The 56,714-nt window shown below is 66.3% G+C and carries 51 protein-coding genes and 2 tRNA genes (2 of these 53 only partly in view); 18 read left to right on the top strand and 35 right to left on the bottom strand.

Going from position 1 to position 56,714, the window contains the following annotated elements:
• Nucleotides 1-2,146 carry the 3' portion of a TonB-dependent receptor gene (locus AB3X07_RS14370; protein ID WP_369939273.1) on the top strand. Its footprint begins 617 nt before the window's first position, so 2,146 of the gene's 2,763 nt are visible here — the last part of the coding sequence; its start codon lies beyond the left edge, outside the window; the stop codon is at nucleotides 2,144-2,146.
• 1,016 nt (nucleotides 2,147-3,162) lie between these two features.
• Here the strand turns inward: AB3X07_RS14370 and AB3X07_RS14375 are convergent.
• From AB3X07_RS14375 to uvrB, 14 genes are all read right to left on the bottom strand, one after another.
• Complete coding sequence (locus tag AB3X07_RS14375; RefSeq protein WP_369939274.1) at nucleotides 3,163-4,773, bottom strand: alpha-glucosidase; 1,611 nt, start codon at nucleotides 4,771-4,773, stop codon at nucleotides 3,163-3,165.
• 221 nt (nucleotides 4,774-4,994) lie between these two features.
• A complete protein-coding gene (locus tag AB3X07_RS14380) occupies nucleotides 4,995-7,466 on the bottom strand; it encodes a VirB4 family type IV secretion/conjugal transfer ATPase (RefSeq protein ID WP_369939275.1) in 2,472 nt (823 codons plus the stop codon).
• A 171-nt stretch (nucleotides 7,467-7,637) separates the two neighbouring features.
• Entirely contained in the window at nucleotides 7,638-7,949 is a 312-nt protein-coding gene (locus tag AB3X07_RS14385; protein WP_369939276.1) for a type IV secretion system protein VirB3, read from the bottom strand.
• Nucleotides 7,942-8,349, bottom strand: coding sequence for a TrbC/VirB2 family protein (locus tag AB3X07_RS14390; protein WP_369944774.1), 408 nt, complete (start codon nucleotides 8,347-8,349; stop codon nucleotides 7,942-7,944). The genes AB3X07_RS14385 and AB3X07_RS14390 overlap by 8 nt, the downstream gene beginning before the upstream one ends.
• A 72-nt stretch (nucleotides 8,350-8,421) precedes the next feature.
• Complete coding sequence (locus AB3X07_RS14395) at nucleotides 8,422-9,294, bottom strand: lytic transglycosylase domain-containing protein (protein ID WP_369939278.1); 873 nt, start codon at nucleotides 9,292-9,294, stop codon at nucleotides 8,422-8,424.
• Nucleotides 9,295-9,430: 136 nt separating this feature from the next.
• Complete coding sequence (gene virB11, locus AB3X07_RS14400; RefSeq protein WP_369939279.1) at nucleotides 9,431-10,474, bottom strand: P-type DNA transfer ATPase VirB11; 1,044 nt, start codon at nucleotides 10,472-10,474, stop codon at nucleotides 9,431-9,433.
• Nucleotides 10,475-10,492: 18 nt separating this feature from the next.
• Complete coding sequence (locus tag AB3X07_RS14405) at nucleotides 10,493-11,695, bottom strand: TrbI/VirB10 family protein (protein ID WP_369939280.1); 1,203 nt, start codon at nucleotides 11,693-11,695, stop codon at nucleotides 10,493-10,495.
• On the bottom strand, nucleotides 11,692-12,453 hold the full coding sequence (locus tag AB3X07_RS14410) for a TrbG/VirB9 family P-type conjugative transfer protein (protein WP_369939281.1): 762 nt from the start codon (nucleotides 12,451-12,453) through the stop codon (nucleotides 11,692-11,694). The genes AB3X07_RS14405 and AB3X07_RS14410 overlap by 4 nt, the downstream gene beginning before the upstream one ends.
• The gene (locus AB3X07_RS14415) at nucleotides 12,450-13,442 is read right to left on the bottom strand and encodes a virB8 family protein (protein WP_369939283.1); all 993 of its coding nucleotides are present in this window, start codon (nucleotides 13,440-13,442) and stop codon (nucleotides 12,450-12,452) included. The genes AB3X07_RS14410 and AB3X07_RS14415 overlap by 4 nt, the downstream gene beginning before the upstream one ends.
• Nucleotides 13,443-13,504: 62 nt before the next feature.
• Entirely contained in the window at nucleotides 13,505-13,933 is a 429-nt protein-coding gene (locus tag AB3X07_RS14420) for a hypothetical protein (RefSeq protein ID WP_369939284.1), read from the bottom strand.
• Nucleotides 13,934-14,350: 417 nt separating this feature from the next.
• Nucleotides 14,351-16,006 (bottom strand): type IV secretory system conjugative DNA transfer family protein, encoded by a 1,656-nt coding sequence (locus AB3X07_RS14425; protein WP_369944775.1) that lies wholly within the window; start codon nucleotides 16,004-16,006, stop codon nucleotides 14,351-14,353.
• 53 nt (nucleotides 16,007-16,059) lie between these two features.
• A complete protein-coding gene (locus AB3X07_RS14430; RefSeq protein WP_369939285.1) occupies nucleotides 16,060-16,314 on the bottom strand; it encodes a hypothetical protein in 255 nt (84 codons plus the stop codon).
• Between the two features lie 158 nt (nucleotides 16,315-16,472).
• A tRNA-Val gene (locus AB3X07_RS14435) sits at nucleotides 16,473-16,547 on the bottom strand.
• 101 nt (nucleotides 16,548-16,648) lie between these two features.
• Entirely contained in the window at nucleotides 16,649-18,670 is a 2,022-nt protein-coding gene (gene uvrB, locus AB3X07_RS14440; RefSeq protein WP_369939286.1) for an excinuclease ABC subunit UvrB, read from the bottom strand.
• 145 nt (nucleotides 18,671-18,815) lie between these two features.
• Between uvrB and AB3X07_RS14445 the strand changes: the two genes are divergently transcribed.
• Nucleotides 18,816-19,355: a GspH/FimT family pseudopilin gene (locus tag AB3X07_RS14445; protein WP_369939287.1), complete on the top strand. Its 540-nt coding sequence runs from the start codon at nucleotides 18,816-18,818 to the stop codon at nucleotides 19,353-19,355.
• A 40-nt stretch (nucleotides 19,356-19,395) separates the two neighbouring features.
• Here the strand turns inward: AB3X07_RS14445 and AB3X07_RS14450 are convergent.
• From AB3X07_RS14450 to grxD, 12 genes are all read right to left on the bottom strand, one after another.
• A tRNA-Asn gene (locus AB3X07_RS14450) sits at nucleotides 19,396-19,472 on the bottom strand.
• A gap of 86 nt (nucleotides 19,473-19,558) precedes the next feature.
• A complete protein-coding gene (locus tag AB3X07_RS14455) occupies nucleotides 19,559-20,035 on the bottom strand; it encodes a type IV pilin protein (protein WP_369939288.1) in 477 nt (158 codons plus the stop codon).
• Nucleotides 20,032-25,014, bottom strand: a complete 4,983-nt coding sequence (locus AB3X07_RS14460; protein ID WP_420018525.1) for a PilC/PilY family type IV pilus protein — start codon at nucleotides 25,012-25,014, stop codon at nucleotides 20,032-20,034. The genes AB3X07_RS14455 and AB3X07_RS14460 overlap by 4 nt, the downstream gene beginning before the upstream one ends.
• Before the next feature lie 10 nt (nucleotides 25,015-25,024).
• A complete protein-coding gene (locus AB3X07_RS14465) occupies nucleotides 25,025-25,507 on the bottom strand; it encodes a pilus assembly PilX family protein (protein WP_369939289.1) in 483 nt (160 codons plus the stop codon).
• Between the two features lie 3 nt (nucleotides 25,508-25,510).
• On the bottom strand, nucleotides 25,511-26,749 hold the full coding sequence (locus AB3X07_RS14470; RefSeq protein WP_369939290.1) for a PilW family protein: 1,239 nt from the start codon (nucleotides 26,747-26,749) through the stop codon (nucleotides 25,511-25,513).
• Nucleotides 26,746-27,225, bottom strand: a complete 480-nt coding sequence (gene pilV / locus AB3X07_RS14475; protein ID WP_369939291.1) for a type IV pilus modification protein PilV — start codon at nucleotides 27,223-27,225, stop codon at nucleotides 26,746-26,748. The genes AB3X07_RS14470 and pilV overlap by 4 nt, the downstream gene beginning before the upstream one ends.
• Entirely contained in the window at nucleotides 27,222-27,731 is a 510-nt protein-coding gene (locus tag AB3X07_RS14480; protein WP_369939292.1) for a GspH/FimT family pseudopilin, read from the bottom strand. Before AB3X07_RS14480 ends, pilV begins: the two co-directional genes overlap by 4 nt.
• 164 nt (nucleotides 27,732-27,895) lie before the next feature.
• Complete coding sequence (gene ppnN, locus AB3X07_RS14485; RefSeq protein ID WP_369939293.1) at nucleotides 27,896-29,284, bottom strand: nucleotide 5'-monophosphate nucleosidase PpnN; 1,389 nt, start codon at nucleotides 29,282-29,284, stop codon at nucleotides 27,896-27,898.
• Between the two features lie 106 nt (nucleotides 29,285-29,390).
• Nucleotides 29,391-32,702 (bottom strand): TonB-dependent receptor, encoded by a 3,312-nt coding sequence (locus AB3X07_RS14490; protein ID WP_369939294.1) that lies wholly within the window; start codon nucleotides 32,700-32,702, stop codon nucleotides 29,391-29,393.
• Between the two features lie 307 nt (nucleotides 32,703-33,009).
• A complete protein-coding gene (locus tag AB3X07_RS14495) occupies nucleotides 33,010-33,609 on the bottom strand; it encodes a YhgN family NAAT transporter (protein ID WP_369939295.1) in 600 nt (199 codons plus the stop codon).
• Nucleotides 33,606-34,331 (bottom strand): SDR family NAD(P)-dependent oxidoreductase, encoded by a 726-nt coding sequence (locus tag AB3X07_RS14500; RefSeq protein WP_369939296.1) that lies wholly within the window; start codon nucleotides 34,329-34,331, stop codon nucleotides 33,606-33,608. Before AB3X07_RS14500 ends, AB3X07_RS14495 begins: the two co-directional genes overlap by 4 nt.
• A gap of 11 nt (nucleotides 34,332-34,342) precedes the next feature.
• The gene (gene grxD, locus AB3X07_RS14505) at nucleotides 34,343-34,663 is read right to left on the bottom strand and encodes a Grx4 family monothiol glutaredoxin (protein ID WP_369939297.1); all 321 of its coding nucleotides are present in this window, start codon (nucleotides 34,661-34,663) and stop codon (nucleotides 34,343-34,345) included.
• 126 nt (nucleotides 34,664-34,789) lie between these two features.
• Here grxD and AB3X07_RS14510 point away from each other — a divergent pair, with 126 nt between their 5' ends.
• Nucleotides 34,790-35,368: a superoxide dismutase gene (locus tag AB3X07_RS14510; RefSeq protein ID WP_369939298.1), complete on the top strand. Its 579-nt coding sequence runs from the start codon at nucleotides 34,790-34,792 to the stop codon at nucleotides 35,366-35,368.
• A gap of 142 nt (nucleotides 35,369-35,510) precedes the next feature.
• Here AB3X07_RS14510 and AB3X07_RS14515 read toward each other — a convergent pair whose 3' ends face one another.
• Nucleotides 35,511-36,659: a 5-(carboxyamino)imidazole ribonucleotide synthase gene (locus tag AB3X07_RS14515; protein ID WP_369939299.1), complete on the bottom strand. Its 1,149-nt coding sequence runs from the start codon at nucleotides 36,657-36,659 to the stop codon at nucleotides 35,511-35,513.
• Entirely contained in the window at nucleotides 36,656-37,159 is a 504-nt protein-coding gene (gene purE / locus AB3X07_RS14520) for a 5-(carboxyamino)imidazole ribonucleotide mutase (protein WP_369939300.1), read from the bottom strand. Before purE ends, AB3X07_RS14515 begins: the two co-directional genes overlap by 4 nt.
• 58 nt (nucleotides 37,160-37,217) lie before the next feature.
• Between purE and AB3X07_RS14525 the strand changes: the two genes are divergently transcribed.
• From AB3X07_RS14525 to AB3X07_RS14540, 4 genes are all read left to right on the top strand, one after another.
• Complete coding sequence (locus AB3X07_RS14525; RefSeq protein ID WP_369939301.1) at nucleotides 37,218-37,487, top strand: Trm112 family protein; 270 nt, start codon at nucleotides 37,218-37,220, stop codon at nucleotides 37,485-37,487.
• The gene (nadC, locus tag AB3X07_RS14530) at nucleotides 37,484-38,353 is read left to right on the top strand and encodes a carboxylating nicotinate-nucleotide diphosphorylase (RefSeq protein WP_369939302.1); all 870 of its coding nucleotides are present in this window, start codon (nucleotides 37,484-37,486) and stop codon (nucleotides 38,351-38,353) included. The genes AB3X07_RS14525 and nadC overlap by 4 nt, the downstream gene beginning before the upstream one ends.
• 61 nt (nucleotides 38,354-38,414) lie before the next feature.
• The gene (locus AB3X07_RS14535; RefSeq protein ID WP_369939303.1) at nucleotides 38,415-39,527 is read left to right on the top strand and encodes a DUF2272 domain-containing protein; all 1,113 of its coding nucleotides are present in this window, start codon (nucleotides 38,415-38,417) and stop codon (nucleotides 39,525-39,527) included.
• Between the two features lie 450 nt (nucleotides 39,528-39,977).
• Nucleotides 39,978-40,322, top strand: a complete 345-nt coding sequence (locus AB3X07_RS14540; RefSeq protein ID WP_369939304.1) for a DUF3301 domain-containing protein — start codon at nucleotides 39,978-39,980, stop codon at nucleotides 40,320-40,322.
• A gap of 558 nt (nucleotides 40,323-40,880) precedes the next feature.
• On the opposite strand, the gene AB3X07_RS14545 is transcribed toward AB3X07_RS14540, so the two are convergent.
• The 7 genes from AB3X07_RS14545 to AB3X07_RS14575 all read right to left on the bottom strand — a co-directional run bounded on the left by AB3X07_RS14545 (nucleotide 40,881) and on the right by AB3X07_RS14575 (nucleotide 47,321).
• The gene (locus tag AB3X07_RS14545) at nucleotides 40,881-41,318 is read right to left on the bottom strand and encodes a ClpXP protease specificity-enhancing factor (protein WP_369939305.1); all 438 of its coding nucleotides are present in this window, start codon (nucleotides 41,316-41,318) and stop codon (nucleotides 40,881-40,883) included.
• A gap of 79 nt (nucleotides 41,319-41,397) precedes the next feature.
• Nucleotides 41,398-42,033: a glutathione S-transferase N-terminal domain-containing protein gene (locus AB3X07_RS14550; protein ID WP_010342124.1), complete on the bottom strand. Its 636-nt coding sequence runs from the start codon at nucleotides 42,031-42,033 to the stop codon at nucleotides 41,398-41,400.
• Nucleotides 42,034-42,207: 174 nt separating this feature from the next.
• Nucleotides 42,208-42,954 (bottom strand): cytochrome c1, encoded by a 747-nt coding sequence (locus AB3X07_RS14555; protein ID WP_369939306.1) that lies wholly within the window; start codon nucleotides 42,952-42,954, stop codon nucleotides 42,208-42,210.
• 141 nt (nucleotides 42,955-43,095) lie between these two features.
• Complete coding sequence (locus tag AB3X07_RS14560; RefSeq protein ID WP_369939307.1) at nucleotides 43,096-44,358, bottom strand: cytochrome b; 1,263 nt, start codon at nucleotides 44,356-44,358, stop codon at nucleotides 43,096-43,098.
• 3 nt (nucleotides 44,359-44,361) lie between these two features.
• On the bottom strand, nucleotides 44,362-44,985 hold the full coding sequence (petA, locus tag AB3X07_RS14565) for a ubiquinol-cytochrome c reductase iron-sulfur subunit (protein ID WP_369939308.1): 624 nt from the start codon (nucleotides 44,983-44,985) through the stop codon (nucleotides 44,362-44,364).
• A gap of 136 nt (nucleotides 44,986-45,121) precedes the next feature.
• Nucleotides 45,122-46,081 carry a lytic transglycosylase domain-containing protein gene (locus tag AB3X07_RS14570; RefSeq protein ID WP_369939309.1) on the bottom strand — a complete coding sequence of 320 codons (960 nt, stop codon included), beginning with the start codon at nucleotides 46,079-46,081 and terminating at the stop codon, nucleotides 45,122-45,124.
• A 280-nt stretch (nucleotides 46,082-46,361) separates the two neighbouring features.
• Nucleotides 46,362-47,321: a helix-turn-helix transcriptional regulator gene (locus AB3X07_RS14575; RefSeq protein ID WP_369939310.1), complete on the bottom strand. Its 960-nt coding sequence runs from the start codon at nucleotides 47,319-47,321 to the stop codon at nucleotides 46,362-46,364.
• A gap of 78 nt (nucleotides 47,322-47,399) precedes the next feature.
• On the opposite strand from AB3X07_RS14575, the gene AB3X07_RS14580 reads away from it, so the two are divergent.
• The 11 genes from AB3X07_RS14580 to AB3X07_RS14630 all read left to right on the top strand — a co-directional run.
• Nucleotides 47,400-48,023 carry a glutathione S-transferase family protein gene (locus tag AB3X07_RS14580; RefSeq protein WP_369939311.1) on the top strand — a complete coding sequence of 208 codons (624 nt, stop codon included), beginning with the start codon at nucleotides 47,400-47,402 and terminating at the stop codon, nucleotides 48,021-48,023.
• A gap of 136 nt (nucleotides 48,024-48,159) precedes the next feature.
• Entirely contained in the window at nucleotides 48,160-49,257 is a 1,098-nt protein-coding gene (locus tag AB3X07_RS14585; RefSeq protein WP_369939312.1) for a DUF4344 domain-containing metallopeptidase, read from the top strand.
• Nucleotides 49,258-49,435: 178 nt separating this feature from the next.
• A complete protein-coding gene (gene miaB, locus AB3X07_RS14590) occupies nucleotides 49,436-50,902 on the top strand; it encodes a tRNA (N6-isopentenyl adenosine(37)-C2)-methylthiotransferase MiaB (protein ID WP_369939313.1) in 1,467 nt (488 codons plus the stop codon).
• Nucleotides 50,903-51,478: 576 nt separating this feature from the next.
• Nucleotides 51,479-52,465, top strand: a complete 987-nt coding sequence (locus AB3X07_RS14595; protein ID WP_369939314.1) for a PhoH family protein — start codon at nucleotides 51,479-51,481, stop codon at nucleotides 52,463-52,465.
• Nucleotides 52,466-52,485: 20 nt separating this feature from the next.
• Nucleotides 52,486-53,031 (top strand): hypothetical protein, encoded by a 546-nt coding sequence (locus AB3X07_RS14600; protein ID WP_369939315.1) that lies wholly within the window; start codon nucleotides 52,486-52,488, stop codon nucleotides 53,029-53,031.
• A gap of 137 nt (nucleotides 53,032-53,168) precedes the next feature.
• Complete coding sequence (locus AB3X07_RS14605) at nucleotides 53,169-53,531, top strand: hypothetical protein (protein WP_369939316.1); 363 nt, start codon at nucleotides 53,169-53,171, stop codon at nucleotides 53,529-53,531.
• A gap of 14 nt (nucleotides 53,532-53,545) precedes the next feature.
• Complete coding sequence (locus AB3X07_RS14610; protein WP_369939317.1) at nucleotides 53,546-54,037, top strand: hypothetical protein; 492 nt, start codon at nucleotides 53,546-53,548, stop codon at nucleotides 54,035-54,037.
• 55 nt (nucleotides 54,038-54,092) lie between these two features.
• A complete protein-coding gene (gene ybeY, locus AB3X07_RS14615; RefSeq protein WP_369939318.1) occupies nucleotides 54,093-54,578 on the top strand; it encodes an rRNA maturation RNase YbeY in 486 nt (161 codons plus the stop codon).
• Nucleotides 54,579-54,707: 129 nt separating this feature from the next.
• A complete protein-coding gene (locus AB3X07_RS14620) occupies nucleotides 54,708-55,277 on the top strand; it encodes a hypothetical protein (protein ID WP_369939319.1) in 570 nt (189 codons plus the stop codon).
• A gap of 101 nt (nucleotides 55,278-55,378) precedes the next feature.
• The gene (locus AB3X07_RS14625) at nucleotides 55,379-56,260 is read left to right on the top strand and encodes an HlyC/CorC family transporter (RefSeq protein ID WP_369939320.1); all 882 of its coding nucleotides are present in this window, start codon (nucleotides 55,379-55,381) and stop codon (nucleotides 56,258-56,260) included.
• A gap of 47 nt (nucleotides 56,261-56,307) precedes the next feature.
• Nucleotides 56,308-56,714, top strand: the 5' portion of a protein-coding gene (locus AB3X07_RS14630) for a DUF4105 domain-containing protein (protein ID WP_369944779.1). Its footprint extends 844 nt past the window's final position; the window shows 407 of its 1,251 coding nt (coding positions 1-407); its start codon is at nucleotides 56,308-56,310; its stop codon lies off the right edge, out of view.

Below are 56,714 nucleotides of genomic sequence, written 5' to 3' on the forward strand. Positions count from 1 at the left end.
TTTCAGCGCCAGCTACATCGACCAGTTCCTCGACAAGACCCTGGGCATCTCGATCGGCTACGCCCACAGCGACATGCCGATCCAGGAAAACCAGGTCGGCCTGTACGAGCCGTGGACCACGCAGAACACGGACAGCGGCAGCCGTCCCGGCGTGGCCGCCGGCACCTATTTCTCCGACGGCATCAAGGCGCTGCGCCGTACCGGCAACAACAAGCGTGACGGCGTGATGGCGACCGTGCAGTTCCGCCCGTCCAGCACTTGGACCAGCACCTTCGACGCGTTCCACACCGAAGCCGAGCAGATCGACACTGCCAATCAGTTCGAGGTCAATCTCAGCAACTACAACGGCGGCTACACGCCCGGCCTGTTGATCACCAACCCGCAGGTCGACGCCAGCGGCAGCTTCACCGGCGGCACCGCCAGCGGCGTGTATCCGCTGGTGCGCGGCATGTACAACAAGCGCAAGGACAAGATCGACGCGTTCGGCTGGAACAACGAATTCAACCTCGGCAGCGTGCGCCTGGTCGCCGACCTGAACTACTCCAAGGCCACCCGCAAGGAGTTGAACCTGGAGAACAACCTGCAACTGGTGCCGATGCCGCAGCTGGATACCGTCGGCCTGGCGATCAAGCCCAACGACTTCTCGCAGATCACGCCCGGCCGCGACTATTCCGATCCGAACAACCTGTTCCTGACCAACACCATCTACGGCTCCGGCTACGGCAAGGTGCCGGAAGTCGAGGACCGCCTGAAGGGCGGCCGCCTGGCGGCGACGCTGCCGGCGCCGCAGGCGCTGACCTGGTTCTCGGACATCGACGTGGGCGTGAACTACGCCGACCGCCGCAAGCAGAAGGCCCAGGCCGAAGGCAACATCCTGCTCGGCGCGCAGGGCGACACCAGCATCGCCAGCGACCTGCAGTACGACCCGGTCAATCTGGGCTTCGCCGGCATCGGCACCATCCCGGCCTGGAATGTGCCGGCGGCGGTCTCGCGCTACATGACCTTCGATCCGGTCACCAACCTGGACTATCTGATCCCGAAATCGTGGACCGTGCAGGAGAAGATCACCACGGCCTGGGTCCGCGCCAACATCAACACTGACATCGGCGAGGTCGGCGTGCGCGGCAACATCGGCGTGCAGTTGCAGCGCGCCGATCAGAGCTCGCAGTCCAGCTACTTCGACCAATCCCGTCCCGCCGGCCAGAACGTGCTGCCGATCGATGCCGGCAAGACCTACAACGACTGGCTGCCGAGCCTCAACCTGGCCTTCCTGTTTCCTCACCAGCAGACCCTGCGCTTCGCCGCGGCCAAGCAAGTAGCGCGTCCGCGCGTGGACCAGATGCGCGCCGGCCTGGATTTCGGCGTCGACACCTCCACCGGCAAACCCGGCGGCAGCGGCGGCAACCCCCTGCTCGACCCGTGGCGTGCCAACGCGCTGGACCTGTCGTACGAGAAGTACTTCGGCGAGAAGGCGTACGTGGCCGCCGCGGTGTTCTACAAGGACCTGAAGAGCTACATCTATACGCAGTCGCGCGACGATTACGATTTCTCCGCCCTGCTCGCCAGCTATGTGCGCCCGCCCAGCATGACCGTGCCGGTGCAGACCACCGGCACCTTCTCCTCGCCGCAGAACGGCAAGGGCGGTACCCTGCGCGGCCTGGAGTTGACCGCGTCGCTGCCGCTGGACATGGTCACCGACAGCCTGCGCGGCTTCGGCATCCAGGCCAGCGCCACGTTCAACGACAGCGACATCAAGATCGTCGATCCGGACAGCGTCTCCAGCGTCGGCTCGGCGCCGATCGACCTGCCGGGCCTGTCCAAGCGCGTGTACAACTTCACCGCTTACTACGAGCGCAACGGCTTCGAGGCGCGCGTCAGCCAGCGTCGGCGCTCGGACTTCATCGGCGAGATCGGCAACTTCAACGGCAACCGCACCTTGCGTTACGTGGTCGGTGAGAACGTGACCGACGCGCAGCTCAGCTACACCTTCGCCGACGGCAGTACCCTGGCCGGACTGAGCCTGCTATTGCAGGCCAGCAACCTGACCAACTCGCCCTACCGCACCTACGCCGGCACCAAGGACCGCCCGCTGGAATACGTCGAATGGGGCCGCACCTACATGCTCGGGGTGAACTACAAATTCTAGTTCCCGCTCCGCATGCCGAAACGAGCCCGCCGACGCCCTGTCGGCGGGTTTTTTTATGGTTCGGATCGCCCGCGAGCAGCGTTGGGAACGCATTGGTGCGGCAACGGATGGACCGTACGCGCCAGACACGATCTGCGCAGTTTTTATGGAAGTCCGCACGCGACATTGGAATCGCATCCCTGCGGTAGCGGGTCTGGGCGCCGCAAGCGTCCGGCAGATCCGCACCAGCCATGACTCGGAAGCTTGCACGCGGTGCTGTGACAGCATCCGCGGCAAAGCAGGACTGGACCCCGCAGGCATCCGGCATGATCTGCGCCAAGTTCGCGGCGTTGATTACCCAGGCAGTGATCGCGGAATCGCTTTCACCAGCGCCTGGCAGTACTCGCCGCCGCGGGTTGCCGAACCCAAGCGGTCACTGCCAGGTCGCCGATCGATGACCCACGCGAACAAAAGCGTGAACTGGCTGCCTGCATGATGTGAATGTCGAAAGCGATGACGACCTGGCATGGCCGGCGCCTCCGGCGCGCTCGCGCAGATGTGCTGCGCAAGGATTAGCACCTGGAGCATGCGCCAGCAGGAGAAGCCCAAAAAACCTCGGCATCGCAGAGACTTCCATGCCGAACCTCCCGCCGGCGCGCAAACCAAGTCGCCTTTGGGCAGGACCATGCCGCCGCGCGCCCACGCGCACCCATCGGATAACTGCTCCGCATCGCACACGGCCACGCGCATCGGAGTGGCGGAGTGCTTACGGCCCCAATTTGGCACCGGGCCGGACACCAAAGGATCGACGAGCTACAGCGCCTTCGCTGCTGGCAGCCGGCAGCCGGCAGCCGGCAGCGAGTCAAACTGCGGCGATGACTCGACTACAGTGCGCCTCTGACAACTACTTTCGCCACAATCGAGTCAGATGCAGTTTGCCCTGTAGGAGCGGCTTTAGCCGCGACGAGGCGTTCCCTGTAAAGCCCGTCGCGGCTAAAGCCGCTCCTACAGAACACTTTCCGAGGCGACTAGGTGCCCTACACGCGCTCCAGGCACACCATCGCATAGCCGGGCAAACGCACGCCGCCGTCGACACTGCCCAACTCCACACCCGGAACCGCCACCGCGCGCCAGTCGCCGTCGGGCAACGCGGCCTCGGCGAGGTGCGCGGAAAGATTGAACGCCAACAGCAAGGTCTGCTGCGCCTGCCGGCGCACGAACATGAGCACCGGCTCCGCGGTCTCGACGAACGCGATGTCGCCTTCGCGCAGGGCCACGTGCCGCTTGCGCCACGCCTGGAACTGCTGGAACGCGCTCAACACCGACTGCGGATCGGCCAACTGCGCGGCCACCGACAGCGCGCGATGCGCTGGCGACACCGGCAACCATGGCTCGCCCTGGGTGAAGCCGGCATGCGCGCTGGCGTCCCACGGCATCGGCGTGCGGCAGCCGTCGCGGCCCTTGAAGCTTGGCCAGAAGGCGATGCCGTACGGATCCTGCAAGGCCTCGAACGGCACCTCGGCCTCGCCCAGGCCCAGTTCCTCGCCCTGGTAGATGCACACCGACCCGCGCAGCGAGCACAGCATCGCGGTCAGCAGGCGCGCGAACGCCGGCGTTTCCGCGCCCCTGCCCCAGCGCGTCACCGCACGCTGCACGTCGTGATTGGAGATCGCCCAGCACGGCCAGCCCTCGGTCATCGCCACCTCCAGGCGCGATACCGTCTCGCGGATGTAGGCCGCGCTGAAATCGTCGGTCAACAGCTCGAAGCTGTAGCCCATGTGCAGATGCCCCGCGCGTGTGTATTCGGCGGTGGTGGCGAGCGAATCCTCAGACGAGATCTCGCCCAGGCTCACCGTCCCAGGATAGCGATCGAGCAGGCCGCGCAGCTTCTGCAGGAACGGCAGATTCTCCGCCTGCGTGTTGTTGTAGTAGTGATACTGGAACGCGTACGGATTGTCAGGACTGAACCCCCGCCCGACACGCTTCTCCACCGGCTTGGGCGGATTGTCGCGCAGCAGCGGATCGTGGAAGCAGAAGTTGATCGCATCCAGCCGAAAGCCGTCCACCCCGCGCGCCAGCCAGAACTCGACGTTGTCCAGCGTCGCCTGCTGCACCTCGGGATGGTGGAAATTCAGATCCGGCTGCGACGCCAGGAAGTTGTGCAGATAGTACTGGCCGCGGCGCGGCTCCCACTGCCAGGCGACACCGCCGAAGATCGACATCCAGTTGTTCGGCGGCGTCCCATCCTCGCGCGCATCCGCCCACACATACCAATCGGCCTTGGGATTGTCGCGGCTTTCCCGGCTCTCCTTGAACCAGGCATGCTCCACCGAAGTGTGGCTGAGGACCTGATCGATCATCACCTTCAGGCCCAGCGCATGCGCCTTGGCCAGCAGCCGATCGAAGTCGTCCATCGTGCCGAACAGCGGATCGACTTCGCGGTAATCGGCGATGTCGTAGCCGAAATCGGCCATCGGCGATTTGAAGAACGGCGAGATCCAGATCGCATCCACGCCCAGCGCGGCGATGTAGTCCAGCTTCTGCACGATGCCCGGCAAATCGCCGACGCCATCGCCGTTCGCATCGAGAAAGCTGCGCGGGTAAACCTGATAGATGACGGCACCGCGCCACCATGGAGCCTGGGTCATGCAACGCCCCCCTCGGGCAGAAATCGCGTGCGCAAGGGGCGCACGCAAAGCTGCGTTAGGTTAACGTCGGTACGCGCATTGACCAGATGCTTGCATACGTATTCAGCAGTTTGCAGCCCCGACAGCAAGGCTGCCTTCCGCTTGGGCCATCGCGGCGCTGCCGCACCCACATGCATCGAAGAAGGCGCCCATCGAAGAGCCGCCTTCTTCCAACGCTGCGGTCACGCCGTCGTCGCGGTCCCGCGGCTGTCCGAAGACGACGACTTGCCGGACGCGGATTTACCGGAACCCTTGCGCTTGGCGTAGAACTCGCTCAACCACTGCTCCGGCCGCAGATCGTTCGGCGCGACGCCGTGCATCTTGGCCTTCTGCTGCAGCACCTCATGCATGATCTCGATATTGTCGGTGGACGCGGAGATCACGGCCAGCGCGTCGTCCATGCCGCGCAAGTTGAGCTGGCATACCGATGAGCCGTGACCTTGCTTGACCAGGAAGCAACGCGAGCGCTCGTCGAGATTGACCACCACCTGATACTCGGCTTCGGTCAGCTTGAGCCCCTCGATGTAATCCTCCTTGCTGGCGTTCGGATTCGGCAGCAAGATCATGGTCGCGGTCTGCTCGACCAGCGCCGCGGAGATGTCGCTGGCAAGCGCGTCCTCCGGGCTCTGCGTGGCGAAGATGCCCAGGCCGTTCTGCTTACGGATGGTCTTCTGCTTGTTCTTGGCGAACTCCTTGAGGCCGCCCTTGCCGTCCAGGATTTTCCAGAACTCGTCCATCACATAGATCAGCGGACGGCCATCGATCAAGGCCTCAAGCCGGTGCAGCAGATAGTTGATGACCGGCGCGCGCACTTCCGGATTGTCGATGATGTCGGTGTAATCGAAGCCGATGATGCTGGCCTTTTCCAGGTCGATGGTATCGACCGGGTTGTCGAACACCCAGCCATGCGAATTGCCCGCGGTCCACTTGCGCATGCGCGCATACAGACCGTCGTCGCCCATGTTCGGCAGGCTCTTGCGGAAATTGGTCATGCTGCGCAGATGCGGCGGCGTATCCAGCATGCCTTCCACGCCGCGGAAAATGTCTTCCTCGTCGCGCGAGGTGTATTCGATCTTGCCGGCCAGGAGCTTGATGAGCTCGGCCAGAAACTGCACGTTGGCCTCGTTGCGCTCGCACTGGAAAGGATTGAAGCCGGTGGGCATGCCATTTTCGAGCGCGAGATAATTGCCACCGCAGGCACGGACGAAGATCTCCGCACCGCGATCCTTGTCGAAAAAGAAGATGGTCGGAACGGGATCGAATTTCTGCACCTGGCTGAGCAGAAAATTGATCAGCGCCGTCTTACCGGTACCGGATTTACCGATGACCATGGTGTTGGCGATCGCCTTCTCGCCCAACGAATTCTCCGCCGGATGGGTGGCGTGGAAATTGAAGTAATACGGCTGGCCATTGGTGGTCTGCAGCGTGGTGACGCACTCGCCCCACGGGTTGTTGTCGCGCTTGCCCTGGGCGAAGTTGTGCAAGGGGGACAGGCCGAGAAAATTCAACGAACTGACATTGGCCAGGCGGGTGCGGTACTTCCAGTTGCCCGGGAGCTGCGCATAGAACGACGACGCGACGGCCAGATCCTCCTTGGTGGAGACGAAACCGGCGTTGGACAACTCCGCCCGTGTCGACGCGATCTGCTGCGATAGCTTTTCCTGGGTATCAGCGTAAACGGCGATGGTGAAGTGATACTCGCCCAGCACGAAGTTGCCCGAGGACAACTGATCCATCGCCAGGTCCAGTTCGTGGATCTGGCTGACGGCCTTGTCGCCCGACGAGATCATCATGCCCTTGGTCCGGTCCAGGACCTTCAGCGCGTCGTGACGCCCCATGGGAGTGAAGGAATGGGTCACCACGTACTCGAAATCGAGATACTTCAGGCCATTCAAGATGCCCGGATAGGTGCCATCGGTGTACTCCTTGATATTGAGGATCGCACCGAAATGATTGACGCCCTCGGGAGTCTTGATCACGTAATCGCCGGTCTTGCTGGCGAACATGTGCTTGCTGACCGGAAGATAGGCCGGAACCGGCGCCTGCAGCACCGGCACGGGCTCGTCGATGCGATTGATGAGGTAACCGAAGAACTCGAGCGCCTCGGAGAAGACGACGCCATTGCTGGCTTCGTACATGCTCAGCCGATAAGGCGAATAGTCCTTCAACACCGCTTCGACGTTGCCGGCCAGTTCCAGGATCTTGGCGATGGCCTGATCCTGCTCGGTCTGCAACTGGGAGACGTTGGACGACTTGTCCATCAGTCGCTTCCCCGAGACGACAGGGCGATAGATCATGGTCAGATACAACTCGTTCTGCATGATCTTCTGCGACGAAAGCGTTCCGTAATACCTGTCGGAAAGCTCCTGATTGAACGCCTGGCGGAACTTGCCGCTCGACTTGATCCGGCGGCGGCGGCGCACGTCATGGACCCAGAAGGCCACATTGGTGTAATCCGGAGCGCGCAGGGTCTGCAGCATCCGATTGAACGTGTTGTGGCGGTGCTCGATCTCCCACTCTTCGCGCCCGACGAACGGCAAGCCTCCCAGATGCCAGGTCAACATGAAGTCTCCCCCCGTCGTCTTGAGCACCGAAGGCGCCACATGCGTGGAGAGGGAAATGAACTCACTGATCGAGGTGTCTGGGATGAACATAGTGGGATGACGTTGAATCCATTTCCTGTTGCCAAGGCCCGGCTCGGACGAGTCGGGAACAGTCGAACAATACAAGCCTACGCGCTGGCTGAGCCAGTGCGCCGTGAAAACCAAACAACCCCATGCACGACACGCGTCGTGCATGGGGTCGAGGACATCCGCCAATCCCGGTCAGCGCTTGGCGCCGGGCACTTCCTTGCGGTACTCGTTGGGAGAAAACACCCACATACCCGAGTAGCGCTGCAGGTTGCGCACGCGCATCCTGACCATCCAGCGCAACCCCAGCATCCTGAAGATCATCTCGTCCCGCTTGGTCATCTGCTGCATGATGAAAACGATCACCGGGATCAGCAGCAGGAACCAAAAATTGAAATAGATACTCAACAGGAAGCCGCCGCCCGCCCCGACGAAAAATGGGATGTAGGGCACCCCAAAGAACATTGGTGGCCGCGTGCAGCCGCGGAAGAGCACGTTCTTATGCATATTGCATGGCGTGCTGAACGAAATTGATGCCCGCGGTGCAAGCGGTCTGGCCGGTATCGCCGATCAGCATCTTGGCGAGCTGGCCGGCGGCGCCAATCAACACGCCACCAAGCAAGACCGGGGTGACTTCGGAAACGCGCTTGTGCGCGAACGCGATCTGGTAGCCAGCGAAGACGACGGCGATGGTGACAACGACAACCGATGCCATGTTGAGAATGTTGTTGGTCTTACCCAGGAAGCCGCACACCTTGTCATTGGTTCCGGCATAGCCCCCGTCCCCGCCGGGGTTGGTGGCCATCGCCGCACCACAGGCCAGCACGGCCGCGGTGAAGAGAAGGGCTTGCAATGCGGCCTTGCCGACCACCTTGGCATTCCCGGCGACTTCATTTTTCTTGTGCATCATGGCGTATCTCCTGATTTGGAACAGAGGGATGATCAGATACCATTTACATGGCAGGACTGCTGCAACCGGCTAGAACACGAAAGCTCCGTCGCCAGGGGGAGGCGGCGGAAGGTTGGAGCCGGTAACTACCGCTCCGGCGACGGGTTGTGGCCCTGCCGCAGAAGCGCGCGAAGCTGGATCGGCTCCGCCACCAGCAGGCACGGCCACTCCTTTGCCCCCGCCTGTCGGTCGTATGAGATAGAGATCTGACCTGCCTGCCTGCGACGCGACGGCAGGACTACCGCCACCCGGTTGCGTTGCCGCAACTGCGTCGCCTTGATAAGACATGGAAGGCGCAGGCTGCGCGACTGGTCTGTTCGCGATGCGACTGTTCGACTCGATTCGCCGGGATACGACCGAATCGAGTTCGCGTACCAGCGCTGCTTTTGCCGTGTCCGCAACAGCCCTGCGCACACCGGGCGCAGCCAGGGGAATCGCACCGGCGGGAACCTCTACCTGCTGCGCCCGTCCCTGGTTGATGGACGCATAGATCTTCTGCACGTAACCGTGCTTGAAGCCGGTCTCGAAATTTCCGGAGTAGTAGCAACTAAAGGACTTTCCCCAATTGCCACCGGAACGGCTATAGCATTCCGCGAGAATCCTGGAGGCCGCCTGCAGGTTCGGGCAGGTGTTGAATGCCTTTTCGTACGAGTCGAGCCCGTACTTCACCAGGTTGTAGCGATTCACCTGGCCCAGACCGAGCGAGAAATTGTAGCCCTTCTGCTCCAGCATCCGCGCCGTGGCGACGGCTTCGGAAATGTTCTGCGGTTGCCGCACCAGGCGGCCGCCGACCACGCCGATTGCAAAAGGATTGTGCGAAGACTCAACGCGCACGACGTGCTGCATCACTTCAGCCGGAACCGCCATTTCAGGACAGCTCAGTAGTTCCATGCCTGGCAACATGCCGCAGTTCCTCCTAAGTGCATCGACCCTGCCGAGCTACCGCTTGGCGAGTCGCATATGGCGCAAAACAATCGTGTTCGAAGTGAAAAACAAAGTCAATCAACGACGGCGCAGGCGATCACCTTGGTGAACATATTCAGTGACCACCATGGAGCGTCCGCTCCGGATCGAAATCGATGCCGGTGATGTAGCGACGGCCGGCATGCGACTTGATGTGCACCACGATATCGATGGTCATCATCAACAAGCGTTTGATGACCGCGAATTCCAGGCCGGAGCCTTCCGCGGAAGCCTTCACCATCAGCGCCAACTGGTCCCAGGTCTGACCGATGCTGCCAGCGTGGCAACTGGTGATGGACCCGGGATGGCCCGAAGCGCAGTTTCGGATGAAATAGAAGGATTCATCGCCGCGCAACTCCGCCAGAATGATCCGGTCCGGCTTCATGCGCAGGCATGCCTCCATGCAGCTCTTGGCGGTCACGTTGCTCGTACTTTGTCCACCTTTCGAATAGAGCAAATGCACGGAATTGGGCTGGCTGATGAAAAGCTCGCGTGCATCCTCGATCGTGACCAGCCGTTCCTCGTTGGGAATATGATTCACCAACGACTTCATGAAGGTGGTCTTGCCGCTGCCCGTGGCGCCGGCGACCACGACGTTCTTCTTGAACAGCACGGCCTTCTTGAAGAACTCCGCGTAGTTGCGCTCGCGCCGCAACTCCAGCAACTCGCGATCCTGTTCGCTGACTCCCGCGACCTCCTCCAGGATTTCCTGGAAAAAGCCGTCCTCCTTGTACTGCTCCAGCGTCTTGGTGTGCTTGGACGGCAAGCGGATGGTGATCGACACCTTGCCTGCATCGCAGGCTGGCGGAATCACGAACTGCGCGCGCTGCCCGGTCGGGAAGGTCAGCGACACCACCGGATCGGTATCGGTGATGCGCTGCCCGGTATTGCTCTCATTGACCACGGCGGTGCAGAACTGGCGCGCCCGATCGAACGTCAACGACGGGATATCCATCTTCTGCCAGCCGCGCAGCGTCTCCAGGTACAACTCGCCCGGACGGTTGATGCAGATTTCCGTCACTTCCGGCGAATTCAGATAATCCAGGATGCCCAGCACGGAGTACTGGTAATCCAGGAAATCGCTGGAGATCTGCGCGGTGGGAGAGTCGTCGAGGGTCACGGTGCGGTCTCTACGTCATCAACGAGGCAACACAGCACTGAAATCGACGTCCTTGGCCACATAGACGTTGACCACGGTGCCTTGATTGATGGTCACGGTGGCCGGACGGCGACGCTCCAGAGCCTGGTCCGCGAGCCGCTGGACGGCCTGCGCGGTATTGCTCTCGAACGGCTGCTCGGTCACCAGGCCGGAATTGAGTCCGACGGTGGTGGTCTCCGGCCCATTCTTGGCCGCCGCCCACTTGAACGCGTCACTGAGCATGCTGATCATCAGCGCGGACGAGATCCGACTCGCCCAATGCGCGTTGTACTGGCCAGGATGGCCGGCGCTACCCAGGTTGTCGATGCCGGGACCCATCAGATTCACATCGATACCCGTCGGCGTGGTGATGCGATCCCAGATCACCTGCATCCGCGGCCCGGTCGGCTCCACGGCATTGTACTGACCAAGCACCTTCGAGCCCTTCGGCAGCAGCAGGCGCCTGCCGTTGATGGAGTAGACCGGCTCCGTGATGATGCAGGAGGTGAAACCCGGGAAATCGGTGATGATCCGCGTCTCCAGCACGCAGCGGATGTAGGTGCCGCGCACCAGCAGGCCGTCCGGGTTGGCGATCGGCTTCGCCGAGGTTTGCTGTTCTTCCTGCCCGGGACCAGCAGCTTGCTGCTGTCCCGGCAGCAGACCGGCAATACCGCCACCCTGCTGGCCGTCGGCCGAGGCAGGATCGTCCGTCGCGCCCCCCATCCGGCGCTCCAGCAGCGAAGGGCCACGCGGCTGCTGCTGCGCAGGCGGCGCCATAGCGATGTCGTTACCGGACGAGGGGGGCTGCATCGGCGGCAGGGTCGGCGGCTGCTCCAGTTGCACTGGTTCGGCCGTCTGGCTCGTCGGAGGGGCGACCGCGGTCTGCGGCAACGCCGGCGCGACGACTGCCTCCTGCTTCGGCTTCGGCGGCGGATCCTTGGAATCGTTGCCGCTGACCAGCCAGAAAATCGCCAGAATCAGCAACAGCGCAATACCCGCCAGGAACACCAGCGCCTTGCGGTTGAGCTTCTGCAGGTCATTGGAGCGCAGCACCGGTTCGCCGGCATCGAGATCCGGTTCGGCGGATTGGCGCTGGCGAGCGAAATAGGGATTTTCCTTGCCGGCGTCGCCCGCTTGCGGCGAACGCGGCTGACCCTGCTCGTAGCCGTTATTTTCGTCAGACGGAGGTATGTTCGAGTTCACTTTTGCTTATTCCTACGCAAGCCGACAACATTCTTGCCGTGGCGGACAACCAGGAAAGGATAGGTCCCATGCACGATCAGGGTATTGCCCTCGACCGTGGTGTTGACCAGAAAATCCTCGTCGTTTTCCTTCTCGCGACCGAACACGGCCGGGAAATTGCCCGTCGGAAAGCGGGTCAGGTCCATTTTAATGTAAGTGAATTTGCCATCATCGTAGACACTGCTCGGCACGATCCATGGCTGCTTCGAACGGGTCGAATAGTCATAGTCGAAATAGTAATGACGATCCTTGGACAGCCGGGTGTCGAGCTGGGACTCGTCCTTCACCTCCTCGCTGGCCGCCGCGAAGCTGGTGTCCTTGGGATAGGTAAAGGCCACCTTGTACTGCACGCCGGCCTGCTTGGCCTGCTCCAGCCGTTGCCAATCCGTGGCGACCACCTTCAATTCCAGAATATAGGAATGCGTCGCCGTGCGGATCATCATGTTGGTGTCGACGTCGACGTTCTTCGGCTTCAGATAGAAGACGTTCTCGCGCCGACTCAACTCCCAGCCACTGCTGAAGCCGGTGCTGTAGTCGAGGATCTTTTCGTTCGGGCTGAGTTCGACCTGCGTGGTGATGCCGAGGCCGGTCCGTACCTGATAGATCTTGTCAGGCTCGTACTCGTACTGCTGGACCACCTGCGCCGAGGCATGCGGCGCGAACAAGGCCAGTGCCAGCATCGCGGCACACGCCGAACCGGTTTTCGTCATGAAACTCATCGAACGTTCGCTCCATTGCCATTGTTCTGAGGTGCAGCGTTGGGCATCGGGGGCGCGGTCACGGGCTGCGCCCCCGGATAGACAGGCGCACTACCCGGTGCAGCCGCCGGCGCCTGCTGCATGGGCATTGCGCCGTTCGCTCCGGGCGCCACCGGCTGGCCCGGCACCTGCTGCACAGGCACCTGTCCAGGTAACGCTTGCTGCGCAGGCGCGGCGGCCGGTACCTGCTGCTGGGGCGTGCTAGGCGGCGGCGCGGGCATCGCCGCGTAGTCGTTGTCGACGCGGTAATCGGTGACCTGGAAGCCCAGGGGATTCTCCACGCGGAGATCCTCCTTCATCACGAGGTCGGCGTTGTAACGGAAGCCCAGGATCGCGAACTTGTTGTCCAACAGCGTGGTTTGCCCGGTCTTCTTGTCGTAGATACTGCGCTGGAAGCGGACATTGGCCCCGGTATAGGGCTTGCCGTTTCCGCCCAGCAGACTGATGCTGAGGATGTTGACGCGGATGGAGCGGGCCTTGCCATATACGAAGAAGGGCGCGGACGGGTTGTTCGGCGCGTGCAGTGCCCTGTATTCGTTGCCTACCGCCGTGTCCGACGGCGCCATGGAAAACACCGTGTTCCAGTCGTTGAGCCCCATCATTTCGTAATCGTAGGACTCGCGAGCGGTGATGAAGCGCGCCACATTGCTGCGCGCCAAGGCCTCGCTCGCAGTGATGCTGCGCACGGCACCGGGGTCTTTCAGCACGGAGACCGTCGACGTTCCGGTATAGGCATCGGCCATCACCAGATACGGCACCTTCTCCTTCAACGGCAGCATGTAGTAGTAACCGCCGCCCAGCAGCAAGCACAGGATGATGGCGCCGAACGCGACCCACCATGCCCGGCGTTCGCTGCGCCGGGCGAGATCAGCAATGCTGATTTCGTAGTTGACAGCCTTTGCGACCGCTTTGTTGACGCTTTCGCTCTCAACTGGTTTTTTACCGAACATCAGACGTCACCAAGTTACGTAATGTGGCTGCGGAGGCACGCGAGCGGCCGCCGGCAGTGAACTCACTTCGCGCCGCCCTCGGCGGCCGGCGCCGCGGCCCCGCTCAGCGACGACGACGGCTGCACCAGGATGCGGTTGCCCGCGGCGGACACGGTGACCCCTTCATTCGCGTAGACCAGACTGAGTTCGGCCACGGCCTGCTGGATGCTCGTGGTGTTGATCTTGGCCACCGGCGCATACAGCGTGTAGTCGGACTGGATGCTGTAGGCCAGCTCCATGTTCGAGTCCTTGGCCCAGCGTTCCAGCATCGTCTTCAGGGTACCGTCCATCGGAATGGCCTGGTACACGTACGAGGAGTACAGCGGGATCTCCATCGTCGATTCGGAGAAGCGATTGACCGGCTTCCACCTTCCGCGGAAATCAGGCGCCGGCGAACTCGCACAGGCGCTCAACAGCGCAACGGTGCTCAGAGTGGCGATCAGCCGAAACATATGCGTTCTTTTCACGCGAGCCTCTAAATTGCGGAAACAGGTATAGAAGGGCTCCCGGCACAGGGCCGGCAGCCTGAGAATTTCGGGTTTGACCGCGGGGACGGCGCAATGCGACCCATCGCGGGCGGACGCGCTTGCTCCCTTGGCGCGCCCATCTGCGGCGCAATCATGCGTCCTGCGAGACGGCAGGCGCCCAGGGCGAGGCTTTCAGTGCTGACACATACAGAATCTTTCACAAAACTTTCCATGTCGCCCTTGCGTGCGTCGTGGACGCTACGCCCCCTGTTCCTAGTGCCAAGTGCCCCATACCAGCATCGCGAGAATGTGCCGCGTCGCCATGCCGGCGTCAAGCGTTTGGAAAAAAAACGTTCAATTCGGCCGAATTGCCAATAATTTTGCAATGACCATCACACTAACCTAGATGGAAAGCGTTGGCACATCGACCTTCGGCAGCAACCTCGATGTGAAGTGGCGGTCCTTGTAGTACTTGATCTTGTCGCACTTCACCGGATGCGGGATGCCCTCGTACAGGAACACCTCGTGATCGTTCCCCATTGCCTTCAGTTCCTGCGGCAGCATCAGCGCCCTCCTCTCCTCCGACACGCTGCGGGTCACGTCCTTGCCGCGCGTGATGTTCTTCTTGCGGAAGGTGGTGTAGCCGAGCATCTCCGAGTAGTCGTTGGCGTCCTGCTGCTCGCGCGGAGCGTAGAGGATCTGCAGTGCATGATTCGTGATGATCGTGCGCGAGATGTCCTTGCCGTAGGTCGCGTCCAGCTGCGCCATGCTCTGGATGATCGGCAGAAGGCGGACATTGTAGCCAGCCATGTATGACACCGCCGAGGCGATGATGTCGACCTTGCCGATCGCGGTGAACTCATCCATCAGCAGCAGGCATTGATATTTCAGCGCTGGATTGCTCTTGGGCAGTTCCTTGGTGTTGAGGTTGATGATCTGGCTGAAGAACAGGTTGATGATCAGGCGACTCTCGGCCAGCTTGTTGGGCTGGATGCCGATGTAGATGGTCATCTTCTTCTTGCGCAGGTCGGTCAGCAGGAAGTCGTTGTCGCTGGTGGCGGCGTCGAGCACCGGGTTGATCCAGGCATTGAGCGGCTCCTTCAACGTTCCCAGGATCGAGGCGAAGGTCTCGTCGGCCTGCGACAGCATGTTGGAGAACGCCGACTTGGCATTGCTGCTGAGGAAACGCCGCTCCGACAGCGATTTCAGGTACTTCTTCAGATCGCTGCCGTCGCCCGAGGACAAGCGGTAGATGGCGCCCAGCGTCGGGGTGCCCAGGCCGCCGGGGAAGCCGATATTGCGTTCGTCGTCCCAGTTCTCGAACAGGTACAGCGCGAACGCCATGAACGCGTTGCGCGCCTGGCTGACCCAGAATTTCTGGTCGTCCGAGCCGTCCGGGTACAGCATCGCGGCGATGCTCATCAGGTCCGAGACGCGGAATGCCGGATCGTCGGACACGTAGCTGAGCGGATTCCAGCGATGCGTGCGCCGGTCTTCCGCGAAGGGATTGAACAGGAAGACCTCCTGCCCCTGGCTGGCGCGCCAGCCGCTGGTAAGGTCGAAGTTCTCCTGCTTGATGTCCAGGACCACGACCGATTCCTGGTACTCGAGCAGGTTCGGGATCACCACGCCGACACCCTTGCCCGAGCGGGTCGGGGCGGCCAGGATGACGAACTGCTGCCCGCTCAGGCGCACCAGCTTGCCGCGGAACTTGCCCACCACGATGCCGTTGCCGCTCTGCTTGAACAGGCCGTGCTTGGCGAGGTCGGAGGCGCCGGCGAAGCGGGCGTCGCCGTGCAAGGTCTGCTTGCGCGGCTTGAACATCAGGAACAGGGTCAGCAGCGCCAGCAGCCCGGGCAGGCCGAAGCCGAGATAGCCCGCCCACTTGATCTTGCCCACGAACGGCGCGACCTGCGGCATGCCGATCGCATGCACGTACTCGTAATAGGTCCTCAGCCCGAACAGCCGGGTATCCAGATTGAGCAACAACAGCACCAAGTAGCCGGAGAGCAAATAGCCGGCAACGCCGGTGAGCACGACGACTCCCGCCGCCGCCATCAGCTTACGATTCGACAAGCCCCTATCCTCCCTGATGCACCTTGGCGCCTATTCTAGCGTCGGCGCTGGCCGCCCGGCTTGCTCTGCGACGCCTTTTTTTCGACGCCGACGCCGCCGTCCTGTTCGACCAGATTGTCCAACCAGATCCGCGCCTCGTCCCAGGACATGTCGCGCGGGTCCAGGCGCGCGCCGCCGTCGGTGGTGATGGTGTAGCCCACGACGTTGGCCGGGTTGTAGTCCGGTTCGTGCGTCAACGCCACGAGGTGGTAGCGTCCCTTGACTTGAATCGTATGATGGTACTCCACCATGCGCATGGCCTCCTCGCCTGATCGTGGCCTGGATGCTAAAGCAAGCGGGCCGCCAGGGCCACCGACCGCCGGCCGGGACGCGCACCGAACCGCGGGCAACAAAAAAGCCGGCGGGCGCCGGCTTCGTCGTGTTCCACGCATGCATCGCTGGCATGTCGTGGTGGGCGGTACAGGGTTCGAACCTGTGACCCCTACCATGTCAAGGTAGTGCTCTACCGCTGAGCTAACCGCCCATCGCTGCTGCGGCCATACCGCTGCAGGGGCGCGAATCTTAGCCCACCTTGCGGCCAAGAACAATAGGCGCCGCGGCAGCGGACAGCCGCCCACGACCCGCCTAGCCGACCAGGCTGGCCTCGCGCAGTTTCTTGATCTGGTCGCGTACCCGCGCCGCATCCTCGAATTCCAGATCGCGCGCGTGCTGGTACATCTTCTGCTCCAGCGCCTTGAGCCGGGACGCGATCTCGGCCGGCTCCAGCATGCGGTAGTCGGCCGGCTCCTCCGCCACCCGGCGCCCCTTGCCCTTGCCCGCCTTGGTGTCGGTGGCGGCGTCGCCGCGCGCGCCCTCCAGGATGTCCACGATCGGCCGCGCCACCGACTTGGGCGTGATGCCGTGCTCGAGGTTGTACTCCACCTGTTTTTCGCGACGCCGTCCGGTCTCGTCGATCGCCGCCTGCATCGAACGGGTCATCCTGTCCGCATACAGGATCGCCTTGCCGCGCAGATTGCGCGCGGCACGGCCGATGGTCTGGATCAGCGAGCCGGTGGAGCGCAGGAAGCCCTCCTTGTCCGCATCCAGGATCGCCACCAGCGACACCTCGGGCATGTCCAGGCCCTCGCGCAGCAGGTTGATGCCGACCAACACGTCGAACTTGCCCAGGCGCAGGTCGCGGATGATCTCCACGCGCTCGACCGTGTCGATGTCCGAGTGCAGGTAGCGCACCTTGATCCCGTGCTCGCCCAGGTACTCGGTGAGGTTCTCGGCCATGCGCTTGGTCAGCGTGGTGACCAGCACACGATCGCCCGCCGCCACGCGCAGATTGATTTCCGACAGCAGGTCTTCGACCTGGGTCGCGACCGGACGGATCTCCACTTCCGGATCGATCAGCCCGGTCGGGCGCACCACCAGCTCGGTGATCTCTCCGGCCGATTCGCGCAACTCGTAGGGACCGGGCGTGGCCGACACGTAGATGCTGCGCGGCGAGCGCGCCTCCCACTCCTCGAAGCGCAACGGCCGGTTATCCAATGCCGATGGCAGGCGGAAGCCGAATTCCACCAGCGTCTCCTTGCGCGAACGGTCGCCCTTGTACATCGCGCCGATCTGCGGAACGGTGACGTGCGATTCGTCGACCACCAGCAGCGCATCGGCCGGCAGGTAATCGAACAGGGTCGGCGGCGGCTCGCCGGCGGCCTTGCCGGTGAGGTGCCGCGAGTAGTTCTCGATGCCGTTGCAGTAGCCGACCTCGGCCATCATCTCCAGGTCGAACTGGGTACGCTGCGCCAGCCGCTGCGCCTCGACCAGCTTGTTCTGCGCGTACAGCTGCTCCAGGCGCTCCTTCAGCTCGAGCTTGATCGTGTCCACGGCGCTGAGCGTGCGCTCGCGCGTCGTGGCGTAATGGGTCTTCGGGTAGACCGTGTAGCGCTGCAGCTTGCGCAGGGTCTCGCCGGTCAGCGGATCGAACAGGGTCAACTGTTCGACGTCGCCGTCGAACAGCTCGATGCGCAGCGCTTCGCTGTCCGATTCGGCCGGGAACACGTCGATGACCTCGCCGCGCACGCGGAACGCGCCGCGATGCAGTTCGTACTCGTTGCGCGTGTACTGCAGCTCGGTCAGGTGCTTGATCAACTGGCGCTGGTCGATGTGCTCGCCGATCGACAGGATCAGGCGCAGCGACAGATAGTCTTCCGGCGCGCCCAGGCCGTAGATCGCCGAGACCGTCGCCACCACCAGCGCATCGCGGCGCGACAGCAGGGTCTTGGTCGCCGCCAGGCGCATCTGCTCGATGTGCTCGTTGATCGAGCTGTCCTTCTCGATGAAGGTGTCCGACGAGGGCACATAGGCTTCCGGCTGGTAGTAGTCGTAGTAGCTGACGAAGTACTCGACCGCGTTGTTCGGGAAGAACGCCTTGAACTCGCCATACAGCTGCGCCGCCAGGGTCTTGTTCGGCGCCATCACCAGCGTCGGCTTCTGGATCGCCTGGACCACGTTGGCGATGGTGTAGGTCTTGCCCGAGCCGGTCACGCCCAGCAGGGTCTGCTTGGCCAGGCCGGCCTCGAACCCGGCCACCAGCTTCTCGATCGCCTGTGGCTGGTCGCCGGCCGGCGAGTATGGCGAGACGAGTTGGAAACGATCGGACATTGGCAGCCTCGGGTGGATGTGAGTGCAACGCTCCCGGCCGACCCCCTGCCGGGAAGATTCCTTACATGGGAACGGTGAACCCTCCCATTCAAGCCCCTGCGCCGCAGAGCCAGACTGCCAGCCATCCCGTCGCAGGATGGTCGCCATGCAGCAATCCGCAAACCGAGGCTACACAGTGCTGGAGCTCGTCGTCGTGATGGCACTGATCTGCATCCTGGCCGCGGTCGGCCTGCCGACCTTGCAGACGCTGCTGGAACGGCAACGCCTGGCCACCACGGTCCACCGGCTCAGCACGCAGTTGGCGCTTGCGCGCAACAGCGCGATTTCATCGCGCGTACCGGTGAGCGCCTGTCCATCGCTGGGCGATGGCGGCTGCCGCGCCGACAGCGACTGGAGCCAGGGCTGGATCGTCTATCGCGACCCGGACCAGCAGGGGCAACCTCCGGATCCGGGCAGCATCCTGGCCCAGGAACGCATGCCCGCCACCGGCTCCATGACCCTGCTTTCCAGCCGCGGCAGGCGCGCCGTTCGATTTCTCGCAGATGGGCGCAGCGCCGGCAGCAACCTCACCATCCGCATCTGCGGCCGCGACCGCCGCCTGTTTGCGGAGGTCGTGGTGAACAACGTGGGCCGCGTGCGCTCCGCGCGAGCCGCGACGGGGCAACGCTGCAGCGCACCGGGATAAAACGCCAAAAGCCGCGATCGCTCGCGGCTTTTGCAGGATTTGGCGCCCGAAGTTGGACTCGAACCAACGACCCCCTGATTAACAGTCAAGTGCTCTAACCGGCTGAGCTATTCGGGCGGGGGTCGCATTGTAGTAGGAACTTCAGGAGTAGTGCAAGCACCCGATGCACCCACGCCGTGCCACCGCGGCCAGGACGTTCGGCCTCAAAAACAATCCGGATTGGCGGTGGTGCCGTCGGCACCGGAGAACTTGGTCCCGGACTGGTTGATGCTCAGCGTCCCGCACTTGTCGTTCGCCTGAGGCGAACCCGCTACCGGCGTTGCCTTCAGCGTGTAGGTGCCTGCCGCCAGATCCTCGACCGACAAGGTGTACTGCGCCGTTCCCTCGCGGGGCGACTGGAAGAAGGTCGGTTCCCAGCCGGTGTAGTGGTTCTCCGTCGTGCGGTAGCGCTCGGCTTGCTGGGTGAGCTCCATCAGGTCGGCCTTCGCCTGCGCGCGGCGGGACTTGCGCACGTACTCGGTATAGGACGGATAGGCGATCGCCGCCAGGATCGCGATGATCGCCACCACGATCATCAGCTCGATCAAGGTGAATCCGCCCATCTTGCGCGACGCTGGCACAACGCGATGCCCGGAACGCGCCCGCTGCGCCACGGTCCCGCCGGACAACCTCAGCTTCATTTGATTTGCCGCCATGACTGCCTTCCGCAGGAACGCTGGGAGATCAGCGAGTTTTCGGGTTTGTTGGGGTTCAACGTGACTTCCTTGCATTGCTGCGGTCCGCCCCCGCCGGTGCATTTCGGATCGGCAGGATCGCAGTACACCGGCTCGGACGCGACCGGCTGCGTCACCGCCACGCCACGGCTGGGGGCACCGGACCCGGTGGCGGTGGCACCGACCGAGCCGCCGCTCACCACCGTCCCGTCCGGCAAGGTCACCTGGCCATACGCCGGCGCGCCAGTCAGCAGGTTCAGGCGATAGAGCCAGTTCTGCCCGCCCGGATCGCAATCCGACGCGACTTCCGGCTGGTAGGCCGAGAACGACACCGATCCGCTCTGGATGAGCGGCCGGCCGAAGAAGCGCTCGCCGGTCGTCTGGGCCACGCCAGCGGTATTGGTGGTCAGCAGGTCCAGGTACCAGCCACGGCTCTGCAGGTAGTTGACCGCATTGCGCGAGACCGAGCGAGTTCCGGTGGTCGAGGCCGTGATGGTCTGGGCGACCAGCGCCGCATCCCGGTCGCCGGTCACCGGCGTTCCGCTGTCCCACACGCCATAGAGACTCTGCACCTGCTGGCCCATCGCACTGCTGTTGTCGCCCACGGTGAAATAGCGTCCGGTGCCGAAATAGAGCATGTAGCCATTGCCGGGGCCGGTCGCCACTTCGAACTCGCCGGTGATCGGCTGGCGTGCGCCATGCAGGTCGTGCGCGACGAACATCGGCACGCCGTTGTAGGCGACGTTCCAGTCCGAGGCATGGTCGCCGCTCAGATCGAACTTCCACACGTTGCCCTGCAGGTCGCCACCATAGACGGTGTCGACCAGGCCATTGCCGTCGGTATCCAGCGTCACCAGATTGCCCAGGCCGTTGACGTTGACATCGTCATCGTCGTTCGGCCGCAACTTGGCCAATACGCTGCCAGTCTCGATATCCACGACGAACAACACGGGATCGCTGTTGACGCTGTTGTAGCCATTGCCGATCAGCGCCACCCACTTGCCGTTCTGCAACGGCACCACGACCGGCTTGCCCATCGCATAGCCAAGTTCGGTGTCGCTCTGTCCGTTGATCTCCCAGAGCACCTCGTCGGCCGAGAACGACGCCGGATCGGTGACGTCCAGCGCGAAGGCCGCGCGGCCGCCGGCACCGGCGGTTCCGACCACCACCGTCTTCCAGTGGCCGCCCAGATAGACGTCGGCCGTCGTCAGCTGCCCGTCGACATAGAACCGGTGGGTATAACCGGAGCCGCCATCGAGGCCGGCGTCGGCGAGAAAACCGGTCTTCCCCAACACGCCATTGGGCACATAGGCGAAGGTCTCGTCGCCGGCATCGTTGAACGCATGCAGCATGCCGTCGTTGAATCCGGCGTAGATGTACTCGTGCGCCGCCTGCCCCTTGCTGGTCAGGTAAGCCGCATAGCTTCCGCGCGCGGCGGAGGCCAGGCCGGTGGCCGTCGCCCAGCCGTAGTTCGCCCGCTTGGTCGCGATCACCGGCGCGGAGTTGACGATGTCGCCGAGGATCTTCGAGCGGCGGCGGAACGGCGCGGTGTTCTTGGCCGTGCCTTCCATCGTCTGGTCGCCGCGCAGGTAGTCCACCAGTTGACCTGGCGTGACGTTGCCGCCGAACTTGTTGATGATGTCGCCGGTCGTGTAGCCGAGACGATTGAAGATCTCGGCCGCGTCCGCCGCCGCGCTGCCGCTCGGCGTTGCGACCAGATTGGCGGCGGTGAACTCGCGCACCACGTTGGAGCGGTTGGTGGAATTCACGCTCGACAGCGCGGTGAAGATCTTGCGCTGCGCGACGCCAGCGGCATCCGTCGGCATCTTGGCGGCCGCGCTCCATTGCACGGTCCCCAGCAGACCATTCGACAGCACCGGGAACTTCTGCAGGTCGCCGACCCAGTCCGCTCCGTTGTTGTAGTTTCCGTAGCTGGGCGCCACCACATAGGAACTGGACGACACCCGTGCACCGGACACGGAGACGGTTCCGCTACTTCCGTTCTGGTTCTCGATCGCATCGAACGTCTTGGTGAGCTGCGCCTTCAGGTACAGCGGGTTGGTCACCAGGAAGTAGTTGTCGGGCGTGCCATCGTTGTTGGCGTCGGGGTTGAGATCGGTGCCGTACTTCGCGGCGTACCAGAGCGGGCTCTCGAGCAGGCTGGCGCCCACGTTGTTGCCCACATTGAAGGTACGCGTGGCATTGAGCGGCAGGCCGACGCAGTCGTTCGGGGGCGCCTGGGTATTGCAATAGCCGGGCGCGCGACCGGGCGGCGTATTCAGGCGATAAGCGACATTGTCGCCGCCTTGATCCTTCACTTCCAGGTACACGCCATCGGCAGTGGTACCGGAAATCACATAGCCCATGTACTGACTGATGCCGCCAGCGGCGTACTCGGACGACAGGGACACGACCAACTGATTGGTCTGATTGACGGCCAGCGTGTAGAGCACGAAGGCATCCATGTCGTGGTCGGCGCCCTGCTCCACATCCTCGTAGTTGATACGGAACTCCGCATACGGCCGGCCGCCGTTGGTATTGGCGTCGTGATCGCGGCCGCGCGGATCGGTGTTGGCCACCTTCTGGACGTAGAAGTCCACGATCTGATTGGTCGGCTGGAAATTGCTGGTCGCACTGATGTTGCTGCCGGCCACGGATTTGGCGAACGGCACCAGGGTGATGCTGCCATCGCCGACCGGGAACTTGAACTTGGGCAACGGCGACGCCAACGCCACCGAGTAGGTGCGCATGTGCTTGTCGCCGCCGACGAACTTGGTGGCGCCATAGCGGGCCACGCCGGCGGAATAGAAGGTGCCCTGCTTGCTGGGCTCTTCCGGCGACAGGCCGCGGACCGTCGAAAGATTGCTGACCGTCTTCGGCGTCGGCGCGTTGTCGGTCACGCCGTTCGACTCGCCGATGAAGACGCTTCGCGAGCCGCCCCCTTCCAACTCCCATATCTTGTCGACCTGCGCCGACACGTTCAGATCCTGCAGCGAATCTGGATCGCCGCTCGAACTCATCGTCCCCCAATGGGTGCCGGGCACGCTGTAATCGTAGGAGGGATTGATGTCGCTCAACACCGTCATCGTCGGCTGCGAGCACTTCGGATAGCCGCCACCGCCATCCTGCGAGGCCACGTAGGGCGGCTTCCATGCGGGCTTGGACAACCCGAGCGTCGACTCGTCGACGCCCGACGTATAGTTGAACTCGCTGCGTGGCGTTTTCGCGCCACCGAAGTAGCGCAAGGTCTCGTACATCATCTCGGCGACCGGATTGCCCCACATCCAGCACTCGCCCTCGTTCACCGGGCGGGTGGTGATCCAGCCGCATCCGTAGGTGTAGTCGCTGTAGCGGAAGTCGAGCATGCGGAAGGTGCTGATGGTATGCACCACCCCCTTCACGTCGCGGCCATTGCCGCAATTCCCGTTCAGACAATACTGGCCGGTGCTTGGATTGATCTCGTCGGAGAAACTGCCCATGTTCTTGCGCAGCACGCCGCCGGAGATGTTCTTGGCATAGGAACCAGTGAGCAGGCCGAAGTACATGCGATCGGTTTCGCCGTAATCGTGCAGGATGCCGGTGGGCTTGATCGCGCCGCTGGGATAGATCTTGCAGTTGTCCTCGCGCAGTTCGGCGGTCGCCGAGCATGCCTCGACGCGCAAGGCGTAATTGGTCATCGCCGTCGCATTGGCATTGGCGGGCGGAATCCAGTACAGCTGCCAGTTGTCGTCGCCGCCGCCTTCCTCGTGACGGAATACGACCGAGTGCAGGCCCGCGTTGAGATAGACGGTTCCGGAATGGGTATTCAGGCTATCAGCGCCGCTGTTCTGTCCATGACCGCCATACCAGGACGCGACCACGGTGCCGTCGATCGCCACGTCCACGGCGTCATCGCCATTGACCGCGAACTTGTAGTTGCCGGCCTGGGTGATGTTGATCTGTCCGGAAATCCGCGTGTGGTAATTGTCCTGCGTGCAGCCATTGGAGCCGGAAAACGGATTGTTGTTGCCTCCGCTGGTATTGATGGCGGCGACCGTGCCGGTACCGCAACGATTGGAGTTCTTATCGGCGGCGAACAAGTTGTCCATCGCCGTCTTGTCGCCCGGATTGCCGATCGAGTCCTTCCAGGTGATGATCTCAAGGGGATTGGCGTAGGCGACGCTCGGCACGACCTCCCATCCGGCCTGCGAACTGTTGACGCAATTGACCCGGGTACTGGAGGCGGTGAAGCAGTCGTCGCCGGCGACCGGGCGCTCGATCGACACCCAGTTCCAGATCCGGAACGGCGTATTGTTGAGCACCCGCATCTGCGGAATGCCGTTGTCGGACAGCGTCGTCACCGCGAACAGGACGTAACGCCCGCTGGCAGGCGCGGCATACGGCGTGTACTTGCTGATGTCGTACCCGTCGCGGGCGATGCTCTGATATTCCTTGCCCCAACTGTGCGCGTCCTCAGGGATGTAGGCCGCACGCAGAATCGTCTCGCTCGTGCTGTCCACCTCGCGGTAGCCGCCGAACAGGACCTTGCGCAGGGCGTCCATGCGCGAGGTGGTGACGTAGTTCAGGAAATCGCCACTCCACAGGTTCGTGCATTGCTTCTTGTTGGTACCGGTTGCCTGGCTGACCGGTCGGAACAACTGCCCGCCGGTCCCTTCCACCGACTGGTAGCAGACGTTAGAGTTGTAGTAGCCGTAGTAATTGATGGTGTCCGGCTTGTAGCCGACGTCCAGCACCCCATCCTCGTTCAGATCGGACGCGTCGTTGTAGGCTTCGTAGTACAACTTGTGGTCGCGCCCCATCACCAGCATGTTCAGCGGCGGCAGCGAACTGCGCAGGAACAGCGGCTGCTGCGAGATATTCAACTCCCCGGGCGCGGTGATCGCGCGCCCCACGATGAATGCCGCGACGCCCAGCAGCCCTAACAGTATCCAGTGTTTGATTTTCATCGCAGACCCATTAAGGCTTGATGTAGATGCTGTCGACGGCAGCGAAGGCGGAGGAGTCCTCGGCCTCCTTCTGATCCCGACTGTACGCAGTGATTCGGTACCAGTTGCACAGGGTTTCCGATTCGTCGGCGGCAGCAGCGGCACTGCACTGCCCGGTACAGCGACTGATGTTGCGCACCCTCACATCGTTCACCTGCGCGTCGTCGGCGCTCTTGGCCCAGGCCTCGGCGGAAAACGGCGTGGCGCAATCCTCGTAGTCGTAGGCCGTGTTCGCCGCGATGCTCACTTCCGCGTCGCGGACACCACCTTCGGCGCGCTGGAACGCCTGGTTGGCGGCCAGGTAATTGGACGACATGCGCTCCTGCATGGTCGCCACCTGCATGCCGACGATGCCGATCAGGGTCAGCAGGATCAGGATGATCAATGCCACATACAGCACTGCACCGCGCTGGGAACGCGAGGACGCAGGCGAGAACCGACGCTGGATGGTCATGGGTCAGTCCCCGAAAAGTCGATTGCGCATGGCGACGGTCGTTTCGTAGACCGCCCGGTAACGTCGGTCGTCCGGTGGCGTCATCGTCACCTGCAGCAACGACAGATGCGATGCGGCGAGCGGGCGGGACTTTTCCATGTTGCCATCGCGCACCAGCAGGGCCATCTGCACCGCCCCCACGCGCCGCCAACGCGCGGCATGGGTCGCATCGCCGATCGTGGCGGCGCTGTTGACCTTGGTGATCTTGCCGGAAGGCGGCAAAGAGACATCGCTCTGCGCGTCCTCGCCGTACAGCAATTGCAGCGATTCGACGCCCTCGACCATTTCCTCGGTGGTCGCCTGGATCGCGTCGCTGCCGGGCACGGATGTCCAGCGCGTGCGATACAGGGCCGGAACCTGGGTCGTCGGGTTCAGGGCGACGTAGTAGGCCCGCGTTTCCGCGCGGAACAAGGTGGTCCCGCCCGCCTTGTAGGACAAGGCGCCGTCGTTTCCGGACACATAGCTAAAGCTGGACTTGTTCAGGCCGCTGACCGCCACCGACATCGACGTCGTGCTCGGGGCGGATGCGGCCTGGAACACGGTGGCGCTGCTGCAGTCGGCGATCGCGTACAAGCCCGGGCCTGCGGTCGCCACCGCGCCATCGGACGCGGCGTACTGCAAGGTGGACGTCGCGCCCAGGGTCAGCGCCGTCAACGGCGCCTGCTCGGCGGAGAAATAGCGCACCACCACGATATCGCTGCCGGCGACGGGATGCAGCCCGGCAAGATCGTCCGGCAACGCGGGTGTCCAGCTATCCGCGCTCCCCGCGGCGGGTGTGGCGGACAAGGTCAGGCTATCGCCAGGCGCCGTTCCATTGGCTTCGAAGCCCTGCACGCCCAGGTCGAACCGCAGCGGAAACGGGAGCGCCGCGACGTTGTTGGTATTGCGGTCGGGCCCGCTCAGAAACAGCGAACGGATATTGCCGCCGGACACCGTGCCGGCCGCGTCCTGCGCCAGCAGGGACTGGTCGTTGACGCAGCCCGCGTGCCCGACCATGCGCAGGTCGCGGGACAAAAAGTCCATCGCGAAGCGGCCGTTTTCCTGGTTGCGCGCGACGCCCTGGGAGAGTTGGTAGGACGCCCGCGAGGCGGAGAACACCTGAATCACGCCGACCAGCAGGATCAAGCCGATCAGCAAGGCGATCATCAGTTCGATCAGCGACATGCCGCGCATGCGGCGGGCACCGAGGCGGACCGGGCTCATATCCGGCTCTCCAGCGTGAAGCTGGCATTCTTCTTGGCCGCTTCGGTTTCCCAGGGCGCGTCGCCCCAGCGCACCGTCACGGTGACCTTGCCATCGCTCTCCAACTGCACCTGCGCCGCGCCTTCGGGCAGCGAATTCTTCACCTGGCACTTCCAGCGCGCGATGTTGTTGGCGATGCTCGCGTCGGCCTTGGTTTCGCAATCGCCCTCGGCAACGCCGGCGAAACTCGCGTAGTCGATCGCACTGTAGGCGTACAGGCCGGAATCGGTCCGCTGGGTGCGCATCAGGTCGACGACCTCGTAGGCCAGGTTGCTGGCGATGGTGCGCTGCTGCGCGCTCTTGGTGAAACGCACGTTCATGGTCTGCAGCAAGCCGAACGCGAGCAGGCCGAATCCCAGGATCAGCACCGCGATCATGACCTCGATCAGGGTGAAACCGCGCTGCCGCGCGCGAGCGAATCGAGGGCGCTGCCTCATATGCAGGCTCCCACTTCGGTCTGCACCTGACCGGTCGGGGTGATGGTCAGCGTGCGGCGCAGCGACTGGTCGCCGCAACTGTCCGGCTGGATGCTGATCGCCTGGCTGCCGTCGCTGCTGCGCAGGCCGCGCGCATCGAACGTGATCGGCGCGCCCGGGCCGGAGACCACGATATGGCGATTGCCGCTGGAGAAACGCAGGACCACTTCCCCGGCATCGAGCACGCCATCGGCGTTGGCGTCGGCCCAGGCCAGCCAGCCGGCACTCCAGTCCTCGCCACAGGTGGCGCCGTCGGCACTCGCGCAGACGCCGCCGCCGCGCGTGCTGCGGACCGCTTCGGTGCGGGCCAGCGCGATCAGGGAAACGGCATCGTTGGTCGCTGTCGACACCCGGGTGGAGCGCAGCGTGTTCTGCATGCTCGGAAACGCGATCGCCATCACCACCGCCATGACGGCAATGGTGACGACGAGTTCCACGAGCGTGAACCCGGCGTGACGAAACGACATCCAGACTCTCCCCAGAGTGATGACGCAATCCTGATCCCGGCCCCATCATACCGCAAGCGCCACGGGACGAACGGCCTCCCCAAGGCCGTCTCCGGTCTCCATGCCCTCCCCCGCCAGCGGCCGGCCTAGCCGGCCCACCTAGCCCGGAAGGTCGGCCTCCCCGCTCAGGCCATGACCCGGTAGCAGGGCCGGTACTCCCCGGAGATCTTCATCCGGCGCTGCTCGACGAAGGCGCGCAGCAGTTCGTCCAGGGCCTGCATCATGTCCGCGTCGCCATGGATCTCGAACGGGCCGTGCTGCTCGATGCGGCGCATGCCGTCCTCCTTGACGTTGCCGGCGACGATGCCGGAAAAGGCGCGGCGCAGGTCCGCCGCCAGCGCATGCGGCGGGCGTCCGTGGTGCAGGTCGAGCGCGGCCATCGCCTCGTGGGTCGGCGCGAACGGCAACTGGTACTCCAGCGGAATGTGCAGCGACCAGTTGAAGTAGAACGCGTCCTTCTGCGCCTTGCGGTACATGCGCACCTGCTGGATGCCGGCGGCCATCTTGCGGGCCACCGCGATCGGGTCGCCGACCACGATCTCGTAACGCGAGGTGGCCGCCTCGCCCAGAGTCAGGCGCAGGAAGCGGTCGATCTGCTCGAAGTACGGCGCGGCGATGGTCGGGCCGGTCAGGATCAGCGGGAACGGCAGCTCGCGGTTCTCCTCGCGCAGCAGGATGCCGAGCAGATACAGGATCTCCTCGGCGGTGCCGACGCCGCCGGGGAACACGATGATGCCGTGGCCGATACGGACGAAGGCCTCCAGGCGCTTCTCGATGTCCGGCATGATCACCAGGTGGTTGACGATCGGATTCGGCGATTCGGCGGCGATGATGCCCGGCTCGGTGATGCCGATGTAGCGGTTGTCGTGCTTGCGCTGCTTGGCGTGGGCGATGGTGGCGCCCTTCATCGGCCCCTTCATCGCGCCCGGGCCGCAGCCGGTGCAGATGTCCAGCCCGCGCAGGCCCAGCTCGTAGCCGACCTGCTTGGTGTACAGGTATTCGTCGCGCGAGATCGAGTGGCCGCCCCAGCACACCACCAGGTTGGGATCGGCCGGCTGCAGGATGCGGCCGTTGCGCAGCTGCCCGAACACGGCGCTGGTGATGCCTTCGCTGGAGCCCAGGTCGGCGGCCGATTCCGGCCCCAGCTCGATCGCCATGTAGGCCAGGTCGCGGACCACGGCGAACAGCAGTTCGGCCACGCCGTTGATGATCTCCCCGTCCACGAACGCCATCGCCGGCGCGTTGAGCAGGTCGATGCGCACGCCGCGGTCGCGCTGGACCACCTGGATGTCGAAGTCCGGGTACAGGTCGCGCGCGGCGCGCGGGTCGTCGGAGGCGCTGCCGCTGGTCAGCACCGCCAGCGCGCAGCGTCGCAGCAGTTCGTGCAGGCCGCCGCTGGAGGCATCGCGCAGGCGCACCACTTCCGCGCGCGAGAGGATGTCCAGGCCGCCGCGCGGGTAGATCCGCGCGTCCACTACCGGCAGCGCCCGCGCCGCCGTATTGCTCGTCGTCATATCGGAATTCTTGTCGTTGTCGTCAGCCGGCTGACTTTAGCGTCAGCCCCCGCAAAAGAAAACGGCCGGGTTGCCCCGGCCGTCTTCCGTCGCGCTGCGCGCCGGCTTAGAACGTGTAGCGCAGGGTCAGCAGCAGCGACCAGCGCTGCGACGGATTCTGCGTTTCGTTGATGGCCAGGTCGGTCGGCGCGTAGGTGCCGTTGCGGTTGTACAGGCTGGTGCTGGAGATGTCGTAGATGTACTTGCCGTCGGCGGTGACGCCGGCCACGTTGGCCAGGTTGCGCACCAGCGGGAAGTCGGCGCGGCGCTCCACGCCCCAATCCTTGTCGATCATGTTCAGCACATTGAACATGTCGAGGCGGATCTCGCCCTTGTGGCCCTTGGCGAAGCCGGGAATCTCCTGACTGAAGGACATGTCCAACTGGTTGACCCACGGCGCGCGCGAGGAATTGCGCTCGGCGACCTGGCCCTTGTAGCGCGACAGCTCCGGATGCTTGCCGACGTACTCCCAGAACGAGGAGGACAGTTGCTGCGAGGTCGCGTTGGCCCAGACCACGTCGTTCGGACCGGACGGAACGTAGGCCAGCGAACGCCCGGAGATGCCCAGGCCCTGCGCGTCGTTGCCGAACACCCAGCTGTACGGCGCGCCGTTGTGGCCGTCGTAGAACGCCGACACGCGGGTCGCGTAGTCGCCGAAGAACTTATGCTCCCAGCTCAGCTGCGCGATGATGCGGTTGGGGATGGAGTAGTTGGAGATGCCTTCGGCGTCGTCCGACGGGTTGTACCAGGCGCGGTTCTGGTAGCTGCTGTAGGCGACGCTGGAGGTACCCGGGTTCACTTCGGTGGCGCGGCTGTAGGTGTAGGCCAGCATCGCGCTCCAGGTGCCGTTGAAGGGCTTCTTCAGCGACACGGTGAAGTTGTCCGACTTGCCCTTGTCCGTGTTGGTCAGCAGGATGACGTTGCTGAACGAGGCGTTCTTGTTCCAGTTCGCGGTATTGCTGCTGCCCGGCGCCTGGCTCGGGAAGCGCGCATAGGTGTAGCGGCCGTCCGGCAGCGTGCCGGTCGGGGTACCCATGTTCAGATCCTGGTACAGGATGCCCTTGTCCACATCCAGGTGCTGGTACTCGGCGGTGAACACCAGGTCCTGCCACGGCAGCTGGTGGTCCAGGCCCAGGGTGTACTTGTAGACCGCCGGCAGCTTGAAGTTGGGGTCGACCACGTTGACGGTCATGCTGGAGTTGCCCAGGCCCGGCGGGGTCACCGTGCCGCCCGGGACGTTCTGGCCCAGCGGATCGGCACTGAACGCCGGATCGGTCGCCGTCTTGCGACGGTTGACGTCGTAGGTGGTGACCGCCACGCCATTGTTGGAGTACGGGTTGCCCACCCACACCGCCGGGGTGTTGGAGATGAACAGGCCCGCGCCACCGCGCAGCTGGGTCGGACGCTCGGTGCCCAGGTCATAGTTGAACGAGACACGCGGCTGCAGGACGTTGTTGCCGTCGATGGTGCCGGTGTTGGCGAAACCGAAGCCGCCCACCGCCGCGTTGGCGTTGGCCGGCGTCGCGCGCAGGCCGCACGCGCCGAAGTTGCCGGTGACGCCCGGGTCCGCGGCGAAACAGGGGTTGTAGGTCGGCAGCGGATCGACCTTCGGCATGTCGTAGCGCAGGCCGTACTGGATCGACAGACGATCCGTCGCCTGCCAGGTGTCCTGCAGGAACAAGCCGTACTGCTTCATCTTGAAGATGGCGGCGACATTGTCCAGCGAGTAGCCCGCCGCCGGCTGCGACAGGCGATAGCGGCGGTAGGTGCCGCTGGCGAAGTCGGCGATCGAGTTGAATTCGTAGGTGCCGTTGTAGCGCTGCAGGAACAGGTTGTAGACCTCGTCCTGCTGATAGTCCACGCCGGCCTTGACCACGTGGTCGCCAAGGAACCAGCTACCGGCGAAGTACGCGTTCCAGCTCTTGACGCTGAGCACGTTGGCCTGGCTGGAATAGTCGGTGCCGAGCAGCACGCTGGTGCCGGTATCGGCGCCGCTGGTGCGCACGGTGATCTCGGGCTGGTAGCCGCCGATCAGCGGCACGCGGTCCTGGGTGAACTTGCTGTAGCCCACCGACGCTTCGGTCGAGAACGTCTCGCTCCAGTCGTCGTAGAAGCTCAGCGCGTAGCTGGTGTTGACCTTGTTCAGCACGTACCAGTTGCTGGACAGCTTCAGCTGGGTCGCGCTGCTGGCGGTGATGATCGGCTCGTCTTCTTCGGTGCGGCTGAAGCGCAGGCTGGCGCGGTGGTAGTCGCTGATGTTCCAGTCGAGCTTGGCCAGGTAGCGCTTGCTCTCGATGTCGGTGCTGGCCGAACCGTCGTCGCCCGGCGTAAGGCCGAGGTTCTGCGCGGTCGTGGTGATCTGCTGCAGCTGCGCGGTGGTCAGCCCGGTGACCTTGTTGGTGGCGCTGGAGTCGGAGGTCCCCCAGATCGCGCCCGGGCTGGCCTTCTCGCTCTCCTCGTAGGAGGCGAAGAAGAACAGCTTGTCCTTGAGGATCGGCCCGCCCAGGGTCGCGCCCTTGGTGGTGTCCTTGGAGTAGCCGGTCCACTTGGCGTCGGTCTTGCCCTTGCCGATCATGTCGTCGGCGTTCTGGTAGACGTAGTAGGCCGAGCCGTGGAAGTCGTTGGTGCCGCTCTTGGTGACGGCATTGACCCAGGCGCCCACGCCGCGGCGGGTGGCGACGTCGAAGTTGGCGGTGGAGATGTTGTAGCTCTCGATCGCGTCCTGCGAGATCGGCGTGCCCTTGGTCGGCAGGCCGTTGTCGTTCAGGCCGAACGGGTCGCCGGCGCTGATGGTGTCGACGGTGATGCTGTTGTAGCGGTTGTTCTGGCCCATCGCCGAGAACGCGCCGCGATCGCGGTCGGTGACCACGACGCGGGGATCGGAACGCACCACGTTCTGGATCGAGCGGTCCGGCATCGGCGTGCGGTCCAGGTCGCCGCGCGACAGATTGGTCGCCACGCCCTTGTTGTCGGGGGTGAACGCCTCGGCGCCGCGGGTGGCGGTGACCTGCATCGACTCCAGGGTGGCGACGTCGCCGGTCAGCTGCGCATTGACGCTGGCGACCTGGTCCAGGCCCAGATAGATGCCTTCCTGGGTCTGGGTGCCCTCGCCCGGCTTGGTGATGGTGACGTTGTACGGACCGCCGACGCGCAGGCCGCGCGCGTTGTAGCGGCCGCTCGCATCGGTGCTGGCGCGGCTGACCGTGCCGGATTCGACGTGGGTGATGGTCACTTCGGCGCCCGCGACGGGCTGGCCATTGTGGGTGACCAGGCCGCCGATGCCGGAGGAGGTGCTCTGGGCGAAGACGGGGGCGGCGGCGAGCGCAGCAACGAGGCCAAGGGTGAGCTTGGACATCCGGAGACGGCGGGGTTGGGTCATTGCAATAGCCTCGATGGAGTTGACGAAATGCGCATAGCTCGCCGTCCCTGGTAGGCGCACGGCAGCGGAATGTGGGTTCGTGCCCCCTTGCTGGATCCCCCGCAAGGGTTAACGTGAGTTTAACACCATAGGGCCGATTTGTTGCCAAACCGTGACAGTCGGGCGCAAACCGACATGACGCGACACGCATCCCAGTCTGGACGAGGGTTGAAGATGCGAATCGTAGGAAATCGGGGCATAGCCGCCCCAGGCCCCCGGGCCGTCAAACCTTGTCCCCCTCCCGGCAGGATCCGGTTGGGGCGAGTCCTCAGCCGGCGATCGGCGACTTCAGATAGGCCGTCAGCCCGTCCAGGAACATCTGCACCGAGATCGCCACCAACAGCATGCCCATCAGCCGCTCGACCGCGGTCAGCACGCGCATGCCGAGCAGCTTGTACAGCAGCGTGCCGGAGAACAGCAGCGCCGAGGTGCCGACCCAGGCCAGGATCAACGCCAGGCTCCACTCGCCCAGGCGGGTGGGCTCGTTGCTGCCCATCAGCATCACCGCGGCCATGCCCGAGGGCCCGGCCACCAGCGGGATCGCCAGCGGCACGATGAACGGCTCGCCGTCCGGGATCTCGCCCATCAGGCCCTCCGGACGCGGGAAGATCATGCGGATGCCGATCAGGAACAGCACGATGCCGCCGGCGATGGCCACCGACTCCTGGCGCAGGTGCATCACTTCCAGCGCGTACTTGCCGCCCCACAGGAATGCCATCAGCACGCCGAGGGCGATCAGCAGCTCGCGCGCCAGCACGATGCGCTGGCGCCGCGCCGGCAGCGGCTTGAGCACGCTGAGGAACACCGGGATGTTGCCCAGTGGGTCGAGGATCAGGAACAGCAGCAACGCCGCCGACAGGATGGTCATGCCAGGGGCTCCCAGATCGCGCCGCGATGCGCGGCGCCGGCGGGCGACAGCAGTTCCACGCAGGCGGGCGCGTAGCGCGCCGGATCGACCGCGTCGAAGTCTTCCTGGTGGGTGTAGGCGCGGGCGCGCAGCGCGGTGCGCATCGGCCCGGGCTGCAGCCCGGCCACGCGCACCGGCGAGGCCGCCAGTTCGCCGTGCAGGGTCGCCAGCAGGCCGCGACGGCCGTGCTGGGCCGCGCCGTAGCCGCCCCAGTAGGCCTGGCCGACGCGCGCCGGGTCGTCGAGCGCGAACACGATCGCCGCGTCGGGCGCCTGCTTGAGCAGCGGCAGGCAGGCCTGGGTCAGCCAGGCGGGCGCGGTCAGGTTGACGTGGATGGCGCGCGCGAACTGCGCCGGATCGGCGTGCTCGAACGGGGTCAGGCCGACGAAATCGGCGGCGCAGTGCAACAGCCCGTCCAGCCGCCCGAGTTCGGCCTGCAGCCGCTCGGCCAGCGTCGCGTAGTCCTCCGGGGTGGCCCCGAGCAGGTCCAGCGGATACAGCAGCGGCTGCGCGCCGATCGCGGCGATCGCGTCGTAGACCCGGTGCAGGCGCGCCGGCTTGTGCCCGAGCAACACCACGGTGGCGCCAGCCTCGGCGCAGGCCAGCGCGGCGGCGCTGCCCAGCCCGCCGGCGGCGCCGCACACCAGCACCACGCGCTGCGCCAGCACGCCCGCGGGCGCCATCGCCGGCTCGGTCACGGCTGGTAGGCCTCGGCCACGATGCGTTGCAGTTCGCCGGACTCGAACAGTTCCAGGGTGATGTCGCAGCCGCCGATCAGTTCGCCATGGATGAACAGCTGCGGGAAGGTCGGCCAGTTCGAGTGGCGCGGCAGATTGGCGCGAATCTCCGGCTCCTCGAGCACGTTGACGGTGTGCAGGCGTTCGGCGCCGGCGGCCAGCAGCGCCTGCAACGCGCGACTGGAGAAGCCGCACATCGGATACTGCGGCGTGCCCTTCATGAACAACACGATGGGATGGCGTTCGACGTCGGCCTGGATGCGCTCCATCACCTGCATGGGGACTTTCTCCTGCTGGAGCGAAAGAACGCGACCTCGGCGGTCGGCTAGACTTTCGCGTAGCCGCATAGTGTAAGCCCTGCGCATGCCGGACCGACATGCGCCCGCCACCGCTTCCGAGGATCCATGGCCATCGAACTCGCTCCCCTGCCCTACGACCGCGCCGCGCTGGCGCCGCACCTGTCCGCCGAGACCGTGGACCTGCATCACGGCCAGCACCAACGCGCACTGGTGGAACGGCTCAACGCGCAACTGGCCGGCGGCGAGTTCGCCGACCTGCCGTTGCCGGACCTGGTGCGCCGCACCCAGGGCCGTCTGTTCCAGCACGCGTCCGAGGTCTGGAACCACGCGTTCTACTGGCAGGGACTGCGCCCGCGCGGCGGCGGCGAACCCGGCGGCGCGCTCGGCGAGCGCATCGCCAAGAGCTTCGGCGACTTCGCCCGCTTCAAGGCCGATTTCGAACGCATGGCGCTGGCCGTGTTCGGCTCCGGCTGGGTCTGGCTGGTGCAGCGTCCGGACACCACACTGGCCCTGATCGCCACCGCCAACGCCGGCTCGCCGCTGACCGGCGAGGACACCCCGCTGCTGGCCTGCGACCTGTGGGAGCACGCCTACTGCATCGACTACCGCAACGACCGCGCGCGCTATCTGGAGGCGTTCTGGAAGCTGGTGAACTGGGAGTTCGTGGCGGCGAATCTGCGGTGAGGCCGGGATTAGGGAATCGGGAATCGGGAATCGGGAATCGAGTAAAGGCTTGCGGCGTTGAGGCGGCCCGCGGTCGCCGCCAGCCTCGTCCGCCAAGGCTCGCGTCCAGGCCGCGCGGCCTGAACGCGCCATCCAATGTCGCTCAGCCCTGCGTCTGCAGGGCCGCGATCACCGGCGCGACCTGCTGGCTGCGCTGTAACTGTTCGCCGACCGCCTGCAATGCCTGCGCCAAGGCGGCGGGCGTGTCCTCGCGCAGCGTCGCATGGCCCACCTTGCGGCCGTCGCGCGCGTCCTTGCCGTAGTCGTGCCAATGCCCGCCCGGTTGCGCCAGCACCGGCGCCGCATCGGGCATCTGCCCCAGCCAGTTGAGCATGCAGGCATGCCCGCGCATGCGCGTGGCGCCCAGCGGCAGACCCAGCACCGCACGCAGGTGGTTCTCGAACTGCGAGGTCTCCGCGCCTTCGATGGTCCAGTGGCCGGAGTTGTGCACGCGCGGCGCCATCTCGTTGGCCAGCAGTTCGCCATCGCGGCAGAACAGCTCCAGCGCGAACACGCCCACGTACTGCAGGCGCTCGGCCAGCGCGCGCGCATGCGCGACCGCCGCCTGCTCCAGCGCGGCATCGGCCCGCGCCGGGGCCAGGCTGGCCGACAGCACGCCCTGCACGTGCCAGTTCTCGGTCAGCGGCCAGCTGCGGAACTCGCCGTCGCGGCCGCGCACCGCCACCACGCTGACCTCGCGCTGGAACGGGACGAAGGCTTCCACGATCAGGCCCACGCTGGACGCCTGCGCGCCCAACGCGGCCCAGGCCGCCTCGGCGTCGGCCGCGGATGCGATCCGGAACTGGCCCTTGCCGTCGTAGCCCAGACGCCGGGTCTTGAGGATGCACGGCGTGCCGATCCGCGCCAGCGCCGCGTCCAGTTCCTCGCGGCTGGCGACCGCGGCGAACTCGGGCACCGGGATGCCGAGTTCACGGAACAGGGTCTTCTCGGCCAGGCGATCCTGCGCCACCGCCAATGCGCCCGGAGTGGGGAACACCGGCACCTGCCCGGCCAGCCATTCGGCGCTGGCCGCCGGCACGTTCTCGAAATCGAAGGTGGCCACGTCCACCGTGGCCGCGAACGCGGCCAGCGCCGCCTCGTCGGCGTAGTCGCCGACCCGCAGCGGCGCGACCTGCCCGGCGCAGGCGTCGGCCGCCGGATCCAGCAGCGCAAAGCGCAGGCCCAGCGGCACGCCGGCCAGCGCCAGCATGCGCGCCAACTGTCCAGCCCCCAGAATGCCGACGGTGGTCATTGGCGCGGATCGTCCTTGGCCATCACTTCGTCGGTCTGACGCTGGCGGAAATCGTCCAGCGCCGCAGCGATCTGCGCATGCTCGGGGGCCAGCATTGCCGCGGCGAACAGCGCGGCGTTGGCCGCACCGGCATTGCCGATCGCGAACGTGGCCACCGGGATGCCCGCCGGCATCTGCACGATCGACAGCAACGAGTCCATGCCGTTGAGCGCCTTGGACTGCACCGGCACGCCCAGCACCGGCACCGCGGTCTTGGCCGCGAGCATGCCCGGCAGGTGCGCGGCGCCGCCGGCACCGGCCACGATCGCGCGCAGGCCGCGCGCGGCCGCTTGCTCGGCGTAGGAGAAGAGAACGTCCGGCGTGCGGTGCGCGGACACCACCTTCACTTCATAGGGCACGCCCAGCGCATCGAGTTTCTGCGCCGCATGCTGCATGGTCTCCCAGTCGGAGCGGGAACCCATCACGATGCCGACCAGCGGCGCGGTTTGCTTGGAGGTCATGGCCGTCCCCTGCCTTAAAGACGTATTCTAGCCGTCTTCCACGCAAGACGAAGACCGGATGGACCGCAAACTGCTCGACCTGCTGTGCTCGCCCGATACCCGCCAACCGCTGGCGCTGCTGGAGGCGCGCGGCCTGGAAGCGTTGAACCGCGCCATCGCCGCCGGCGGCGTGCAGCGCGCCGATGGCAGCGCGCAGGCGCAACCGCTGCGCGAAGCCCTGGTCACCCGCGACCGCAAGCAGGTGTTCCGCGTCGACGACGGCATCCCGGTGCTGCTGGCCGAGGAAGCCATCGGCACCGCCCAGCTCGCCGACTTCCCGGACAAATGAGCCACGACCTGGCGCCGCCGGCGCAGGCGCAGATCGACGCCGACGTGGCGCGCGCGCTGGCCGAGGACCTGGGCAGCGGCGACGTCACCGCCGCGTTGCTGCCGGACGGCGCCGACAGCGCCTACCTGCTGTGCAAGCAGGACGCGGTGATCGCCGGCCGCCCCTGGTTCGACGCCTGCCACCGCGCGCTCGACCCGCAGGTCCGGATCGACTGGCATGTCGCCGAAGGCCAGCGCGTCGCCGCCGGCACGGTGCTGGCCCTGCTGCACGGGCGCAGCCGCGCGCTGGTCAGCGCCGAACGCGCGTCGCTGAATTTCCTGCAGACCCTGTCGGCCACCGCCACAGCGACCGCCGCCTACGTGGCCGCGGTCGCCGGCACCGGCGCGCGCATCCTCGACACCCGCAAGACCCTGCCCGGCCTGCGCCTGGCGCAGAAGTACGCGGTGCGCTGCGGCGGCGGCGACAACCACCGCTTCGGCCTGTACGACACGGTGATGCTCAAGGAAAACCACATCCGCGCCGCGGGCTCGCTGCCCGCGGCGGTGGCCGCCGCGCGCGCGCAGTGGCCGGCGCTGCCGCTGGTGGTCGAAGTGGAAACGCTGGAGCAATTGCGCGAGGCACTGCAGGCCGGCTGCGACCGCATCCTGATCGACGATTTCACCGCAGAGCAGCGCCGCGAGGCGGTGGCGATCGCCGCGGCCGCGCCGTTCCATCGCGCGATCCCGCTGGAAGTGTCCGGCGGCGTCGACCTGGACGGCGTGCGCGCGATCGCCGCCGACGGCGTGGACTGCATCTCCATCGGCGCACTGACCAAGCATGTGCAGGCGGTGGACCTGTCGCTGAAGCTGGGTCCACCGCCGCACTGACTTCACGGCCGCGGCGACGCCCCTCTGCGACGCTGCACGCCTCCCCCAATCCGAGTTGCCGATGGCCCGTCCCTGGTTCGCGTTGTTGTGCGCCGCCGCCCTGTTCCCCGCCGGTCGCGCGGCCGCCGCGGAGGTGTGCGACCTGCCGCCGCGTTTCGGCCTGACCCCGACCGCCGTGGCCATCGTGCGCACCGCCTGCAACGAACACCGGCTGTGGTGGCGGCCGTTCATCGACACCCAGGGCCGGCTCGCCGGCCTGCGCGTGACCGAAGCCGAGCGCGGCGACCTCGCCGACCACGGCATCGAGGCCTGGCAGCGCGTGGCCGCGTACTGGCGCGACAGCGGCACGCTGGGCGCGATGGGCGGCAGCGACGGCGCCGACAGTTGCCAGCAACTGGACGGCTCGCGCTACCGGCAGGCGGACTGCCGCGCCTTCCTCGTCGACAACCCCTGGTCGGCGGCGTTCGTGTCCTACGTGATGGTGCGCGCCGGCGTGAGCGGCTTTCGCACCTCGATCCGGCACATCGACTACATCCGCGCCGCCTACCAGGGCGGGCCCGACGGCCTGCCGTACCGCTACGCCGATCCGCAGCAGGACAAACCGGCGCCGGGCGACCTGCTGTGCTTCCTGCGCGGGCGCAAGCAGCCGCTGGGCGCGGCCGGGCTGCGCGAGGCGCTGGCGCGCGGCGGCGCGCTGCCCTGGGAATCGCATTGCGACATCGTGGTCGCGGCCAACGTCGGCGGCGACCGCACGCTGTACCTGATCGGCGGCAACGTGCTCAATGCGGTGACCATGCGCAAGCTGCCGCTGGACCGTGCCGGGCGCCTGCAATTGAAGGCGCCGCTGGCGCAGGACCAGGTCGGCGACGATGGGGCCGGACTGGAGTGCACGCCGGGCCGCGAGGAACTGTGCGACTTCAACCGCCAGGACTGGGCGGCGCTGCTGCAGTTGCAGCCGCAGGCGCAGCTATCGACGCCGCCGCCGACGCTGCCGGGCGCGGTCCCGACGTCGAATCCGGCGCCGGAGCAAACACCGATCCCAGTGCCCCAGGGCCCCGCGCCGACGACGGCACCGGCACCCGCCGCACCCGCCACCGTGCCGGCAACCACCCCGGCGACCACCCCACCCGCGACCGACCCACGCGACGCGGAATCTTCGCAACCGACGCGCTGAGCGGGGCGCATCGCACCCAGCGCGGCGGCGCCGCGCGTTCGATGACGGAAGCTGGCGGCAGTTTCATCTGCCCTCTTGATGCTTGCAGGAAGCTCGAAAGCACTAGACCGCAGGCACCAATGGCAACGTTGCAACGCCGTCGGCCAGTAGCCAATGCCGGCGGCAATGCCGAGCGTGGGCTGCACCGACCATCGCGACGCAAGCCAGGCGCAGAAAGAAAAGGCCCGATTCACGCATCCGCTTCGAGGCTCATATCGATCAATCCGGGCTTCGCTCGCCCTGCGGCCGCCGCGCACACTCCCTGCTGTCGATGCGCTGTGCCCGACTCCTGGCCGCAACAGCACTCCGATTCCCGATTCCCGATTCCCGATTCCCGATTCCCCAATCCCCAATCCCCAATCCCCAATCCCCAGATTGCAGCCGCCCCCGCCGCCTCGCTACAGTGGCGCCATGCCAAGTCTGATCCTTTGGATGATCGTCGGTGCCGCGGTGTTCGCGTTCTGGAATGCTTCGCGCGCCGCCGCCGAACGCGCCGAAACGCTGGGCCGCAATGCCTGCAAGGCCGCCGATGTGCAATGGCTGGATCAGAGCGTGCACGGCACCGGCCTGCGGCTGCGGCGCCTGCCCAGCGGCTGGCTGGGATTCGAGCGCAGCTTCCGCTTCGATTACTCCTACGATGGCGTCGATCGCCACAGCGGTCGCATGGTGCTGCTCGGCGACCGGCTGATTTCCTTCACCGGACCGTCGGTGGCGACGGTGACAGCGTTGCACGAAGGGCGCGAATCGCCCGATTGAGGCGCCTGTGGGCTACGCGGTAGGTTCGAGCGCGGCTTCGCTTCGGCTACTACTGCGGCGGCGTCGATCGCGACAGCGGTCGCGTGGCGCTGCTCGGCGGCCGGCTGATTTCCACACGGTAGGCCGACCCCGCGATGACGGGATGCCCGTCGCGGCTGAAGCCGCTCCTACAACAGCGCGCAGGCATAGGCGTAGCGCGATCTGCACGCTGCAACGCGAGATGCGTTGGCTCTCGGGGCCGAAGCCGGAAAGCGAAAGCTGCTACGTGATGCCCGCCGCATGGTGACGCTTCGGCCTGGCAGAGTCGTTGCCTTCCGCCCTTTCCCGATCCGCGACGGCATCAGGCGCGGCATTGTCGCTCTCACGCGGCCGAGGACCCAAAGCCCCCCCGACCCCAATGCAGTGATTCCTCAATGCCGCGTTGTGCGGCACCACACTGTCTCTGCCGAGACAGTGATCGCGGCAGCCGTATGGACCCTCAGCGCCGGGTCAAACCCCTGGCCATCGACAAGACAAATCCGCGCTCACACCGGACGCGCTTGAAACCTTGCGCGGCGCCTACTTCACCACGCGCAGATGCGGGCGCTTTCCGCCGGCATTGTCGTCGGATCCACCAGGGCGCGGCGGCGGCGGCGTGTCGTCGCCCGGCGGCTCGCTGGCGCCGTGGATGTCGTCCGGCAACGCCATGCCCTGCCCGGTCTCGCGGGCGTACACCGCCAGCACCGCGGCCATCGGCACCTGCACCGGATAGCTGACGCCGCCGAAGCGGGCGGTGAAACTGACCCCGTCGTTATCGATCTGCAGGCGCACCACCGCGCGCTCGGCGATGTTGAGCACCACCCGGCCGTCCTTGACCGCGCTCGGCGGCACCTGCACGTTCGGCAGGCCCGCATCCACCAGGATGTGCGGCGTCATGCCGTTGTCGTTGATCCACTCCACCAGCGCCCGCAACAGGTACGGGCGATGGCTGGTCATGCGGGAAGTCTCGTCGGTCATGCGCCAATTCTACGCGCCGCGACGCGATGGCGCCGGCGCAGCTCGGAAAACAACGGGTGCGCCACGCGCGAGCGCGCCATCAGGCCGGCAGGTCGCGCAGCTTCTTTTCCTGGTCCGTCAGGCTGCGGATGAAACCGGGATTGCGGAAGATGCGGTTGCCATAGTCCTCGATCGCCTTGCCGTCCTTGGGCAGCGGGATGTCCAGCGCCTGCAGGCGCCAGATGATCGGCGCCATCGCGCAGTCGGCCAGGCTCATTTCCGGGTTGAGGAAGAACTTGCTGGCCTTGAACAGCGGCACCGACGCGGTCAGCAGTTCCTTCAACCGCTTGCGCCCGGCCTCGGCCTGGGCCTTGTTGCCGAGCTGGATCGCCTGCACCTGCGGTACCCAGTCGTGCTCGATGCGCAGCATCGCCAGACGCAGGCGCGCGCGCGAAAGCGGATCGACCGGCATCAGCGGCGGATGCGGATAGCGTTCGTCGAGGTATTCGCTGACCACGGACGCGGCGTACAGCACCAGTTCGCGTTCGACCAGGGTCGGCACCGAGTGGTAGGGATTGAGGTCGATCAGGTCTTCCGGCGGATTCTGCGGATCCACCGCCACGAAATCGTAGGTCACGCCCTTGGCCGCCAGCACCAGGCGGACGCGGTGGCACAGGACATCATCCGTGGAGGAAAACAACGTCAAGGTATTTCGCATGCGCAAACTCGCCGCCATTCAAGGCTCTCCGACGACCGGAATCCGCCGGCCGCATCGACGCCGCCAGCACCTTGCGGACGGTCATCACGGCCCCTGAGTGTGCAACCCTCGCTCACAAAAGCCAATAGGATGAACAGGGGATCGGGTCAGCTACGATGCAGCCAGCGCGCGGGTCGCGACGCCGGCCCCCGCTCAGTGCACGTCGCGCCAGTATTCCTTCTTCAGCAGGTAGGCCAGGAAGGTCAGCAGCGCCAGGAACAGCACCACCCACACGCCCAGACTCTGCCGCTTCAAAGCCGCCGGTTCGCTGGCGTATTCCAGGAAATTGCTGATGTCGCGGACCGTCTGGTCGAACTGCGCCGGGGTCTGCTTGCCGGGCGAGGCCAGCTGCAGCCGTTCCACCGGCTTGTCCACGCCGGGCTGCTCGGCCTTGCCGTAGACCGGCTGTTGCAGACCCTGCAATTCCCACAGCGGATTGGGCATCGACGCATTGGCGAACAGCGTGTTGTTCCAGCCCAGCGGACGCGACTGGTCCAGGTAGAACGACTTGAGGTAGGTGTAGACCCAGTCGGTGCCGCGCACGCGCGCGATCAGGCTCAGGTCCGGCGGCGCCTTGCCGAACCACTTGGCCGCCGCATCGTGCGGCATCGCCGCCTCGATGTGTTCGCCGACCTTGGCACCGGTGAAGTTGAAGTTCTGCATCACCTCGTCCTCGCTCAGTTCCAGGTCCTCGGCCATGCGCGAATAGCGCAGGTATTTCAGCGAATGGCAGCCGGAGCAGTAGTTCATGAACAACTTGGCGCCGCGCTGCAGCGAGGCGTGGTCGCCCAGGTCGTTGCCGGCCTGCTGGGTGGCGCCGCCCTCGGCGGCCAGCGCCGAAGCGGACAGCAGCAGCGCCGACGCGAAACAGGCGAGCGTGGAAATCAGGCGTCTGCTCATGGCTGTCCCCCCGCCGTGGCACCGAACAAGGAACCGAGCATCTGCGCGCCCCAGAACATCATCTGCCCCCACGGCAACAGGTTACTCATGCAGGACACCACGGCGACGGAAGCGGCACAAACCGAGACCACGATGAGAGGCTTAGTCATGGGTGGTCACCCGCTCCGGCACCGGTTTGGTCCGGTCCAACGTGGTCCAGATCGGCATGGTCAGGAAGAAGCCGAAGTACAGCACGGTCAGCACCCGCCCGATGATGGTCTCGCTGGCATCGGTGCCGGGACCGGAGCCGATCACGCCGAGCCAGACGAAGCACACCGCCAGCACACCCAGCATCAGCTTGGAGATCCAGCCGCGGTAGCGGATCGACTTGACCTTGGCGCGGTCCAGCCACGGCACCAGGAACAGGATCGCGATCGCCGAGAACATCACCAGCACGCCGCCGAGCTTGTTCGGCACCACCCGCAACATCGCGTAGTACGGCGTGTAGTACCAGACCGGCTTGATGTGCTCCGGCGTCACCAGACGGTTGGCCTCGGTGAAGTTGTCGTGCTCCAGGAACAGCCCGCCGAACGCCGGCACGAAGAAGATGATGAAGGCGCCGATCAGCAACAGGAAGCCGACCCCGACCATGTCCTTGACCGTGTAGTAGGGATGGAACGGAATGCCGTCGGCCGGCTTGTTCGGATCCCAGCGATTGCCCTTGGGCCCCTTCTTGATTTCCACGCCGTCGGGGTTGTTGGAGCCGACCTCGTGCAGCGCCCCCAGGTGCAGCACCACCAGCAACAGCAGCACCAGCGGCAGCGCGATCACGTGCAGGGCGAAGAAGCGGTTGAGGGTGGCGTCGGACGGCAGGTAGTCGCCCATGATCCACTCGGTCAGGCCGTTGCCGATCACCGGGATCGCGCCGAACAGCGAGATGATCACCTTGGCGCCCCAGAACGACATCTGCCCCCAGGGCAGCACGTAGCCCATGAAGGCTTCGGCCATCAGCACCAGGTAGATCAGCATGCCCAGGATCCACACCAGTTCGCGCGGCTTCTTGTAGCTGCCGTACATCAGCCCGCGGAACATGTGCAGGTACACCACGATGAAGAACAGCGAGGCGCCGGTGGAGTGCATGTAGCGGATCAGCCAGCCCCACTCCACGTCGCGCATGATGTATTCGACGGAATCGAATGCGGTCTTGGCGCCCGGCTTGTAGTGCATCGTCAGGAAGATGCCGGTGACGATCTGGTTGACCAGCACCACCAGCGCCAGCGAACCGAAGTAGTACCAGAGGTTGAAGTTCTTCGGCGCGTAGTACTCGCCGACGTGCTTGCGGTAGAAGGGCATCAGCCCCGGTGCGCGTTCGTTGACCCAGCCGGACACGTTGTCCGCGGTGCGGGTGAAGATATTCTCAGCCATGGCTTAGGCGGCCCCCTTCGCGGACGAACTCGGATCGACGCCGATCACCAGGGTGTTGTCGTCCTGGTAGTGATGCGGGGGCACCAGCAGGTTGATCGGCGCCGGCACGCCCTGGAACACGCGCCCGGCCATATCGAACCGCGACTTGTGGCAGGGACAGAAATAGCCGCCCTTCCACTCCGGGTCGTAGGGTTCGGGGCGGATCTCGGCGACCATCTCCGGCGAGCAACCCAGGTGCGTGCACAGCCCGACCAGCACCGAGATGTCGGGCTTGATCGAACGGCCTTCGCCCTTGATGTAGGGCGGCTGCTGGTCGGTGACCTCGGACTTGGGGTCCTTGAGCCGGCTATCCAGCGTCGGCAGCGCGTCCAGGATCGCCTTGGAGCGCTTGACGATCCAGATCGGCTGGCCGCGCCATTCCAGGATCAGGCGCTGGCCTTCCTGCAATGCGCTGATGTCCGCGGTGACCGGCGCGCCGGCCAGCTTGGCCTGGGCGCTGGGGTTCCACGACTTGATGAAAGGAACCGCGACGAAACCTGCTCCGACCGCACCCACCACCGCCGTGGTGGCGGTGAGAAAGCGGCGGCGTCCTACGTTTACAGAATCGTTGACCCCATCGTTGGCCATCCGGCACTCCGATCTGTGATTGGGTAGCGTGAGGCTGCCAGCGGCTCGGTGGGGGTCGAGCCGCATAAAATCGCCTGCAGTGTAGCGGAACCGTCAAGGCGCAGACAATGCATCGCCGCGGCGGCAATCGAATGGCTCAATGCGCGGTCGCCAGCACGCCGCGGTAGCGATCGGCCAGGATGCCGACGCGCTGCACGTAGCGCTGCGTCTCGCTGTAGGGCGGCACCCCGCCATGCTTGTCCACCGCGCCCTCGCCGGCGTTGTAGCCGGCGGCGGCCAGGGTCAGGTTGCCGTTGAAGCGCTTCAGCAGCCAAGCCAGATACTGCACGCCGCCGCGGATGTTCTGCGCGGCGTCGAAGGAATCGCTGACCCCGAAGCGGCGCGCGGTCGGCGGCATCAGCTGCATCAGCCCCTGCGCGCCGGCGCGGCTGAGCGCCATCGGGTTGTACGCCGACTCGGCATGGATGATCGCCCGCACCACCGCCTCGTCGACCCCGTACTCGCGCGCGGCGGCGGCGATCTCGCTCTGGTAGGCGGTGGTGTTCAACCGCACGGCGCCGAAGTTGAGTCCCGGATTGGCGCAGGCGTAACAGGTCTCGATGAAGCTGTAGTGGATGGTGCGCACCGCGCCGAGGCTGGCGACCTGGGTCGGCCGCGCGCTGGTGTAGTGGCGCACGCCGTCCTTCATATAGGAATAGACCTGGCCGCTGACCACTCGCCGCGGCGCGGCGCCACTGGCGGCGGGGACGGGCGCCAAGCGCGTCGGGGCGGCGGCAGCGGCGACCGGCGCCACCATGGGGGGACTGATGATGGTGGCCGGCGCGCCGGACTGGGGCGTGGCCAGGACCACCGCATCGCTTGGCACGCGCTCGGCGGCCACCTGCCGCGCGGCGCGCGCCGGCGCGGCGGCGGGACGCGGGGTCCGGCGATCGGGCACGTACTGACTGACCACGCTGCAACTGGCGCCGGCCACGCGCTTGCTGACGTAGCTGGGGACGCCGTCGCCGCCGATGCACTTGTACAGGGTGCCGGCACTGGCCGGCGTAGCCGACAGCGCAACGATTGCCAGCCCCAGAAGCCCCACCATCCCCTTCATGGCGGCGAGTGTCCCAACTTCGCCCGCGCTTGCCAAGTGCGGGCGGTCGCCATCGGGACCGGCTTCCGCTTTGTCGGGGCCCAGCCGGCCCACCGGCGGTCCCAGTGACGCGGGTGGGCCGCCGCCATGGACCTGACCGCAGCGCCGCCGCCAGGCATCTCCGCTCCGTTGGTCGCTTCAATCTATTCGTCACTCCCCCTGCTCGCCACGCAAGCACCACGCAGCGCGAGCCGCCAGCCCGGATCGCCGCGGATGGCGTCGGCAGCGGCATCGCATCGCATCAGGCGGCGCCATCCCCAAGGCACGCCGCCGCCTCGCGCAGCGCCGCCAGCAGCGCCGGCGCCAGCGCCTGACCCTCGATCAGCTCGAACGGCACCCCCAGCGCCAGCAACTCCGACGCCAGCAAGGCGGGCGATTCGGCGCCCATCGCCAGGCGGCAGTCGCCGTCCTCGCCCGCCTCCAGCACCCCGCACCATGGCGGAATGCGCGCGGCCAGGTCGGCCAGGTCGCCGCGCAGGCGCAGCCGCACCTGCAGCGGGAACGGCGCAAAGCGGACCGCCTCGCGCACCATCGCGGCTGGATCGCGCGGTGGCGGTCGCGCCGCGGTCAGGTCGCCGAGCCGCAGCGGCGCGTCGATGCGATCGACCCGGAAGGTGCGCCAGTCGGCGCGGTCGCGATCCCAGCCCAGCAGGTACCAGCGGCGCCCGAAGTTGACCAGCCGCAGCGGCTCGATCCAGCGCTCGCTGGCCTGGCCCTGGTGGTCGCGATAGGCGAATCCGAGCAGGCGCCGGTCGCGGCAGGCCGCGGCGATGCCGACCAGCAACCGGGTCTCCGGCACCACGGCGTCGTGCCCCAGCGACACGGTCACCGCGTGCAGCGCGCCGGCCTGCTGCCGCGCCCGCGCCGGCAGCAGCGGGTCGAGCTTGGCCAGCACCCGCAGCGCGGTGTCCTCCAGGCCGCCCATGCTCGCCGCCGCCGCGCGCAACGCCACCACCACCGCGACCGCCTCCTCTTCCTCGAACAACAGCGGCAACGCCTGCGCGCCCGCCGCCAACCGGTAGCCGCCGCCCACGCCGGAGGAAGCGCGCACCGGATAGCCCAGGCCGCGCAGGCGCTCGACGTCGCGGCGCAGGCTGCGCCGGTCCACGCCCAGGCGCTCGGCCAGTTCCGCGCCCGACCAGGTGCGGCGGGTCTGCAACAGGGCGATCAGGCGCAGCATGCGGGACGCGGGAGAGGCCATCGCGCCACCGTATTGCGGACAGGATCCGTCCGCAATACCGCCTAGCATCTTGGTCTCGCCACCCAGGAAGAGCCCGCCATGTCCAGCGCCGACCGCCACGTCACCCTGTACCACAACCCCCACTCGCGCTCGAAGGGCGTGCTGATCCTGCTCGAGGAGCTGGGTGCCGACTACGCGCTACGGCGCCTGGACCTGCAGCAGGGCGAGCAATTGAAGCCGGCGTACCTAGCGATCAACCCCATGGGCAAGGTCCCGGCGATCGTCCACCAGGGCGTGCCGATCACCGAACAGGGGGCGATCTACCAATATCTGGCCGAGCTGTATCCCGAAGCCGGGTTGGCGCCGGCGCCGGGCGATCCGCGTCGCGGCCCCTACCTGCGCTGGCTGGCGTTCTACGGCTCGGCGTTCGAGCCGGCGATCCTGGACCGCGCGCTCAAGCGCGAGGCGCCGCCGCGGATGCTCTCGCCCTATGCCGACTGCGCCACGGTGCTGGGTGTGATCGACGCCCAACTGGCGCGCGGCGACTACCTGCTGGGCGCGCACTGCAGCGCCGCCGACGTGCTGTGGGGCAGCGCACTGGGCTGGATGATCGGGTTCGGGCTGGTGGACCCGCCGGCGCCGACCCGCGCCTACGTCGAACGCATGGCGGCGCGGCCGGCGGTGCAGCGCGCGCAGGCGATCGACGCGGCGGCCGGCGCTTGAGCCACGGGCGCCGGCGACGGCCGCCGCGGCGGCATCTTCCCAGCGGACAGCCGGCGCCTTACCATCTCGCGGCAGCGCAGCAGGACTCGCGCCGACCGCCACGCCACCGCCGCCGCCAACCCAAGGAAGGAATTCCATGCAAAAGATCCTGATCGCGATCCTGTTCGTGGCGCTGCTGGCCGTGGGCGGCGGCTGGGGCTACAGCGCATGGAAGGCGAAACAGCCGCCTGCCCCCACCGCCGCGCCTGCCCCCGCCGCGCCGCCGGTTTCGGCTGCCGACGCCGCGGCGACCGCCGCGGCGAACAACAAGAAGACCGAAGAGGCCGCCGCCGCCGACGCGGCCATCGATGCCGCCGACGGCAGTGCGGTGGACACGCAGACGGCGGGCGACGCCCAGGACGGCACGGACAAGGCCGAAGGCGTCAAGTTCACCTACGAGTACGTGCCGCCGCGCGATCCCGGGCTGCAGGCCGCCTACGACTTCGCGGTCAAGATCGACATCCTGCATCGCCTGCCCGAGGTCAATGCGATGGACGGGCTGCTGATGCTGCCCGGCCCGCTGCACCTGATCACCGCCGAGTGCAAGCAGACCAACGCCTTCTACTCGCCGACCAAGAACGAGCTGGTGCTGTGCTACGAAATGATCGAGATGCTGATCAAGGTCGGGGCCAGCATCGGCGAGCAGAACCAGGACGACGGTTTCAGCGCGCGCTTCCTGATGGCCAACACGCGCTTCATCATGCTGCACGAGTTCGGCCATGCGCTGATCGACATGCTGAAGCTGCCCAGCACCGGCCGCGAAGAGGATTCGGCCGACCAGTTGGCGTCCTCGCTGATGCTGATGTTCATGTCGCCGGACGAATCGCCGGGCGCCATCGCCGAGAACCTGCGCCTGGCGGGCCTGTTCTTCGTGATGAACACCAAGGAGCAGTACGGCGCGGCCGACTTCGCCGACGAGCACTCGCTCGGCCAGCAGCGCTTCTACAACCTGATGTGCATGCTGTACGGGCGCGACCCGGCCAAGTACCTGCGCCTGGTGACCAGCGGCATGCTGCCGGAGGACCGCGCCCAGCGCTGCCCGACCGAGAGCAGCCGCATCACCACCGCCTGGGCCAAGCTGCTGCTGCCGCACATCGCGCCGAAGTACCAGATGAGCGGCGACGAGGCGCAGAAGCGCTACGACGAGGCCAAGCGCAAGCAGGAAGAGAACGCCGAGTCGCCCTACGTGCGCTGAGGCGCACGCCGACCGCATCGGGCGCCGGCCTGCCGGCGCCAGCGCCGTCGGGCCTGGCCGGCCCTGGCCCCGCCGGGTTCGGCCGCCCATGCCGCGGTGGCGCCGGTTGCCGATACAATAGCCGGCTAACCGCAGCCGTCGCCGGCTGCCCGCCCGCAACCCGTCTGGAATAAGCGCCATGCCCGGGACGCCCGCCCCTGTTTCGCCGACCGCGGCTGTCGCCGCGGATGCCTCCGCCCTGCTTCCGTTGCCGACCGCGCGGCCGGCCGCGCCATCCGTGGTCCGCGGCAAGCTGTACATCAAGACCCACGGTTGCCAGATGAACGAGTACGACTCGGCCAAGATGGCCGACGTGCTCGCCGCGGCCGAGGGCCTGGAGCTAACCGACAATCCGGAAGAAGCGGACGTGGTCCTGGTCAACACCTGCTCGATCCGCGAGAAGGCGCAGGAGAAGGTGTTCAGCCAGCTCGGCCGCTGGAAGGCGCTGAAGGCCGGCGGCAAGCCGGTGATCATCGGCGTCGGCGGCTGCGTGGCGTCGCAGGAAGGCGAGGCGATCGTCAAGCGCGCGCCCTACGTGGACCTGGTGTTCGGCCCGCAGACCCTGCACCGGCTGCCGGACCTGATCCGCGCGCGGCGCGAGTCGGGCAAGTCGCAGGTGGACATCAGCTTCCCCGAGGTCGAGAAGTTCGACCGCCTGCCCGAGCCGCGCGCCGAAGGCCCGTCGGCCTTCGTGTCGATCATGGAAGGCTGCTCCAAGTACTGCTCGTTCTGCGTGGTGCCCTACACCCGCGGCGAGGAGATCAGCCGCCCGTTCGAGGACGTGCTGGTGGAAGTGGCGCAACTGGCCGCGCAGGGCGTGCGCGAGATCAACCTGCTCGGGCAGAACGTCAACGCCTATCGCGGCCCCTACGGCGACGCCGAGGCCGGCGAGGAACTGCAGCACGCCGACCTGGGCCTGCTGATCCGCAGCATCGCGCAGATCGAGGGCATCGGCCGCATCCGCTTCACCACCTCGCACCCGCTGGAGTTCAGCGACTCGCTGGTGGATGCCTACCGCGACGTGCCGCAACTGGCCAACTACCTGCACCTGCCGGTGCAGGCCGGCAGCGACCGCGTCCTCAGCGCGATGAAGCGCGGCTACACCGCGCTGGAATTCAAGCAGAAGATCCGCAAGCTGCGCGCGGTGCGCCCGGACATCTCGATCAGTTCGGACTTCATCGTCGGCTTTCCCGGCGAGACCGACGCCGACTTCGAGAAGACCATGAAACTGATCGAGGACGTGGGCTTCGACCAGAGCTTCTCCTTCATCTACTCGCGGCGCCCGGGCACGCCCGCCGCCGACCTGGAAGACGATACCCCCGAGACAGTGAAGCACGCGCGGTTGGCGCGGTTGCAGGCGCATATCAACGCGCATGCGCAGCGGATCTCGCAGGGCATGCTCGGCAGCGTGCAGACCGTGTTGGTGGAAGGGCCGTCGAAGAAGAACCCGGCCGAACTGACCGGCAAGACCGAGAACATGCGCTCGGTGAATTTCCCGGGGCACCCGCGCCTGATCGGCCAGTTCGTGGACGTCACGATCACCGAGGCGCTGAGCAATTCGCTGCGCGGGCGCCTGCACCTGGCCGAGGACGACGCCGTGGCCTGAGCCGTCGCGGCCTGGCCGAGCCCCGCTGGGCGGCCTCCTTGTGAGAGGGACTTCAGTCCCGACTGCACGGTCGCCTGGGAAGCATTGCCCTGCCGTCGTCCTGAAGGCCCGCCTTGCAGAGGCAATCGGCACACCTCGCCGCCCTGTGTAGGAGCGGCTTCAGCCGCGACAGGCGCTATCGGGAATGCCTGTCGCGGCTGAAGCCGCTCCTACAGAAGCGCCTAGTGCTGTGTTGAGGCTGACGTCGGCTCCAACGGTGGCACGCTCAATCAGGCAGGTGCGATTTTTTTCACCACCACAGGACCGCGCCTTGCGCGGCAAGGCGTTCGCAAGGTTGTCCACAGGCTTTGGCACAAGCGATCCACATGCATTGTGGACAACGTTGCCATCGCCAGCGCGCGCCGCTGCGGCAGCACGTGGCGGTGCGCCGAGCGCGGATCCGCAATGCGCGCTTCGCGCTGGCCGTCGCGCGCGTGCAACCGCCGTCGCCGCGCGCCCTTCACTGGCCCGGCCGCGCCCTGCGCGCTACCCTTGCGCCCTCTCTTTCCCGACGTCGCCGCTGGCGGCGCGCCTGCCATGACCAGCCCCGCGCAACACGACTTCACCCTGGAACCCGCCGACACCGAACGCCTGGCCAACCTCGCCGGCCCGTTCGACGCGCACCTGCGGCAGATCGAACTGCGCCTGGGCGTGGAGATCTCCAACCGTGGCAACGTGTATCGGGTGACCGGGCCGGAGCAGGCCGCGGCGGCGGCCGAGCGGCTGCTGCAAGCGCTGTACGCCGAGGCCGAGCACGTCATCTTCGACGACCAGGAAATCCATCTGCGGCTGAACCAGTCGAACGTCGATCAGGTCGCGCAGCGCGCCTATCAGCCGCAGGAGGTGGCGATCAAGGTCAAGCGCGGCACCGTGCGCGGCCGCGGCGCCAACCAGGCCAAGTACCTGCACCAGATCGCCACCCACGACATCAACTTCGGCATCGGCCCGGCCGGCACCGGCAAGACCTTCCTGGCGGTGGCCAGCGCGGTCGAAGCCTTGAACGAATCGCGCGTGCAGCGCCTGATCCTGGTGCGCCCGGCGGTGGAAGCCGGTGAGAAGCTCGGCTTCCTGCCCGGCGATCTCAGCCAGAAGGTCGATCCCTACCTACGCCCGCTGTACGACGCGCTGTACGAGATGCTGGGCGTGGAGAAGGTGGTCAAGCTGCTGGAGAAGAACGTCATCGAGATCGCGCCGCTGGCGTACATGCGCGGGCGCACGCTCAACGACGCCTACGTGATCCTGGACGAGGCGCAGAACACCACCATCGAGCAGATGAAGATGTTCCTGACCCGCCTCGGCTTCGGCAGCACCGCCGTGGTCACCGGCGACCTGACCCAGATCGATCTGCCCAAGCACGTCAAGTCCGGGCTACGCGATGCGATCGAGGTGCTGCACGAAGTGGACGGCGTCAGCTTCACCTTCTTCGAGGCGCGCGACGTGGTGCGGCATCCGTTGGTGGCGCGGATCGTCAGCGCCTACGAGAAGCGCGACGTCAGCGACAAGCTGACCGGGCCGGCGGCATGACGATGCGCAGGCCGCAGTGGATGCCCATCGCGTGCGCCGCGCTGCTTGCCGCGGCGACCAGTGGCGCGTGCCTGGCGCAGGACGACGCCCAGATCCCGGTGACGCGGCAACGCGTCGCGCTCGCCCAGACCATCGCGCCGCCGTGCGTGTCGGTGGCGGTCGAGCAAGCGACCATCCTGCTGTCCAGGCCCGAACTCGAACGCGCCGCGCAGGCCCAGCGCGGCTCCGCCGACGACGCCACGCAGGAGGGCGAGCCGCAGCGGCTGGCCTGGATCGCCGGGCGGCGCGCGCAGGCCTTGCTGGACGTCGCCGGCGACCAGCAGGACCGCTTCGGCTGCGCCCTGGTCGCGTTCAAGGCGGTGCCCAACGACAGCCTGTACCTGCTGGGCCAGTTGCTCGAGCGCGGCCAGGCCGCCGTGTGGATACCCGAGCGCAACGGTTTCGCCGCCGCGGTCGAGGTCGCGCATTTCAATCCCCAGTGCCAGCATGGCCCGATGGGCGGCGCGACCTATCGCGTCGCCAACGATGGGCCGCCATTGCTGATGCTGACCGAGTGCGTCACCTGATCCAGCCGTCGTGATGGTGCCGGATGGCGGCGCGGCAGTCGCGCGGCGCGAATGGCCATCGCACGTTGCCCTGCCGCACCCCGAAGTGCGCCGCAACCGCCGTACACTGTGGCGACGCAATGCACAGGGGAAGTGCCATGATCCGCAAGTCCGCGTTGGTTTGTGTCTGTCTGCTGGCCTCGATCGCCGGCGCCGCGTCCGCCGAACCGAAACAGCCGCCCGCGCCGGCGCGCGCCTACATCGAGACCAGCTACCTGATCGCGCCGAAGACGGCAGGCGCGTTCCAGCTCACCCGCAGCAAATACAATCCGGCCGCGAAGTCAGCCGGCGCCGGCTTCCACTACGCGATGGCGACGCATCCGGAACTGGTGATCGACGTGTTCGTCTATCCGGCCGGGCGGCACGACGCGACCACCGCGCTCGCCGATGGCCTGGCGGCGTTTCGCCACGACTTGGCCTCGGCGGTGACGGAAGGCACCTATTCACGGCTGGACGACTGACGCATGCGCCGTTCGTGCTGGGCGGCGAGGCCGCGCCCACGCCCGCCCCCGCCAACGGCGTCGATGCGGCAGTCCAGGCCGCCATCGCCGAAAGCGAGCGAACGCCCGGCGAGAAGTTGCAGTTGGATCTGCGCTTGCAGAGCGGCACGCGGCTGTTCTCCAACGGCTACCTGTTCTACAAGCAGCTCTACTACTTCAAGGTCCGCGTGTCCGCGGCGAAAGACGACAGCGCACAGGACCGCTTCGACACGCTCGCCGACCAGGCCGCGCGCACACTGGTGCCGGCCATCCAGGTCGCCAACGTCGGCGGCTGCGCGGATGCCACGATCCATCTCGACGTGAACGACACGCCCGAGCACAACGCCGCGGAGTTGGTGCGCCAGGCGCGTCGGCAGATGGGCTTCAACTGCCATGCTTCAGCCAAGGACGCCGGTGTCGACCAAGCCGCCGACACCGCGGACGTGGTCGAGATCGCCTACAGCGCCGACGACTGGGCATCGCGGTGACGCGCCGCACGCGCGATACTGTCGGCCCCTGTCCGCTGCGAATCACCGTCCCGCCATGACCAAAGGCCCGCTCCGCCTCGATGTCGGCGTCAGCTACGCCCTGCCCCGCGCCGGACTGCCGGCGGCGGTCAGTTTCCGCAAATGGGTGGCCGCGGCGCTGAAGGGCCGCATCCGCGAAGCCGACCTGGCCATTCGCCTGGTCGACGCCAAGGAAGGCCGCGCACTGAACCACCATTACCGCGGCAAGGACTACGCCACCAATGTGCTCAGCTTCCCGGCCGAGCTGCCGGAAGGCCTGCCCAAGGGCGTCAAGCTGCCGCTGCTCGGCGACCTGGTGATCTGCGCGCCGGTGGTGGCGCGCGAGGCCGCCGAACAGGGCAAGCCCATCAACGCCCACTACGCGCACCTGACCGTGCACGGCGTGCTGCACCTGCTCGGCTGGGACCACGAGGACGACAAGGAGGCCGACGCGATGGAGCAGCTGGAACGAGAGATCCTGGCCGACCTGGGCGTGGACGATCCCTACGCGGGAGAGCGCTGAGCCGCCTTCTCCCGGCCGGCACGCGGCGGCGTGCGCCGCGCAGCATGCTGGTCAACCGCCGCCGCGGGCGTTACCGTGGCCGCGCGGCCGTCGCGCCGCCTGTCCCGCTTCCGGCCGAGGTCCATCGCGTTGATCCGTGCATCGCTCCTTCTGCTCGCGCTGGCGTCCGCGCTGCCGGCCAGCGCCGCTCCCGCCCCGATCGATCTGCCGGCGCTGCTGGAGTGCCGCCAACGCGTGGCCGACTTCGCCGCGCTGGGCCCCTTGCTGGCCGACCCGTTGAAGGCGGTGGCGCAGGGCTGGCGCCCACTGCCGCAGTCCAACCTGTTCATGAGCGAGTACGAACTGGCACGCCCGATCCAGGTGTTCGGGCACAGCACCAACCGCATCGCCGTGGCCGGCGCCAGCGTGATGGCGATCCTGGACCTGCCCGACCCGCGCCCGCTGGCCAGGCAACTGCAGCTGGAGACGGCGGTGGATACGCCGGAAAAAGCGATGTTCGGCCGCGAAGTGGTCAGCGCGGACGTCGCCGACCCGAAAACCGGCGAGCCGATGATCGAATCGATCATCCTCAGCCTGTCCACGGTGAAGTCGCATCCGGGCAAGACCCTGGCCGGCTGCAGCTACAGCCTGGACCTGCCCGAGGAGCCGGGCGCCGCACCGGCGCCGGACCCGTTGCACACGCCCGCCAACGGCGGCTGAGCCGGCGCCGGCGCGCGCGCCGGCGGCGTCGCGGCCCTGTCCCATTGGCCTGCTAGACTTGCGCACACCGCCCGGCTGTCCGGGTGCCGTCCCCATAGAACATGTCAGAAGACGACGCTAGTAGCTCCACACCGGAACCCCACGAAAAACGCCGCGGCTGGCTCGAGCGCCTCAGCTCGGTGTTCTCCAGCGATCCGCACACCCGCGACGACCTGGTCGAGGTGCTGCGCGACGCCCAGCACGACGGTCTGATCGCCGCCGATACCCTGCGCATGATGGAAGGCGCGCTGTCGGTCTCCGAACTCACCGTCGGCGACGTGATGATCTCGCGCTCGCAGATGGTGTCGCTGTCGGTGGAGTCGCGCTTCCTCGACCTGATGAAGCAGGTGGTCGAATCCGGCCATTCGCGCTTCCCGGTACACGGCGAGAACAAGGACGACATCCTCGGCATCCTGCTGGCCAAGGACCTGCTGCGCGGCGTGGTCGCCGACCATGGCCCGGGCACGGTACGCGAACTGCTGCGCCCGGCGGTGCTGATTCCCGAGTCCAAGAAGCTCAACGTGCTGCTCAAGGAGTTCCGGCTCTCGCGCAACCACATGGCGATCGTGGTCGACGAGTACGGCGGCGTCGCCGGCCTGGTCACCATCGAGGACGTGCTGGAGCAGATCGTCGGCGAGATCGACGACGAGCACGACGACGCCGAGGACGAGGCCTCGCTGATCGCGGCGCAGGCCGACGGCCAGTACGTGGTCGACGCGCTGACCCCGATCGAGGACTTCAACGAGCGCTTCGGCGCCGATTTCCCCGACGACGACTACGACACGGTCGGCGGGCTGGTCACCGAGGCCATCGGCCACCTGCCGGAAACCGGCGAGGAACTGACCCTGGGCCGCTTCGCGTTCCGCGTGGCGCGCGCCGACGCGCGGCGGGTGCAGGCGTTCCACGTCACCATCCTGCCGCCCGACCCGCAGGAAGACGCTTGACCGCGCGGCCGGCGCCTCCCTCCGCGGCACGCGGCTGGCCGCGCTGGCTGCTCGGCGCGGTGCTGGCCTGCTGGGCGGCACTGGCGTTCGCGCAGGCGGGCACGGCCGATCCGGCCGCGCCGCCGGCGTTGTCGCCGCCGGGCGCCGCGCCGGGCGGCGCCCTATCCGCCGGCGACGCCGCGGCGCCGGCGCCACGCATCGGCGTGGCCACCATGCAGCCCGGCGAGGTGTTCTTCGAACGCTTCGGCCACGACGCCATCGTGGTGATGGATCCAAGCAGTGGCCAGGCAACCTCGTACAACTTCGGTTTCTTCGATCCCAGCGAACCGGATTTCGTCAGCCGCTTCGCCGCCGGCGACATGATGTACTACCTGGTCGCCCTGCCCCTGCAGGAGGACCTGGCGCAGTACCGCGACGCCGGCCGCGGCGTGGACATCCAGTGGCTGGACATGGA

Source organism: Xanthomonas sp. DAR 35659 (genome assembly GCF_041242975.1).
GTDB lineage: Bacteria > Pseudomonadota > Gammaproteobacteria > Xanthomonadales > Xanthomonadaceae > Xanthomonas_A > Xanthomonas_A medicagonis.

Bases quoted from the DNA above. Each gene is read 5' to 3' on its own strand.
- AB3X07_RS14375 (WP_369939274.1), bottom strand. From the start codon at position 4,773: ATGACCCAGGCTCCATGGTGGCGCGGTGCCGTCATCTATCAGGTTTAC.
- AB3X07_RS14380 (WP_369939275.1), bottom strand. From the start codon at position 7,466: ATGTTCATCCCAGACACCTCGATCAGTGAGTTCATTTCCCTCTCCACG.
- AB3X07_RS14385 (WP_369939276.1), bottom strand. From the start codon at position 7,949: ATGCATAAGAACGTGCTCTTCCGCGGCTGCACGCGGCCACCAATGTTC.
- AB3X07_RS14390 (WP_369944774.1), bottom strand. From the start codon at position 8,349: ATGCACAAGAAAAATGAAGTCGCCGGGAATGCCAAGGTGGTCGGCAAG.
- AB3X07_RS14395 (WP_369939278.1), bottom strand. From the start codon at position 9,294: ATGTTGCCAGGCATGGAACTACTGAGCTGTCCTGAAATGGCGGTTCCG.
- AB3X07_RS14410 (WP_369939281.1), bottom strand. From the start codon at position 12,453: ATGAGTTTCATGACGAAAACCGGTTCGGCGTGTGCCGCGATGCTGGCA.
- AB3X07_RS14415 (WP_369939283.1), bottom strand. From the start codon at position 13,442: ATGTTCGGTAAAAAACCAGTTGAGAGCGAAAGCGTCAACAAAGCGGTC.
- AB3X07_RS14420 (WP_369939284.1), bottom strand. From the start codon at position 13,933: ATGTTTCGGCTGATCGCCACTCTGAGCACCGTTGCGCTGTTGAGCGCC.
- AB3X07_RS14425 (WP_369944775.1), bottom strand. From the start codon at position 16,006: ATGGCGGCGGCGGGAGTCGTCGTGCTCACCGGCGTTGCCGGCTATTTG.
- AB3X07_RS14430 (WP_369939285.1), bottom strand. From the start codon at position 16,314: ATGGTGGAGTACCATCATACGATTCAAGTCAAGGGACGCTACCACCTC.
- uvrB (WP_369939286.1), bottom strand. From the start codon at position 18,670: ATGTCCGATCGTTTCCAACTCGTCTCGCCATACTCGCCGGCCGGCGAC.
- AB3X07_RS14445 (WP_369939287.1), top strand. From the start codon at position 18,816: ATGCAGCAATCCGCAAACCGAGGCTACACAGTGCTGGAGCTCGTCGTC.
- AB3X07_RS14455 (WP_369939288.1), bottom strand. From the start codon at position 20,035: ATGAAGCTGAGGTTGTCCGGCGGGACCGTGGCGCAGCGGGCGCGTTCC.
- AB3X07_RS14460 (WP_420018525.1), bottom strand. From the start codon at position 25,014: ATGAAAATCAAACACTGGATACTGTTAGGGCTGCTGGGCGTCGCGGCA.
- AB3X07_RS14465 (WP_369939289.1), bottom strand. From the start codon at position 25,507: ATGACCATCCAGCGTCGGTTCTCGCCTGCGTCCTCGCGTTCCCAGCGC.
- AB3X07_RS14470 (WP_369939290.1), bottom strand. From the start codon at position 26,749: ATGAGCCCGGTCCGCCTCGGTGCCCGCCGCATGCGCGGCATGTCGCTG.
- pilV (WP_369939291.1), bottom strand. From the start codon at position 27,225: ATGAGGCAGCGCCCTCGATTCGCTCGCGCGCGGCAGCGCGGTTTCACC.
- AB3X07_RS14480 (WP_369939292.1), bottom strand. From the start codon at position 27,731: ATGTCGTTTCGTCACGCCGGGTTCACGCTCGTGGAACTCGTCGTCACC.
- ppnN (WP_369939293.1), bottom strand. From the start codon at position 29,284: ATGACGACGAGCAATACGGCGGCGCGGGCGCTGCCGGTAGTGGACGCG.
- AB3X07_RS14490 (WP_369939294.1), bottom strand. From the start codon at position 32,702: ATGACCCAACCCCGCCGTCTCCGGATGTCCAAGCTCACCCTTGGCCTC.
- AB3X07_RS14495 (WP_369939295.1), bottom strand. From the start codon at position 33,609: ATGACCATCCTGTCGGCGGCGTTGCTGCTGTTCCTGATCCTCGACCCA.
- AB3X07_RS14500 (WP_369939296.1), bottom strand. From the start codon at position 34,331: ATGGCGCCCGCGGGCGTGCTGGCGCAGCGCGTGGTGCTGGTGTGCGGC.
- grxD (WP_369939297.1), bottom strand. From the start codon at position 34,663: ATGCAGGTGATGGAGCGCATCCAGGCCGACGTCGAACGCCATCCCATC.
- AB3X07_RS14510 (WP_369939298.1), top strand. From the start codon at position 34,790: ATGGCCATCGAACTCGCTCCCCTGCCCTACGACCGCGCCGCGCTGGCG.
- AB3X07_RS14515 (WP_369939299.1), bottom strand. From the start codon at position 36,659: ATGACCACCGTCGGCATTCTGGGGGCTGGACAGTTGGCGCGCATGCTG.
- purE (WP_369939300.1), bottom strand. From the start codon at position 37,159: ATGACCTCCAAGCAAACCGCGCCGCTGGTCGGCATCGTGATGGGTTCC.
- AB3X07_RS14525 (WP_369939301.1), top strand. From the start codon at position 37,218: ATGGACCGCAAACTGCTCGACCTGCTGTGCTCGCCCGATACCCGCCAA.
- nadC (WP_369939302.1), top strand. From the start codon at position 37,484: ATGAGCCACGACCTGGCGCCGCCGGCGCAGGCGCAGATCGACGCCGAC.
- AB3X07_RS14535 (WP_369939303.1), top strand. From the start codon at position 38,415: ATGGCCCGTCCCTGGTTCGCGTTGTTGTGCGCCGCCGCCCTGTTCCCC.
- AB3X07_RS14540 (WP_369939304.1), top strand. From the start codon at position 39,978: ATGCCAAGTCTGATCCTTTGGATGATCGTCGGTGCCGCGGTGTTCGCG.
- AB3X07_RS14545 (WP_369939305.1), bottom strand. From the start codon at position 41,318: ATGACCGACGAGACTTCCCGCATGACCAGCCATCGCCCGTACCTGTTG.
- AB3X07_RS14550 (WP_010342124.1), bottom strand. From the start codon at position 42,033: ATGGCGGCGAGTTTGCGCATGCGAAATACCTTGACGTTGTTTTCCTCC.
- AB3X07_RS14555 (WP_369939306.1), bottom strand. From the start codon at position 42,954: ATGAGCAGACGCCTGATTTCCACGCTCGCCTGTTTCGCGTCGGCGCTG.
- AB3X07_RS14560 (WP_369939307.1), bottom strand. From the start codon at position 44,358: ATGGCTGAGAATATCTTCACCCGCACCGCGGACAACGTGTCCGGCTGG.
- petA (WP_369939308.1), bottom strand. From the start codon at position 44,985: ATGGCCAACGATGGGGTCAACGATTCTGTAAACGTAGGACGCCGCCGC.
- AB3X07_RS14570 (WP_369939309.1), bottom strand. From the start codon at position 46,081: ATGAAGGGGATGGTGGGGCTTCTGGGGCTGGCAATCGTTGCGCTGTCG.
- AB3X07_RS14575 (WP_369939310.1), bottom strand. From the start codon at position 47,321: ATGGCCTCTCCCGCGTCCCGCATGCTGCGCCTGATCGCCCTGTTGCAG.
- AB3X07_RS14580 (WP_369939311.1), top strand. From the start codon at position 47,400: ATGTCCAGCGCCGACCGCCACGTCACCCTGTACCACAACCCCCACTCG.
- AB3X07_RS14585 (WP_369939312.1), top strand. From the start codon at position 48,160: ATGCAAAAGATCCTGATCGCGATCCTGTTCGTGGCGCTGCTGGCCGTG.
- miaB (WP_369939313.1), top strand. From the start codon at position 49,436: ATGCCCGGGACGCCCGCCCCTGTTTCGCCGACCGCGGCTGTCGCCGCG.
- AB3X07_RS14595 (WP_369939314.1), top strand. From the start codon at position 51,479: ATGACCAGCCCCGCGCAACACGACTTCACCCTGGAACCCGCCGACACC.
- AB3X07_RS14600 (WP_369939315.1), top strand. From the start codon at position 52,486: ATGCCCATCGCGTGCGCCGCGCTGCTTGCCGCGGCGACCAGTGGCGCG.
- AB3X07_RS14605 (WP_369939316.1), top strand. From the start codon at position 53,169: ATGATCCGCAAGTCCGCGTTGGTTTGTGTCTGTCTGCTGGCCTCGATC.
- ybeY (WP_369939318.1), top strand. From the start codon at position 54,093: ATGACCAAAGGCCCGCTCCGCCTCGATGTCGGCGTCAGCTACGCCCTG.
- AB3X07_RS14625 (WP_369939320.1), top strand. From the start codon at position 55,379: ATGTCAGAAGACGACGCTAGTAGCTCCACACCGGAACCCCACGAAAAA.